This is a genomic window from Tropicibacter alexandrii (assembly GCF_003667315.2).
Lineage (GTDB): Bacteria > Pseudomonadota > Alphaproteobacteria > Rhodobacterales > Rhodobacteraceae > Tropicibacter > Tropicibacter alexandrii.
On the sequence record NZ_RCTZ02000016.1, the window covers coordinates 57672 to 106630 of the forward strand.

Consider the following 48959-nt stretch of genomic DNA (forward strand, 5'->3'; position numbering starts at 1 on the left):
CCCATTATCCAGCAATTCCTGCATTTCCGTATGGTCGCGGGTCTGCTGGACCAGCACACCGCCCCGCAGCAGGTAGACACGGCTGTCACCGGACCAGATGCAGGAATAGCGGTTGCCATGCACCAACAGCGCCACCAGCGTCGCGCCGATGGTGCCGCGCTGCAATTCCGCCGCATGGTCGAGGATGCGCTCATTGGCACGGGTCAGTCGCTCCATGAAGCGCGCCTGCAGATCCTCGCCCGAGGCCGCAACGCCGACCGACATCAGTTCACGGACGATGGCTTGGCTGGCATAGTCGCCCGCCGCATGGCCACCCATGCCGTCAGCCACCACCCACAACCCGAAATCCTCGCGGGTCATGAAGGAATCCTCGTTCACCGTGCGCCGGCAACCGACATCCGAGACCTGCCCGGTCTCGAAGGTGAAATACTCGTTATTCGCCAACTGCGCCTCCCGTTTTTCTTGTTCCGCCCAGCAGCCAGCCAAGCGCGCGCGGGTCCGGCAGCCCATCGCATCCCAACCACACCGCCGTGCGATAGCTGTCCCCCGGCGACCACCAGTAGGACCGCCCCAGCGCCGCCCGCGCCGGATCTGCCTGCGCCGCCTGACGCAACAGGGTCGACAGGTCGCCATCGGTCTGATGCGCCCAGATCGTCTTGCCCTGCAGGCGCTCCGCGTCGGTCTCGGGCGGCAGATCGATCTCCAGCCCTTCGAGCAGGGCCGCCCCGCCGCCCGTGGCGGCCCGGGTGTTCGCCAGATGGGTTTCCAGCGCCTCCCACGGGGTCTGATCCACCGCACCGCCATAGCCGGGAAAATCCACCCGCGCGCCCTGAACCACCAGCAGCAGCGGGTATTCGCGCCCCACCTTGTCGTGCCATGGCCGGTAGATGCCCAGCACCGACTGTCCAAATACCTCGCGCCCGATCCAGAAGCGCAGCACCTGCCCGTGGCGCCAGAACTCGGCCCAGTCCTTTTGCAACTCGGCGCGCAGCGCGGTCAGGCTGCGGTCGATCCATGCGGTCAGCGCGGTCTCGACCTCGTACAGCACCCGCGCCGACAGGAAATCGCCGAAGGCCGGGTGCTTGCCCATCAGGCCAACCCGGATGTCTCCGGCCCCACCGGTCATTCAAGCGCCGTGGGGCAGTTGAAATCCAGCAGTTCCGGCATCAGGAACGGCACCGTCGCGCCGTCGAAGATGAAGCGATAGCTGATCGACCGCCCGCCCACGCCGTAGGTGACATCGACCGTGCTGCCCTTGATCCGGGGCTTGCCGCTGCGCAAGAAGCTGACGATGTCCCAGCGCCCCTCGGCGATGGAATAGGTGTTCTGACGCCCCAACTCCGCCGGGATCAGGTCGATCGACACGCCCGAGGCGCTGCCCGGCCAGACCGCGCCCGCGGGCGTGCTGTCCGGCTGGGTCGAGATCGGCGGGCTGCTGCCATGCACGGTCAGCGTCGCAAAGGCCACGGTCGGGGACGAGGTCAGATGCTTGACCGTCATGTTGACCTGCGGCTCTGCCCCGCCATTGGCAAAGAACGCCCGCTGGATTTTCTGTGCGCGGTCGAATTCGCGCAGCGTCGTGGGCGACAGGCGCTGGCCGATATTGCTGTCCGGGTCGGGCTGCAAACCCGAGGCGGTCGGCACCACGTGGCCGCGCAGATGTGTCGAATAGAACTGGTCCATCCGGCCACCGGGGCCGAAGAACTGCCCGAACAGCGACGGCGAGATATGCCGCGACGACCGGCTGAACGGGAACAGGGGCTTGACCTCGGTGCGGCAGAACACGGCGATTTCGTCATTCAGCGCGGCGTTCAGATCGGCCATGGTCGCGTCTTCGGCGGCGGCGCGGAATTCCTTTTCGAGCCCGGTCAGCATCCGCCCGATCACGTCGGGCATGGCCGAGTTGTTGCGGGTCAGCGCGGTCAGCGTCTGGTTCAGCATGGTCTCGTCGGCGGGGGTGCTGACATGGAAGGCGTTGGTGCGGTTTTCCTGCACCGCCGCCAATTGCTGAAGCACGAGGTCGATGGGGCGACTGCCCTGCGCGCCCTGAAGGATCATGTGCCAGCGGGCAAAATCCGAGGTCAGCCGCTCGGCGCGACGGCGGTCGATATCCTCGGCCAGCCCACCGGCGCCCGCGCGGCTCTGGTTCTTGGACCGGCTGCGCAGGCTGTCCATGAACACCCGCCCAAAGACGCCCTGCCGCGAATAGATGCGGCCAAAGACGGCATTGCCCATATCGCCGGACAGGTCGCCGGTGGCCACCATCGTCGCCGCATCCTCGGCGGAAATCCCCGCGATCTCATCATAGATGCGGGTCATGCGGGTTTCCTCGTCCACCGCCTCGGCCAGCTCCAGCAGCGGCGAGGCCACCGGCGACGAGGCCAGCCCCAACAGACGGTATTCCGGCGGATCGACCGACATCGGCGCCAGCCGCATCTTGTCAAACACCTTGTCCCAAGCCTGCTTGAACTCGGACCGGTATTTGCGGAACAGGTCGTTTTCGAGATTGGCCAACTGCTGGTCATAGCCGACACGGTCGCCGCTTTCGCCCAGCACCCAGCTGTCCTCGCGCAGCTCGGTTTCGGCCACCGCCATCTGGTCGACGAAAAAGCCCCAATAGCCTTCGAACGTATACATGCCCGGCACGCCCAGATCCTCCAGCGGGGTGCCGTCGATGGTCTGGAACACCTGCATGACCGAACCGGACACCCGTTCCACGAGGTTGAAATCGGGCACGCCGGACAGCGCGGATTTCTCCTTGATCGCGGCATAGGCCTGATCGGCGAGCGGCAGGTTTACGATGGATTCCCGCGCCCGCAGCTTGATGTTCTCATCGGTGGCAATGCGCGGGGTCTGGTCGCCGTCCAGTTCCAGCATCGCGGCCAGATGCGCGTTCAGTTCGTCGCGGTCGGTGGCGCGGGTCGCACCGGGGACCTGCCGCAGCCAGACATCCTCGAAATAGGTCTTGATGGCCTCGTCGCCATCGCCTTTCCCCTCACCCGCGAGCAGCATGTAGACCTTGAGCGCGCGATAGGTGCCTTCGGTATCCTCATCGACGATCAGCTGGGGGATCTCGTTTTCCAGATGCAGCATCATGCGCGGCCGCAGCATCCGTTCCAGCGCATCCGAATAAGCCTGAAGCGCCGCCGTCCGCAAGGCCGCCTGCCGCGACAGGCCCAGCCGTTCCCAAAAGCCCGGTTCGCGGTCGTCGCCAAAACCGCCGGGCATGGTGCGCAGGTTCTGCAAATGCACCAGCGTCGGCGATGGGTCCGGGTCCGAGATGACCGAGGCGTTCAGCTCGTTGCGGGCAGCGTCGATATACTGTGCCGCATGGGCGTCCGCCTCGCGCACGAGGCTGGCATTCTGCCAGAACGAATAGCCAAACGCGCCCATGGCGCCCAGCGTACAGACCGCGATCACCGTCATCGCCAGCGTGCGCAGCACGGTCATCCGCCGCACCGCGCCACGGTCGTAGTTCACCCAGTCCTTCTCGGCGAAGATCACCTGCGTGAGTAGGTTGCGCAGGAAAAAGCTCTTGCCCTTGCCGGACATGAAGGCGGGCTGGAATTCGGCGTGATCGGCCGGATCGCTGGCCATCATGCCCAGCACTTGGTCGATCGGCGTGCCCTCTTGCGTGCCCGAGCAGAAATAGAAGCCCCGAAGGATCGCGTTCGAGGCATAGCGCGTCGGCTCGAACACCCGGCGCAGGAACTCGCTGAGATTGCTGCGCAGCATCGCCATCTGGCCCGGCAGGCCGAAAATGGCGATCCGCGCGATCCCGTCGGGTTCCTCGCTCATGCGGTCGACCACCTCGTCCGAGAGGCGGCTCAACAGCGCGTCGAATTCCTCGGGCACGCGTTCATGCGTGGCCTCGCGTCGGTCGCGGGTCTGGAAGGTCACGCCCCAGACGCCGTTGCGCCGGTTCTGGCTGAAGGACGAGAAATACTCGCGGAAGCCGGAAATCAGGTCGGCCTTGGTGAACAGCACGTAGACCGGGAAGTCGATGCGCAGCACCTCGTGGATCTCGGCCAGACGCTCGCGCACGATGGCGGCATGGGCGGCGATATGCTCGGGCGTGCCGCGCATCATGTCCTCGACCGAAAAGGCGAGGATCACACCGTTGATCGGCTGGTCGGGGCGGCCCTTCTTGAGCAGGTTCAGGAAGGCGGTCCAGCTGTTGCGGTCGGCCTCGGCATTGCTGTCCTGCGTGGTATAGCGCCCGGCGGTGTCGATCAGCACCGCGTCCTCGGCGAACCACCAATCGCAATTGCGCGTCCCGCCAAAGCCCTGCGCCTGATCGGGGATCGCGTCCTGCCCCGGAAACTCGATCCCGGAATAGCGCAGCGCCGTCGTCTTGCCCGCGCCGGGCGGGCCGATGATGACGTACCATGGCAGGTCGTAGAGATAGTTCTTGCCGCCGGACTTCTTCAGCTTGTCCAGCGCTTTGGACATGCGCTCTGCCAGCACGTCGCCGTCCCCGGCGGGCTTGTCCATCAGGCTGTCTTCGAGCGCCTGCGCACGCTTGCGGCGACGGCGCCAGCGCAGGCCATAGACCAGCGCGATGATCGACAGGATGCCGACGATCAGCCCGCCACGCAGCCACGGGCTGAACAGCGCCTCGACCCCCGTCATCGGGAAGCCGAACCAGATCGCGAGGAAAATCCCCAGCACCCCCAGCACGATCAGCGGGATGCGCACCCATTTCGACCGGAACATCTTGCCCAGAAGTCGGAACGGGAGAGAGCGAAACAGGTACATCTCAGTCCTCTCGCGGGATCATGATCTCGACCCGTCGGTTGCGGGCCTGACCTTCCTTGGTGCCGTTATCGGCAATCGGATCGACCGCGCCCTTGCCCTCGGCGGCGATGCGGTCGGGATCGGCCAGCACCGTCTTGAGGATCTCGGCCACGGTGGTGGCGCGGGCCTCGGACAGATCCTGGTTGGTCTTGTAGCGCCCGCGCCCGGACGGCTTTACGCTGTCCGTATGGCCGACCACGCGCACCGGGCCGAATTCGTCATCGAGAGCCGCACCGATGGTCGCCGCCAATTGCTGGAAATCGCTGCGCAACTCGGCGCTGCCGGGGGCAAATTGCAGGTAGTCGCCGACCCGGACAAAGATCCACTCGTTCTTGACATCCACCTCGACCTCGCCGGACTCGATCGGCGCGGCCAGCGCAGTGCGCAGGCGGTCCAGTTGGCTGGTCTTGGGGGGCTCGGGCTTGCGCACCACCGGCTCGGTGCGTTCGATCGCCACCGGCCTGAGATCGAAATGCATCGCCGCGATGCCCTGTTCGGTCAGGTCGCTCTGCCGCGCCAGCAGGGTCGAGAGTGTCGCGAACAGCGCCACGACCATCAGCGCGCCAACACCCGCGATGGCCCAGATCGGCGGCCCGCCCCGCCGGGTCTTGCCGCGCAGCACCACCGGCAACCACCGGACCGAGATATCCTCGTCCGCGCGCGGCTGCACCCGGCGCAGCGTGTCATAGATCGCCGCGCGGATGCGCGCGAGATCGGCGGTGCCGTTGGGCATGGCGCGGTACTGCCCCTCGAAACCCAGCGACAGGCAGGTCAGCATCAGTTCCAGCAGGTGGAATTTCTGCCCCGGCGCCTTCATGGCGGCATCCATGCGCTGGAAGAAACCGACGCCGGAATTGCGCTCGCCAAAGAATTGCGCGCCCATGGAATATTCCAGCCACATGCCGCGATCCGCGCCGGGCAGGTTCTGGACGATGTCATCGGCGGTGGCCGACAGCGCGTATTTGGCGTCGCGCACATCGTCCGGCGGTACGCCCTTTTGCAGCGCGTTGCGCTCGAACAGGTCGATCTCGCGCGCGACATGTTCCAGCAGCGGCGCGGATTGCATTTCCACCAGTCCGGTGCGCAAGCGGCCCAACAGGATCAGCAGGTTCGCCGCCGAAGCCAGCAGCGGGTTGGTCGAGCCGCCCTCCCCCAGCCCCGAGGCGCGCAAAGCATCGGCCAGCGGGATCTTGCGGTGCTGGCGCGGGGCGGTCTGTTCTTCCTGATGGCGGATTTCCGGGAACATCTGCTCCGAGGCGGAGCGCTGTCCGGTATCGGGCCGATAGGACTGGCCGGGATAGGGGGTGGGCTGCGGCGGCGGAGTGGGCGCAGGTCCCGGTTGCGGCGGCGGGGTCGGATGCGGCGGCAAAGACCCGCCCAGCCACGTGTCGTCCTGCTCCTGCGGGGGCGGCCCCCAATTGGTGGTTTGATGCGGCGGTTGCTGGATCGGCGACCGGGGCGGCGGCGTGGGCGCAACGCGCGGCGGCTCGGGGTTGACCGGCGGGCGGTATTGCGGCTGGGGCGGTTGCGGAGGCGGAGTATATTGCGGCGGTTGGGATTGTGGCGGCGGTGCCGCCGGGCGCGGCGCCTGCTGTTGCGGGTTCTGCGCCGGGGGCAGCGGCGTGCCAAACACCGTCCTGTCGCCATCATCCTGCGGCGGAGGAGACGCCGGAGGCCGGGGCTGCGCCTGTGGACGCGGCGGGACGGGCAAGGGCTGCCCGAAGACCGTCTTGTCGTCGTCGTCCTCGGCCATCACGCGTTCTCCGGTATGGCCCAAAGCTCAAGCTTCAGATCCGGCCAGTTCCCGGCAAAGTGCATGCCGATCGCCGGCGCCGTGGAAAACTCGCGCCACAGGTCCGAGCTTTTGTCCATCAGGAAGTAGACATTGCTCGAAATCACCCGCAACTGGCGCGGCGGGTTGGGCAGATGGACCAGCGACACGCCGGGCAGGTTGGCGTTGATGATCTGGCGCATCCGCGTGCTGGGCCCAGCCTTGCAGAGCAGAGGGAATTGTTGCTGCACCTGCGTCAGCGGCAGGCCCGAACTGACCTCGACCACGAAGGTCGCATTGGCGAACAGGTTGCGGTCGTTGACGGTGGCAAGATAGGAATTGGCGCGCTTTTCCTCCAGCGGGATGCGGATCGCGCGACCCACCTCCAGCGACAGAAGCGACTGGATGTCATAGACGATGGGCGTGAAGCTGTCCTTGGGCGCGTCGTGGCGATAGCCGCCGTAATCCTTGGCCCGCCGGTCGCCCTGATCGAAGGTGGTCAGTTCCCCGGCAAGGCTCACCAGCTTTTCATACAGCCGTTCGGGATGCACCGCCCCCTGCCCCTTCAGGTGGCGCAGGATCGGCAATTCGCGGTTCAGCACCATCAGCATCAGGTAATCGGTCGCCTGCATCCCACCGCCGGAAGACGGGTCCGAGGCATAGCGCGACAGCGTCGCCAGCTTGGCCTCCATCCAGCCGATGACCCGGCTGAGGTAGCCCTCGTAGCCCGGATGCACCGCCAGGATCAGCCCGGTCGGCGGTACGGTATCGTCCAGCTTGACCACGCCATCGCGCATCTCGGTGATGCGGCCCAGAAAGATGTTCTGATAGCCCGGGCGCGGCGTCTGGCGCAGGGCGATCTCCAGCCGCGGCGTGGCGATCTCGATCATCTGCTCGCTGCGCGCGGATGAGGCATTGTCCGCCACCGTTTCCGCCCCCAGCAGGTAGCGCGTGGCGGTGTCGGCGCTGGCGGCGGCCACGTCCTGCGCGTTGATCTCGATATCGGGCAGGGTCAGCCAGATGCCAAGGCCCGACGCCTCGTCCTCGGGGACGGCGACGGGGACCGGCAAGGGCGTGGCATTGGGGGCATCGAACGGCATGCCATCGGGCATGATCCCCACCACGGAGCGCAAGCCGATGCGCCCCTGCTGTGCCAGATCGCGGTCAAAGACCAGTTCCGCCACGCCCCAGGGATAGGGGGTGATCTGCGCCGTCCGCATGCGCAGCAGATGTTCCTGGTAGCGGTCGGCCTGCTGCAAATGATGGGGCTGCAGGAACAGACCTTCTTTCCAGGCAACTTTGCTGAACCATGACATGGTAAAAGCGGACCCTTGCTTGAAATCGGCCCCCGGCGCGGCTGCGGGGCGGAATAATCTTGAATTATTCGCAGTTTGGGTCCTGACCAAGGCGCGGTCAAGCGCCTTGGTCAGAAGTTTTCTTCAGAACTGCAACTGGAACTGGGCGGTCAGACCCCAGCTCTTGAGCGACTCGCCGAACCGCGAATCTGCGCGGATATTGGTCGACATCTGCCGCGCCGGCAGGGCCGAGCCGCCATCCAGCAACTTCTGGAAGTTCCAGCCGACGCTGAATTCGCCGAACGTGCCGAGGTTGGTCCCGCTGCTGACCAGCGGCGCGCCCACGGGCTGGCCCCCGACCAGGTTCTGGTAATACTCGGTCGTCACCTCGTCGGCGAAATCGCGATAGCCCGTCAGCGTGGCGTAGTAAGTCGAGATCGACCGCCCGTCCGCGCCCGGCTTCTGGGTGAACAAGGTGGTCGACAGGTAGCCGATCTTGGTCTCGATCTCGTCGATGACCAGAAGACCGTCATCGCCTGCGCCGGGATTGTTGTCGAACAGGATGTCATCCGTTTCGACCTTGGAATACGAGAAGCCAAGGCGCGGCTGAACGAAGATCAGCTTGTCCTGCATCAGGCGGTGGGTATAGCTCGCCTCCGCCGCGAAGGTATGCCCCCGGCTCTCATAGCTCTGGTCGGCGACACCCAGACCTTGGAAGCCACCCAACGGGTTGTTCTCGAGGTCGTAGGAGGTGTGCTCGTAGCGGTACTGGGTCGAGATCGCGAACTGGTTGCGCACCGCCGTCATGTAGAGCCCGCCAAAGGTCTGACGGAAATCCGTCTCGTTGAGGCTGGTGACGATGTTCGAGTTGATCTGGCCGGTCGTCGGGTCGAAGGCAAAGACCGGCTGTTCCATCTTGCCTTGGTTCAGGCCGAGCAGGCCGCCATAGCCGATGCTCCAGCCGTTGTAATAGCCGTTCGAGCACGCCCGGTCGAAGCCCAGCATCATGCCGGAATAGCTGGCATCCAACTCGCTGTCATAGACACCCAGCCCGGTCGTGGTCTGGCCCGAGGATTCCGCGCGCCCACCGGTCGCCCGGCCCCAGCCGCTGAAGCCACAGGGACGTTCCGCCGCGTCGGGACCGGCGTAGAAGCCGACCGCCGCCGCCGAGGGCCGGTTGATCACCGAGCCGATCAACGACTGGTTCAGCGCGATGCCCGAAGCCAGCCCGCCGATTGCGGGGTTGGCACCGCTGTTCAGCTGGATCTCGCCTGCGGCGGTGTTGTTCACCACCTCGTAGAGGACCGCGCCCGAAACCGGCAGACCGCTGCTGCTGAGGTCCAGACCGGCGCTGCTGCCGGTATAGGCGATCAGCGTCGGGTCGCTGCCAAGCTGGCTGAAGAACGAGCCGACATTGTTGAAGGCCAGCGTCGCAGTGCCGGTGACATCGCCATCGACGAAGATGAAGTCGGTCGAGTCCACCGCATCGCCATTCGGCGCCGCGATGCCCGACAGGTTGATGTCGTAGCGCAGGGTGCCGTTCAGCACGGTGTCGCCGTTGACGGTGATGACATCGCCGGTCCGGCCATCGGCCATGCTGAGGATGCCCTCGTTGGTCAGGCCATTGGCCCCGCCAGCGCCCACCGTCACGGAGCCATCCACCTCGAACGCGCCGAGGTTCACCAGCGCGGCGTTCAGCGTGGACCCGTCCTGCATGGCCAGCAGGCCATTGTTGGTCAGGGCGGTGCCGGTGACCGTGCTGCCCGAGGTGATCAGCGTGCCGCCGCCGCCAACGCTGGTCAGCGCGGTGACAGCCGGGCCGCCATTGTTCTCGAACAGGCCGAAGCTCAGGGTGTTGTCGATGATGAAGGTGCCGTCATTGACCACGTCGCCGGTGATGGCCGAGGGGCCATCGACGCCCACATCCGCCCCGGCTTGGTTCAGCAGGTTGCCATCCAGCGTGCCGGACAGGCCGAGAAAGCCCGAGTTGTCCACGTCACCCGTGACGAGCCCGGACAACAGCATCAGCCCGGCATTGCTGACATCGCCGTTCAGCGTGCCTTCGACATTGACGCCGCCACCGACGGCGTTGTCCAGCGGCATGTCCAGCGTGCCGTTTGCGCCGATGTTCAGCAGGGCGTTGGTCTGGTTCTGGAACACCGTGCTGCCAGAGCCGCGCAGCGTGCCTTCGACGATGCGGAACGTGGCCGCGTTGAAGACCGCGGCATCGTGATCCAGCCGCACGACAAAGCCCGACGCGCCGCCGGTCTCGCCGATCATGAACGCGCCCGAATTGTCGATGCTGTCGAGGCCAAAGAGCTGGTCGGCGACCAGCACCGAGCCACCGACGGCATTGGTGATCCCGCCGTCGAGGTTGCGCGTCAGCACGGCGATCGCCCCGGCTTGGTTGTCGAGATCGCCGGTGATGCGGCCATCCGAAACCAGCACCGACTGGTTCGCCACGTCACCGACGATCAGACCGGTCGCGCTGTTTGTCAGCGACCGGCCCGCGATGGTCACGTCGCCGAGGATCTCACCAGCGTTGGACGACAGGCCCGAGGTCACCAGCGTGCCGGTGATCGTGCCGCCCGACAGGTTGGCGAAGACACCGCCATTGACCAGCGCGCCGCCGTTCAGTTGCCCGGCATTCTGCACCATGCCGCCATTCTGGGTCAGCAGACCGGTGACGATCCCCTGCCCGCCATTGGTGACGTCGCCATTGCCGACCAGAACGGTGCCGGTCACCAGACCGTTGTTCAGGAAGGAGGCGTTGTTGTAGTTCTCCAGCGCCGCGATGGTGCCGTAGTTGCCGCCAAGCCCGTTGCCTTGGTTGGTCACGACCTGCGCCGTGGCGGTGTCGAAGATCGTCACCACGCCGCCTGCGGTGTTCAGGATGTCCCCGGCGCTGCCGCCGGTGATGTTCAGGATACCCCGGTTGGTCACATCCCCCAGCAGGCCCGAGCTCATCACGCCGCTGCCCGCGGCAATGGTCGTGGCAAGGCCAACATTGCCACGGTTGAACACGACGCCGCCGCCGCGCACGGTCAGGTTCCCGGCCAGCGCGCCGTCATTATAGAGCGTGCCCCCCGCGATCACGGTATCGCCGTTGACGATGCCTGCCGCGTTTTCGGCCAGCCCGTCGCTCCAGAGCGACGCGATCGTGCCATTGTTGCGCACGTAACCATGGCTGACCACGTCGAGCGCCGTGGCGTTGTTGGTCAGGCCACCGCCCAGCCCGACAAAGGCATCGGCCATGGCGCCGTTGTTCGACAGCATCCCACCCAAGATCGTCGCATCGCCGGTGAGGGTGCCAAAGTTCGAGGCCGTGGCGCCGTTCATGTAGAAGGTGCCGTTCACCGTGCCGACATTCGTGAAGGTGCCCGCCTGAAGGCGCACATCATTCACGTCACCGCCGTTGAAGCCCGACGCCCCGTTCTGCAGGATATCCCCCGCAGAGGCCCCCGCCGCGATCAGGTAGGTGCCCGCGCCGGTCGAGGTGATGTCCCCCGCCGTGCCGCCCGTCACCTGCAGGTCGCCCGCAACCAGCGCATCGGCCATGGAGTTGGTGCTCAGCAGCGACGCGCCCGCGGCGATCCGGCTCTGGCCGTTGATCGTGCCGATATTGGTGAACGTGCCCGCTTCGACGCGCACCGTGCCCACGGTCCCCGCATTCAGGCCAAGCGCCCCGTATTGCCGGATATCCCCGGCCATCGCGCCCGCCGCGATGCCAAAGACGCCCGCGCCCGTCGACAGGATGTCTCCGGCGCTGCCGCCGCTGACCAGCAACGTGCCCGCGACCAGCGCATCGGCCATCGTGCCAGAGCTGACCATCGACGCACCTGCGGCGATCGTGCTCTGGCCGAGGACGACGCCCCGGTTGGTCGCATCGCCCGCAATCACGCTCAGCGCGCCGGAGATCTGGCCGTCATTGACCAACGCGTTCGAGGTTAGGACCCCACCGCTGACGACACCGCCCGCGACGTTGCGCAAGGTGCCGGTGTTGACGACCGAGGCCAGCGTCCCAGCGTTCAGCGTGATGCCGTTGTTGAACACGGCCCCGGCGCTGCCGCCGGTATGGTTGTTGAACTCGCCGCCACCGGAGACGAGCACATCCGCCAGCGTCCCGCTATTGCCCAGCTCCTGTCCAAAGCGGATGGTGGTGTCGCCGATGACCATGCCGGTCGCGCCGTTCAGCGCCGAGCCGCCGTTCATCACGAAGGTGCCGTTGATCGTGCCGGTATTGGTGAACATGCCCGCATCGATGCGCACGTCCTGCACGCTGCCGGCGTTGAAGCCTTGCGCGCCGCCCTGCAGGATGTCCCCGGCGCTCACCCCGGCAGAGATGCCGTACTGGCCGACCCCGACAGAGCGGATATCGCCCGCCGAGCCGCCGGTCACCCAAAGCGTGCCCGCCACCAGCGCATCCGCCATCGTGCCCGAACTGGTCATATCCGCGCCAGCCGCAATGGTGCTGAAGCCCTGAACCTCGTTGCGGTTGTAGGCGCTGCCGCCCCGCACGGTCAGGTTCCCCATCAGGATGCCGTCATTGTAGAGGTCGCCGGTGCTCACGACGTCGCCGGTGACCTGACCATTGGCGAGGTTGCGGAACTCGTCGGTGTTGAAGACCGAAACCAGCGTGCCGTCATTGGTCGACACGCCGTTGTTGAAAAGTGCCTGCGCGCTGGCCCCGGTCGCGTTGAAGAACTCGCCCCCCGCAGCCACGCTGACATCGCCCATGATGCCGTTGTTGATCAGCCCCGCCGTGGCGCGCACCACGCCCATATCGGTCACGGTGCCCCGGTTGATCGCATTCCCGCCGTTCACGATCAGGTCGTCGCCGATGGTGCCTTCGTTGACCACCATGCCCGCATTGACCACGACATCGTCGTTCACGAGCCCGGTATTGAGGAAGTCGCCGGTGTTCAGCACCGAATCCAGCGTGCCGACATTCAGCGCGCTTCCCCCATTCGTCAGCATGGCGCCGACCCCGGTGGACTGGTTGATGAACATCCCGTTGGTGGTGACCACGTCACCCACGGTGCCAAAGTTGGTCAGCCTGCCATCCAGCACCGTCGACAGGCCGGTGATCTGGCCCCGGTTCACAAAGGCCCCGGCGGTGTTGCGCAGCGTGCCCAGCGTGCCCGCGTTCCATGCATCGGCGCTGGCATTGTCGACATGGTCGACATTGCTGGTCGCATCGATGATCAGCATCGCTCCGGCGCGGTTGGTGATGCGGCCCCCGTCGCCACCGCGGAAGGCCAGAGTGCCTTCGCTGGTCGCATCGCCAATCGCGCCATAGACGGTCAGTTGCGCCCCGGCATCGACGAAGGTCCCGCCGGTGAAGGTATTGGCCCCCGCCAGTTCGGTTTGGCCGCTTCCGGTGACGCGCAGCGACAGCGTGCCGGTGCCATTGGTCAGCGCGCCGTTCATGCGGATGGTCGACGCCGCACCATCGGCGTTCAGCGTCAGTTGCACCGGACCGTTGATGCCTTGCACGTCGGAATTGGCGATCAGCCCGGTCGTCACGTTGAACGCAACCGAGTTGTCGAGCGCGAGGCGCATGTCGGACTGGATGTCGATGCCCGCATTGCCGCCGGAATAGGTGAAGGTGGACACCGCGCCGTCAAACACCAGACGGCCATTGGACAGGGTGCTGGCGTCCGAGATATCGAGCGTGTTGATCCGGAAGGACGCACCGCCCAGATCGATCTGGCCGATCCCGCCGGTGCCGTCGACGATCACATCCGCCAGCGCCGAGTTCGGAATGCCGATCGGCAACCAGTTCGTGTTGTTGCCCCAGGACCCGTTGACCGGCCCGTTCCATGTCTGGCCAAAGGCCAGCACCGGGACAAGCATCAGCGCCGCGGCGGTGGTGCCTCCCAGCAGGCGGGCACGCGAATTGCGCGGGGCCTTGTCTGCCGAATATTCGTTCGAATTACCGTTCACATTGGCCGCCGACGTAATTTTCGACATCATTCACCCTCCAAAACGCGTTAATTTTAAATCGCAGAGAGCGACGCCAATGCGCAACACTTCCCTCGGCGACATTCCCCGGTTGTGGGCGACTGTGACATTTCGGCCAAGGTTGCCCTTTTTTTCCTGCCCTGACGCGCCGTAAGGGATTTCTAAACCCCTGCCGCGCGCGGGTGTCGACACGGCTCAGCCCTTGTCCGGATGCAGCGCCGCGAGACCCGCCCCCGCGCCCGCCATCGAGAAGGAAAAGACGATCGGATCGACCGCCAGCCCGGGCCGATAGCTGGCCACGATCTGCGCCTCACCCGTGGCGAGTTCGGTGATCTTCTCCGCGCCAAGCGCGGCCATCGCCTCGCAGAATTGCTGGGTGCAGGTCTGCCATGTGAACTGGATGACCTCTTCGCTGGTCTCGCTGCGCATGGCGAAGCCCGCTGGCAGATAGGCCCCGACCGGCACCCGCGCGGCCACGTAGCTCTGGGTGCCATCGCCCGACCAGAAGGCCAGCATCTGCGCGATAAAAGCCTGATCGGTGTCGCGCAGCAGCGCCTGTGTCAGCACGCACGCCGTCCGGTTCACGGCGATCGCCTCGCAGGACACGGTCCATTCGCCGAATTGCTGGCCGTTGGAAACGGCCCCGTCCTCTTGGGCTGTCGCCGCGCAGGCGAGCGAAGTCAAAAGGCTGCTGACAAGAATGACCGACATGTGGCGCATGATGGAAAAGGTCCCCGACCGATATGATGACTGTTTTACGAAAATTTTCCCCTAAAGGACCCGCTGCATCGGAGCCTGTCAACGGCTAACCGTGATCTTCCCCCGGAGCCGCGCGCTTCCTATATCGGTGTCGATCAGGAGGGTTCGCAGATGGGCTATACCAAGACCGCAATTCTGATGGCCGTGATGACGGCCCTGTTCATGGGGATCGGCTACGCGCTGGCCGGGTCGGGCGGCGCGCTGCTGGCGCTGGTCGTGGCGGCGGGGATGAACGTGTTCACGTGGTGGGGCTCCGACCGGATGGTGCTGCGCATGCACAATGCGCAAGTCGTCACGCAGGGCGACCGCTTTGGCCTGACAGAGATGGTGGCGGATCTGGCGCAGAAGGCCAACCTGCCGATGCCCGCCGTCTACATCATCGACGAGGCGCAGCCCAATGCCTTCGCCACCGGGCGCAACCCCGCAAACGCCGCCGTGGCGGTGACGACCGGTCTGATGCGCAGCCTCTCGCGCGAGGAACTGGCGGGCGTGATCGCCCACGAATTGGCGCATATCCGCAACCATGACACCGCGATCATGACGGTGACCGCGGCCTTTGCAGGCGCGATCACCATGCTGGCGAATTTCGCACTGTTCTTTCGCGGGCGCGACAATGGTGTCGGGCTGGTTGGCACGCTGGCGATGATGTTCCTTGCCCCGATGGCTGCGGGGATCGTGCAGATGGCGATTTCGCGCACGCGCGAATACGCCGCCGACCGTGCGGGTGCCGAAATCTGCGGCAACCCGCTATGGCTGGCTTCGGCGCTGGAGCGCATCGCGCAGGGCGCGGCGCGCATCGATTACGACCGCGCCGAGGCCAACCCGGCCACGGCGCATATGTTCATCATCAATCCGTTGCACGCGCATAAACGCGACAACCTGTTCGCCACCCACCCGGCGACGGAAAACCGCATCAAGGCGCTGCGCGAAATGGCCGGGCAGATGGGCGCGCGCCCTGCCCCGCAGGCCCGCCCTCCGCGCCCCGTCGCCACCGGCAGCACCCGCATTCCCCGCACGGGACGGCGCCGGTCAGGACCTTGGTCCTGACATCGGCGTGCAAGGCGCTTCGAAGCGCCTTGAGGAACGCGTCTTAGAAGACGCGTAAAAGCGCATTGCAATGCGCTTGATCCAAGGCCCTTCGAAGGGCCTTGCCCCCTATCGAAACGGCGTATCGATCGGCACCAGACCGACCGACAGGCCGTTGCGCTCGATCTCCTCAAACTCGGCAAGACGGCTGTCCCAGTCAAAGGACGGGCCGCCGAATCCGACGTTATAGTGGGTCACGCGCAAGCCACCCGCCACCGGTTCGACGCCCATGTCGACCTGACAGAACAGCACCGCCCCGGCGCTGTACCAGCCCGGCACGAAAAACGGTCCCGAGGCCATCGCCGTCACCCGTTGCACCCCGCCGTCATTCTGCATTTCGAGGTGGTGCATCGTCACCGCCTCACGCTGGATCCCGTTCACCGCCGCCACGAGGTCGGCGAAATCATAGCCCTCCTCGACGAAATGTGTCCGGTTCGTCAGCACGTAGCTCGACGCGCAGATCCGCGTGACCGCCGCGCTCAGCGCGCCGCGCGCGTTCGGCAGCACCACGCCCTCTTCGGGCGGCGCGATCATGTCGATCCCGAGCAGTTGCAACTCGCCGACCGTATCGACATAGCGCATCTCATCCCCCGGCGTGCCCAGCACCAGCCCGACCAGTTCGGGCGGCAGCGCGGGCCCGGCCGCCGTCAGCGCCTTGTACGAACTGTCCGCAAGCAGCTTCGACACATCGAGCGCCACGCGAAACACCTCATCCGCCGCGGCACCCGCGCCCTGCCCCGGCGCGATGAACGGCGAATGGAACCCCAACCGCGCGCCCGGTTCCACCTCGCGCGAGGGGTACGGGCTGTTCGCGCCAAAGGTCTGGCCGAACATGAACAGGATCGCGCAGGAGGATTCGCAGACCGCGCCGGACTCGACCCGGGTGGCCACGGTCAACCCTGCCTCGCCGTCATTCACCCCCTTGATGAAGCGGTACACCTCGGACAGCGACCCGCCGGGACTGTCCAAACAGATGCGTGGCAGCACGGCGGGGCCGTTCGCCAACTGATCCATGTAGCCCGTCAAATCGCCGGGCAGGATTTGCCCGGTGAACCGGAACTGGCAGCCGGTCCACGGGTCGCCCTCGACGGTTTCCCACTGACCGGCATTGGCCCCTTGGGCCATGAAGAGCGCACCCAGCGCCAAGGCATATCGCAGCATCTCGGACTCCCTGAAACCACGAGGGGAGCCTAACGGCCCCCCTGCCCGTCTGGAAAGGTCCGAAATCCTTACTTCTTCTTCATCGCGTCCATCAGCGCCGCGCCCAAGGCGCCTTGGCCAGAGCTTTTCGGCCCCGCAGACATCGGCCCGCGCGGCCCCTTGCCCTTCTTTTGCTGGGGCGCGGCCTTGCGCTCCTGCGCGGCCTCGCGCCCGCCGCCATCCTTGCGCATGGACAGGCCGATGCGCTTGCGCGGGATGTCGACCTCGGTCACGCGGACCTTGACGATATCGCCCGCCTTGACGACCTCATGCGGGTCTTTCACAAACCTGTCCGCCAACTGGCTGACATGCACCAAGCCATCCTGATGCACGCCGATATCGACAAAGGCACCAAAGGCCGCGACGTTGGTCACGGTGCCTTCCAGCATCATGCCGGGTTTCAGGTCCTTGATGTCCTCGACCCCGTCCGTAAACGTCGCCGTCTTGAAATCCGGGCGCGGGTCGCGGCCCGGCTTTTCCAGTTCCGAGAGAATATCCCGCACCGTCGGCAGGCCGAAACGGTCGTCGACAAAGTCCTCGGCCCGCAGCCCTTTGAGCGCGCCCGCATCGCCCATCACCTGCCGCAGGTCGCGCCCGCAGGCCTGCACGATGCGCTTGGCGACGTCATAGGCTTCGGGGTGGACGCTGGAGGCGTCCAGCGGCTCTTTCCCATCGCGGATGCGCAAAAAGCCCGCACATTGCTCAAACGCCTTCGGCCCAAGGCCCGAGACCTTGAGCAGCGCCTTGCGCGTGGCAAAGGGCCCGTTGGCGTCGCGATGCAGGACGATGTTCTGCGCCGTCACCGGCCCCAGCCCCGCGATATGCGCCAACAAGGGGGCCGAGGCCATGTTCACATCCACGCCCACCGCGTTCACCGCATCCTCGACCACACCGGCCAAGGCCTGCGCCAAGCGGCGTTGGTCGACATCGTGTTGGTACTGGCCAACCCCGATGCTTTGCGGTTCGATCTTGACCAGTTCGGCCAAGGGGTCTTGCAGACGCCGCGCAATCGACACCGCCCCGCGCAAGCTGACATCCAGATCGGGGAATTCCTTCGCGGCCAGTTCGGACGCGGAATAGACCGACGCCCCGGCTTCGGAGACGACAACCTTGGTCGGTTTCTTGCCCTTGAGCATCGACAGGGTGTCCCCCACCAAACGCTCCGTCTCGCGGCTGGCGGTGCCGTTGCCGATGGCGATCAACTCGACCCCATGCCGCGCCACCAGTTCGGCGATCTTGGCCTGCGCGCCGCGCACGTCCATCTTGGGCTGGAAGGGATACAGAGTCGCCGTCTCCAGCAGCTTGCCCGTGGCATCGACCACCGCCGCCTTGACCCCGGTGCGAATGCCCGGATCGAGGCCCAAGGTCGCTTTGCCGCCCGCAGGCGCGGCCAAGAGCAGGTCCTTGAGGTTGCGGGCAAAGACGTTGATCGCTTCCTCATGGGCGCGTTTGCGCATCTCGGTCAGCAGGTCGACATACATCGACAGCGACAGCTTGATCCGCCACGTCCAGCCCGCCGCCTCGCGCAGCCATGTGTCCCCGGCCCCGTCGCCGCTGATGCCGATGGCGGCGGCCACCATGTTCACCGCGCGGTCCTGACCGGCCTCCGGCTCTGGCGCGATTTCCAGCGTGACGATTTCCTCTTTGGACGCGCGCAGCAGCGCAAGCGCCCGGTGCGCGGGCATCGTCGCCCAGTTTTCGGAATGGTCGAAATAGTCCGAGAACTTCGCGCCCGCCTCTTCCTTGCCCGGCTGCACCCGCGCGGTCACGACCGCCTCGCGCATCATGAAATCGCGCAAGCGGCCCAGCAGGTCGGCATTCTCGGTCAGTTCCTCGGCGAGGATATCCCGCGCCCCATTCAGCGCCGCTTTCACATCGGCCACATCGCCGGTCACGTAGGCCGCGGCCAACTTTGCCGGATCGGCCCCGCGCTGATCCATGATCGCCCGCAGCAGCGGCTCCAGCCCGTTTTCCCGCGCGATCATCGCCTTCGTGCGGCGCTTGGGTTTGTAGGGCAGGTAGATGTCTTCGAGCGTTGCTTTCGTCTCGGCCCCGGCGATCTTCTTCGCCAAGTCATCCGTCAGCTTGCCCTGCTCCTTGATGCTGTTGAGGATCGTCGCGCGCCGCGCCTCCATGTCGCGCAAGTAGCCCAGCCGGTCCGCCAGCGTCCGCAACTGGGTATCGTCCAGACCGCCCGTCACCTCCTTGCGGTAGCGCGCGACGAAGGGCACCGTGGCCCCGCCATCCAGCAATTCGGCGGCCGCCGTCACCTGCGCGGGCGTGGCGTTGATCTCTGTCGCGATGGTCCGGGCGATGCGGGTCTGGGTGTCCAAGGGGGCCTCCTGTCAGATCGGAAGCCCGTGATAGCCGCCCGTGCAAACCCCGCCAAGGGGGATTTGCTTGGCCTGCGCGGGGTTTCGCTTTAGCACATGGCGAGCATTGAGAGGAGCCCGCCGATGAACCCGCTTTACGACCGTCTGTTTGGCACACATGCCGGCAAAGACACCCCGTTTCTGCACCTGCCCGATGGGCGCACGCTGACCCATGACGCGTTCCTGCGGAAAGCCGCGCGGTTCGCCCATGTGCTCAGCGATGCGGGTCTGGAACCGGGTGACAGGCTCGCCGCGCAGATCGAGAAATCGCCCGAGGCGCTGGCGCTCTATGCCGCCTGCGCGCAGACCGGCGTGGTCTTTCTGCCGCTGAACACCGCCTATACGCGCGATGAGCTGGCCTATTTCGTCGAGAACTCCGGCGCGCGGCTGGTGGTGGGCGACGACGCGAAAGAGGCCGATCTGCGCCCGATGGTCGAGAGCTTTGGCGCGCAGCTTTTGACCCTGAACGGGGATGGCAGCGGCAGTTTCACCGACGCGGCCACGGCCAAGCCGGAGGAGTTTGAGACTGTCGCGCGCAGCGAGGATGACCTTGCCGCCTTCCTCTATACCTCGGGCACCACGGGCCGGTCCAAGGGCGCGATGTTGACCCAAGCCAACCTCTTGTCCAATGCCGAGGTCCTGCTGGACTACTGGCGGTTCACGCAAAACGACGTGCTGCTGCATGCCCTGCCCATCTTTCACACGCACGGGCTGTTTGTCGGCACCAACGTGATGCTGCTCTGTGGCGGGGCGATGATCTTTCTGCCGAAATTCGACCTCGACCAGATCATCGCGCAGATGCCCAAGGCCACGACCATGATGGGCGTACCGACCTTCTACACCCGCCTGCTGGACGATGCCCGGTTCACCCGCGACCTGACCCAAGGGATGCGCCTGTTCATCTCTGGTTCTGCGCCGCTCTTGGCCGAAACCCATATCCGCTTCGAAGAGCGTACCGGTCACCGCATCCTCGAACGCTATGGCATGACCGAAACCAACATGAACACCTCGAACCCCTATGAGGGCGAGCGCAGGGCAGGGACCGTGGGCTTCCCCTTGCCGGGGGTCGAGCTGAAAATCTGCGATCCGCAAACCGGCGCAACGCTGCCCCAAGGCGAGATCGGCATCATCGAGGTGCGCGGGCCGAACGTCTTCAAGGGCTATTGGCAGATGCCGGAAAAGACCGCCGAGGAACTGCGCGCAGACGGGTTTTTCATCACCGGCGATTTGGCCTCGATGGATGCGGATGGTTATGTGACCATCGTCGGGCGCAACAAGGACCTGATCATTTCCGGCGGCTTCAACATCTACCCCAAGGAAATCGAACTGGTGTTGGACGACCAGCCCGGGGTTCTGGAAAGCGCTGTGATCGGCGTGCCGCATCCGGATTTCGGCGAAACCGTCGTCGCCGTGATCGTCCCGGAAAAGGGCGCATCGGTGGACGAGGCCGCGCTGAGGCAGGCCTGCGCCGACAGCCTTGCGAAGTTCAAGCACCCGCGCGCCTTCGTCATGCTGGACGCCCTGCCGCGCAACACCATGGGCAAGGTCCAGAAGAACGCCTTGCGCGCCGATCATGCGGGGATGTTCACGTAAGTTGGCCATGGCCAACTTTTCCCATGTCGGCAATGATGCGGGACAGGTAGCCGCCGGGATTGGTCACTTGATCGATCTTCGCGGCGATCCTGTCCTGCGCTTTCAGCGTTTGAAACGCGCCGAGCGTGGCGATGGCCTTGGCCAAAATGCGCTCTCCGATCCCCAGCATTTTCCCGAACTCAAAGACAAGTTGCCGGATGGCATGGGGGCTTTGCGGGGGCTGCGGATAGAAGGTTGAGAGCGTCGGCAGATCGTCCCAGCTTTCAGATTTTTTTGTATCTGGATTTATTGGCTCTTTGTGCCGGACAGTTTGTCCGTCCGTGGCGGGCGTCTGGTCTGGTTTCAACATGTCGCGCAGGCGGGTGATGACGGCGCGGGCCTCGGTCAGGGTCAGGGTAGCGCGGCGCAGCAGGTTGCGCAGACCGTCGAGAAATTCGAGATCATCGCCAGACAGGGGCAGGGCGGCGCAATCGGCGCGCAGGCGTTGGATCACGGCCTTGAGCCCGCGTAGCTCAGTCGCCTCGTCGCGGCGCTGTTGGGCGAGGTCCAGCAGGTCTGCGGCGCGCGCCAGAAGCGGCGAGAGGTCGATGCCAAATGCGCCGACAATCTTGCCGCCGCGATGGATGGGAAAACGTTTGCCGTTGGCGCTGTCGCGGCGCAGGATCAGCCCGGCCTCTTCGAGCCGCGCCAGATGGCGGCGCAACTGCCTGTCCGTCAGCCCCTTCGCCCGAAAGCATAGCGTGTCATTGGCGGCAAAGACCGTCAGCAGGGTCGTGGGCCGAATGGTGCTGTCCGGCAGGCAGGAGAGCAGCGCATCGACCACCATAACGCCGCTGGGCGACAGGCCCAGATCGCGCGCGCAGGTGTTGACCGCGGCCATCAGGGCGCGGCGCTCGACCGGCTGGAAATAGGGTTGCAGATCGACGCTCCCCAAACCGGTGAAACCGTGGGGTTGGGCACAGATCGACTGCGCCCCGGCACCCTGTGCCGAAACTGTGACGTGTTTCATGCCATTTCAGACGGCAAAATTGGACCGGCCACCGAAATCGGTGTTGCAGTGATTCGGATTTGCGGGTACCAATGAAGTGCTAGTAAATCGGGACCCTCTGGAGTGCTTCACCGCCTTCGGGGGGTTTCTTTTTGCTTGACTGTCTGCCTCCTTGCTGCTCGTGGGTGTTGGCCGTGGCCAACTGTTTTATATCAATAGGTTAGCGCCCCAACTTCCACGTCTCGTAGAGAATATCGAGGTTCTCTTCGAGATAGCGGACGAAGTCCTTTTCCTTGGCGGAGGCCATCTCCACCACCAGTTTCGACCCCTGCCGCTGCGCGTTGTAGGCGGTGTTTTTCGTGGTCAGATAGACCGGCTTCAAAGGCGGCTCGGGGGCTTTGGGCGGCTTGCGCGGGCCCGATTGCAGCGCCTTGATGGTCTGGGCCAGCTTCTCCGCCGGGGTGCCGTCCTCAGGCACCAAGGCCAACAGGGCGTCACCCGATGGCGCGCCCTCATCCTTGACCAGCTTGCGCAGTTCCAGCCATGGACGGCGGCCCGCATCATGCGCGGCCCCGATGCGATAGATCACCTCACCGGGCACATCGCGCGCCACGCCGATCAGCTTGGACAGCGTGCCTTTGTCGACCGCCAGAACCTCGCCAATCTCGGCGCGGGTAAATCCCTGTTCCTCCAGCCGGGTGGCAAAGATCGCTTGCTCGATGAAACTGCGCTCCAACCGGGCGGAGTTCTCCAGCGCCTGAGACACCAACGCCTCGCGCTGGTCCATCTCGCGGATGAAGGCCTTGACCGGAATCCCCAGCGCACGGCAGGCGGCGATGCGGCGGCGGCCATAGACGACCTCGTAGCGCGGCCCGGCGCCGCGACGATAGCGCAGCAGGGCAGGGAGCTGCTGGCCCGATGCCTTGATCGACGCGATCAGGTCGTCTAGCCCCTCGGTGACGTCGAAGCGGTCGGCGATGTCACTGTCGGCAATATCGCTGACCGGCACATCCTGCGCGGCCTGCGCCGAGACCTGGCTCAGCACATCCGACATGCTTTTCAGCGATTTCGGCGTGCTGTCGGGGACCTCGGCCTTGCTGCCCATCTGGGCGAGGCTCTTTGCCAGAAGATCACGTTTCACGTTTCACCTCCCGTCCCCATGCGGATTGGATCATGACTTCGATATCGTTGGAAAAGCTGATCACCGACTCCAAGGCGCGGTCATAGGTCTTGCGGTTCTTGGTGCCGGCCAGATCGACCTCGAACAGGGTTTTCTGCGACAGCCCCGCCTCGGACACGGCCGAGGATTTGACGAAAGGCGTGCGAATGACGCTGTCACCCAGCAGTTCGCGGATCCATTCCGCCAGATCCTGCTGCGTGCTGATCGCCGTGTCGAAGCGCGTCAGGAGATAGGCGAAATTGTCATAGGAGCCGATGCCGCCGTTGGAATGCAGCACCTCCAGGATGCCGGACGCCATGGTCAGGAACTGGCTCGCCGAGGCGAGATCGACGCGCTCGGGGATGATCGTCATCAACAGCGAGGTGGAGGCGCAGACGGCGGCCATGGTCAGATAGCCAAGCTGCGGCGGGCAGTCGATCAAGACGATGTCATACTCATCCTCGACCTGCCGCAAGCTGTCGCGGATGCGATTGAAGAAGACGGGCTGTTCGCCGCGCGACAGGGCGGTCGGCGTCTCGGTCTCGAATTCCGACAGAAGGATGCCGCCGGGGACAAGGTCGAGCCCGGGGAAATAGGTCTTGCGCAGCACATCGGTGATCGGCACGCGCGTGGTGTCGCCGTCATTGTAGCGGATCGCGTCATAAAGCGTGCCGCCATGGCGAAAGTCGATCTCTGGCTGGTAGCCGAAAAACGTGGTCAGCGAGGCTTGCGGGTCGGCGTCGATCAGGCAGACGCGATAGCCGCGCAGCGCCAGCCGCATGCCAAGGGTGACGGTGGTCGTGGTCTTCGACGAGCCGCCCTTGAAGTTGACCGTGGACCAGATTTGCAGCTTGTCGCCGTCGCGCCGCCCCGGCAGGAATTGGAACGGGTCCTTGGCATTCTGCGCCAGCAGGTGGCGGATCTCATTGATTTCCTCGGCGGTATAGAGCCGCTTGTTGCCGGGACCTTGGGTGACCTCGGGGATGCGCCCGTCGAAATGCGCCTTGCGCAGATAGCCGTCGGACACGCGCAGCAGCTCGGCCACCTCGGCGGTGGTGAAGCTGCGCAGCGTCTTTTGCTCCTTGGGGGCAAGGAACAGTTTCGACATATGCTCAAGCGCTTCGGACAGCCGGTCGGCGTCCTGCCTGAGCTTGTCATGCAACACAGGGTGCGTCATGGTCTGCCCGCTCTTATGGTGCTGTCGCGTTACTGGGCCTGTTCTCTGCTCGGGGCCTTTGGAAACGCGCTGCACGTGTTTTTTATCCGTTTCGCGTTACAGCTATGCCGAGAGCGGACTGAAAACTCAAGAAAATTCTCGCGGGGCGGCCGGGCGCGGCGGGGCGCAACAGAGACGATCGTCGCCGCGATGACTAGGAAGCGGTTTCCAAAGTACTGAATTTATTCGGTTAATTTATACACGACTTGTCCACAGGCTGGCTGTGGGTCGTTCCGGGCCTGTAACGCGAAATGGCGCGCTGTGGGGGCTAGCGTGTCCTTTGCCGGAGCGGACCGGCGACTCGGGGATTGCAAAGGCTCGGCCCGCATCTGGCGCGGTTTCGCGTTACAAGGCCGATTCCCCGCATCGTCTGGACACGGGCAGGTCAGCCCGGTAACGCTATCACGGCAGGACCAAGGGGAGGAACGCCATGACGCTTGCAACGAAACTCGCCGTGATCGGACTGGGCTCGATGGGCTACGGCATGGCGGTGAACTGCCTGCGGGCGGGGCTGATCACCCACGGCTTCGACATCGCGCCGGGTCCGGTCGAGCGGTTGCGCGCCGAGGGCGGGGCAGGGGGCACGCAGGCCGAGGTCGCGGCTACGCTCGACGCGGTGCTGGTCGTGGTGCTGAACGCGGCGCAGACGGAAACGGTGCTCTTCGGAGAGGCGGGGATCGTGCCGCATCTGCCCAAGGGCGCTGTGGTGATCTCCTCCGCGACGGTGGCGCCGGACTTTGCCAAGGGTATGGAGGCGCGCTGTGCCGAGCATGGCGTGCTGTACCTAGACGCGCCGATTTCCGGCGGCGCGGTGCGGGCCGAGGCGGGGACGCTGTCGGTGATGGCCTCGGGGTCCGACGCGGCGTTCAAGGCCGCGCGCCCGGTGCTGGATGCGATTTCCGAGACGGTGTTCGAACTGGGCGATCACGCTGGGCCGGGCAGCGCCATGAAAGCGGTGAACCAACTCTTGGCGGGGGTGCATATCGCGTCCATGGCCGAGGCGATGACCTTTGGCATGACGCAAGGCGTCTCGCCCGAGAAGTTCATGGAGATCATCCCGAAATGCGCGGGCACCAGCTGGATGCTGGAAAATCGCGGGCCGCATATCGTCGATGGCGATTACACTCCGCGCAGCACCATCGACATCTGGCCCAAGGACCTGGGCATCGTGCTGGACATCGCGCGCACCGCCAAGTTCGGCGCACCTGTGACGGCGGCGGCCTTGCAGCAATTCCTTGCGGCCTCTGGCATGGGGCTGGGGGCCGAGGATGACGCGGCGCTCGCCAAACTGTACGCGCGCAATGCGGGCCTGACCCTGCCGGGAGAAGAGTGATGCTGCTAGGCTGTATTGGCGACGATTTCACCGGCTCCTCCGATCTGGCGAACACCTTGGCCAAGCAGGGGATGCGCGTCGTGCAATATACCGGCGTGCCGCACGCGGCGGCGGAACCGGGTGTGCAGGCGGGGGTCGTGGCGCTGAAATCGCGGTCGATTGCGCCTCAGGAGGCCGTGCGCCAATCGCTGGAGGCGCTGGATTGGTTGATCGCGCAGGGCTGCGAGCAAATCTTCTTCAAGTATTGCTCGACATTCGATTCAACGCCCGAGGGCAATATCGGCCCGGTGGCGCAGGCCTTGGCCGAGCGGCTGGAGGCGCAGCGGGTCATCGTCTGCCCCGCCTTTCCCGGCACGGGTCGGTCGGTCTATCAGGGGCATCTGTTCGTGGGCGACAAGCCCCTGAACGAAAGCGGGATGGAGAACCATCCGCTGACGCCGATGACGGATTCGGACCTGCGGCGCTGGCTGGCGCGGCAGACGGATTTCGCGGTGGGGCATGTCTCGGCGGGGCAGGTCTTTGCCGGGCCGGAGACCGTGCGCGAGGCGCTGGCCATCCAAGAGGCCGAAGGCAAGCGGCTGATCGTGGTCGACGCGATCCGCGATGCGGACCTGATGGCAATTGGCGCGGCGGCGAAGGGGCTGCCGCTGATCACCGGCGGGTCAGGCGTGGCGCTTGGCCTGCCCGCGAATTGGGGCATTGCGCCCGGAGAGGTCGCATGGACGTGGCAGGGGGGGCGCGGCGTGGTGCTGTCGGGCTCATGTTCGAACATGACCCGCGCGCAGGTGGCGCGGCATCGCGACCGCCACCCCGCGCGCGAAGTGCTGGCGGCGGATGTGATCGAAGGCCGCCTGAGCGCCGACGATCTGGCCGGGTGGTTGATGGCGCAGGAGGGCCTGCCGCTGGCCTATTCCTCGGCCGATCCCCAGACGGTGGCCGAGGTGCAGGCGCACTATGGCCGTGAGGCCGCGTCGGACGCGCTGGAGCATTTCTTTGCCGATGTGGCCAAGCTGTGCGTGGCGGGCGGCGTAACGCGGATCATCACCGCCGGGGGCGAGACCTCTGGCGCGGTGGTCGAGGGGCTGTGGCTGGAGCAATTGCAAATCGGGCCGGAAATCGCGCCGGGCGTGCCGTGTTTGCGCGCGTCCGGTGACTTGGTCGTGGCGCTGAAATCGGGGAATTTCGGGGCCGAGGATTTCTTTGAAAAGGCGGATGCGATGCTGGCGGGGGCGGCATGAGCGAGGCGGCGCTGCGCGACCAGATCTGCCTGCTGGCGAAGTCGCTGTTCGACCGGGGGCTGACGGGCGGCTCGACCGGCAATATCAGCGCCCGGACCGAGGATGGCGGGCTGTTGGTGTCGCCCACGGGGACAAGCTTTGGCAGGCTCGATCCGGGGCGGTTGTCGCGGTTCGACGCGCAGGGCGTGTTGATTGGCGGTGACAAGCCGACCAAGGAAATGCCTTTGCATACGGCGTTTTATGACACGCGCAGCACAGCAGGCGCGGTGGTGCATCTGCATTCCTGCCATTCCGTTGCGCTGTCGATGCTGCCGGAGGTGGATGAGGACAACTTTCTGCCACCGCTGACGCCTTATGCGATCATGAAGCTGGGCAAGGTGCGGCTGCTGCCGTTCTTCCTGCCCGGCGATCCGGCGATGGGCGAGGCGGTGCGCGGCTTGGCGGGCAAACGCTCGGCGGTGATGCTGGCGAACCACGGGCCGGTGGTGGCGGGCAAGGATGTCGAGGCGGCCTGCAACGCCATCGAAGAACTCGAAGACACGGCGCGGCTTGCCTTGTTGACGCGGGGCATGTCGGTGCGCGCGCTGACGCCGGATCAGGTGAGCCGCGTGGTGACGGAATTCAACGTGGAGTGGGATTGATGCGGTATTCGGCGAATCTGGGGTTTTTGTGGACCGAGCTGCCCTTGCCCGACGCGATCCGCGCGGCGGCGGCGGCGGGGTTCGATGCGGTCGAGTGCCATTGGCCCTATGACGTGCCTGCCGATCAGGTGAAGGCCGCGCTGGACGAAACCGGCCTGCCGATGCTGGGGCTGAACACGCGGCGCGGTGCGCCGGGCGAGAATGGCTTGTTGGCCTTGCCGGGGCGGCAGGCGGATGCGCGCGCCGCGATTGACGAGGCGGTGGGCTATGCGCGGGCTGTGGGCGCGGGGACGGTGCATGTGATGGCTGGGTTCGCCGAGGGGGAAGAGGCGCATGGCGTCTATGTCGAAAACCTGTCCTATGCCTGCGCGCAGGCGCCCGATCTGGTGATCCTGATCGAGCCGCTGAACCGGCACGACGCGCCGGGCTATTTCCTGAGGACGACCGATCAGGCGCGGGCGATCATCGAAGAGGTGGGCGCGCCCAACCTGAAACTGATGTTCGACTGCTACCATGTGGGCCGGACCGAGGGCGACGTGACCACCCGTGCCGCCGATCTGCTGCCGATCATCGGCCATATCCAGTTTGCCTCCGTTCCGGACCGGGCTGCGCCGTATCATGGGGAATTGCATTACCCCACGGTGTTCGAGGCCATCGAGCGCCTTGGTTGGGACAGGCCGCTTGGGGCGGAATACAAACCCGGCGGGCCGACCGAGGCGACCCTGGGCTGGATGAAACGGAGCCGCGCATCGTAGCCGCGCGCGGTGGCGATCCCGACCTGTGAATCCCTCGATTTATCCCGGCCAAATCCGAAGAAGATCAAAGCTGTGCGCCTGATGCCACCAAATCGCCGCCGCGTGGGGGCGCGGCTGCGATGCGCGGCGGCTTCGCCTTGATTCCGCGCACGGGTAAAATCCGCACTCTGCGACACTGTATACCAGTGTATACTATGGACGATCCTTTCGTGTTGGGCTATGGCAAGCGCAACCAGCAGAAAGGTCATTTCCATGTCTGACAAGATTGCCGATATCATCTACACCAAGGTCGACGAAGCGCCCGAACTGGCCTCGGCCTCGTTCCTGCCGATCATCCAGAAATTCGCCGCCGCCGCGGGCGTGTCGGTGGGCACCAAGGACATCTCGCTTGCGGGCCGCATCATTGCGACCTTCCCCGAGGCCCTGACCGAGGACCAGCGCCAGTCCGACGATCTGGCCGCCTTGGGCGAGTTGGTCAAACAGCCCGACGCCAATGTCATCAAGCTGCCCAACATCTCGGCATCCGAGCCCCAGCTGGTCGCCGCCGTCAAGGAACTGCAAAGCCAAGGCTACGCGCTGCCCGACTACCCCTATTCCCCCTCGACCGACGAGGAAAAGGCGGTGCGCGCGAAATACGACACGATCAAGGGTTCTGCCGTGAACCCCGTCCTGCGCGAGGGCAACTCGGACCGCCGCGCCGCCCCTGCGGTGAAGAAATTCGCCCAGAACAACCCGCACCGCATGGGCGAGTGGACCGCCGACAGCAAGACCCGCGTGGCGGCGATGGACGGGAATGACTTCTTCTCGAACGAAGTCTCGGCGACTCTGCCGAAAGCCGCGACCGCCAAAATCGTGCTGGAAACCGCCGAGGGCGAGACCGTGCTGAAAGAGGGTGTGTCCTACCCCGAGGGCACCGTGGTCGACGCGACCTTCATGTCGGCCAAGGCGCTGGACGCGTTCCTTGAAAGCGAAATCGAAAAGACCAAGGCCGAGGGCACGCTGTTTTCGCTGCACATGAAGGCAACGATGATGAAGGTCTCTGACCCGATCATCTTTGGCCACGCGGTCAAGGCTTGGCTGAAGCCGGTCTTCGCGCAGTACGGCGACAAGATGGCCGAGCTTGGTGTTAACCCGAACGGCGGTCTGGGCTCCCTGCTGGAGCGGGTGAAGGACGAGCCGGAGATCATGGCCGCCATCGAGGCCTGTCGCGAGCAGCGCCCGCCGATGTATATGGTGAATTCCGACAAGGGCATCACCAACCTGCACGTGCCGTCCGACGTCATCATCGACGCCTCCATGCCCGCGCTGATCCGCGCCGGCGGCAAGGGCTGGGGCCCGGATAACAAGGAGCACGACACCAATTGCGTGATCCCCGACAACTCCTACGCGCCGGTTTATGACGCGGCCATCGAGTTCTTCAAAGCCAATGGCAAGCTGAACCCGGCCACCGCAGGCACCGTTCAGAATATCGGCCTGATGGCGCAGAAGGCCGAGGAATACGGCTCGCACCCGACGACGTTCGAGATCCCCAAGGATGGCACCGTCAAGATGATCCTCGACGATGGCACCGTGCTGCATTCGCATGCCGTTGAGGCTGGTGACATCTGGCGGTCGGCGTCCGCCCGCAAGGCACCCATCGAGGACTGGGTGAACCTCGCCATCGACCGCCAGCGCCAGACCGGCTATCGCGCGATCTTCTGGCTGGACGCGAACCGTGCGCATGACGCGCAGCTGATCGACTACGTCAAGCCGATCCTCGAAGCCAAGGGCGTTGCCGACAAGTTCGAGATCATGGCGCCCCGCGAGGCGACGATTGCCTCGCTGGAGACGATCACCAAGGGTGAGAACACCATCGCCATCACCGGCAACGTGCTGCGCGACTACCTGACCGACCTGTTCCCGATCCTCGAACTGGCGACCTCGGCCAAGATGCTGTCCATCGTCAAGCTGATGAATGGCGGCGGTCTGTTCGAAACCGGTGCCGGTGGCTCTGCGCCGAAGCACGTCCAGCAGTTGCAGGAGGAAAACCACCTGCGTTGGGACTCACTGGGTGAGTTCTGCGCGCTGGGGGAAAGCTTCAAGTTCCTCGCCGACCAGAAGGGCAACGAAAAGGCCCGCGTGCTGGGTGAGGCCGTGGATGCGGCAACGCAGGGCATTCTGGACAATGACCGCAGCCCCAGCCGCAAGGTGGGTGAGCCGGACAACCGCGACAGCCATTACTGGTTCGCCCGCTACTGGGCCGAGGCGCTGGCCGCACAGTCCGACGACGCGGACCTCGCCGCGCATTTCGCCCCGATTGCTCAGGCTCTGGCCGAGGGCGAGGCGGCGATCACGTCCGAGCTGGCCGCCGCGCAAGGCAAGCCCGCGGATCTGGGTGGCTACTATCACGGTGACGCGGCCAAGACCGCTGCCGTGATGCGCCCGTCCCAGACGCTGAACGCGATCATCGGATAATCCGCGCAAGAAACAGAACCGCCCGGTGGGAAACCTCCGGGCGGTTTCCTATATCCCCGGGAACCGGCGCTGCGGTGCGGCGTTTGAATGACGTAACCAGCGACCCGGAGCCCTCATGACCGCCTCACGTGTATGTATCCTCGTCAATCCGAAAAGCGGCGATGGGGCAGGGGGCGCGTCGCGCCGCGACCGGATCGCGCGGGCGCTCGACTCCGCCGGACTGGAGGCGCGCCTGATCGATCTTCCACCCAAGCGCGACATGCATGACGTCGTCGAAGAGGCGTTGGGGCAGGGCTGCGAAACGGTGGTGGCCGCCGGGGGCGATGGCACGATCTCGGGTGTGGCCGATGCGCTGCTGAAGCACGGGCCGGGACAACGCATGGGCATCCTGCCGATGGGGACCTTCAACTATTTCGCGCGCTCTCTTGGGGTGCCGCTGGATCTGGACGCTGCCGTGGCGCAGCTTGCGCGCGGCGAGACGCGCCCGGTGCATCTTGGCATGGTCAACGGGCATGCCTTTCTCAACAACGTGTCGCTGGGCATCTACCCCTCGATCCTCTCGACCCGTGAAGGGGTCTATCGCCGCTACGGGCGCTCGCGCATCGCGGCGCATTGGTCGACGTTGCTGACCCTGCTGGGGGTCCATCGCCCCTTGCGGCTGGAGGCCGAGCTTGACGGGCAGCGCAGCGAGATGCGCACGCCCTTGGTGTTCATCGCCGCCTCGGCATTCCAGTTGGAACGCTTCAATCTGGACGGGTCCGACGCGGTGCGGGACGGCCAGTTCGCGCTGTTCGCGGCGCCGTCGGCGGGCCGCTGGGATCTTGTGCGGGCGGCACTGTCGCTGGCGGCGGGGGCGGCCCGGCGCGACGCGGATTTCCAGCTGAGCACGGCGCGCGATATCCGGCTGACCTCCAGCCGCAAGCGGCACGTGGTCGCGATGGATGGCGAGCGGCGACTGATCCGCGGGCCGATCCGCATCAACTGGTCCGAGCACCCTCTGGACGTGCTGGCCCCGGCGGAATGACGCGGATCGTGCATATCTCGGACCTGCATTTCGGGCGCGAGCGGCCGGAATTGCTGGAACCGCTGCGGCTGGCGATCCTTCAGGCCAAGCCCGACCTCGTCGCGGTCAGCGGTGACCTGACCCAGCGCGCCCGCAACCGCCAATTCCGCGCGGCGGTCGCGTTTCTCGACGGGCTGGACCGGGACTGGATCTGCGTGCCGGGCAATCACGACATGCCGCTGGACGTTGTCTGGCACCGGATGCTCTGGCCGTTCCGTCGGTACAAGCGCCACGTATCGGGCAATCTCGCGCCGGTCTGGCAGGCGCCGGGCGTGTGCCTTCAGGGGTTCAACACCGCCGATCCGTGGCAATGGCAGGCGGGCAAGGTACGGCGCTGGCAATTGTGGCGGGCCTGCTCGGCGTTTCGCGAACACACGGGCCTGAACATCGTGCTGGCCCATCATCCGTTCGAGGAACCCGAGCACAGCGACAAGGCCGCGATGAAGCGCGCCGGTCCCGCGCTGCGCGCGCTCAACGACGCGGGCGCGAACCTGATCCTGTCGGGGCATCTGCACAAATGGCAGGCCGCGCCCTTTGTCACGCCCGAGATCGGCCAGTCGATGTTGCAGGTGCATGTGGGCACCGGCCTGTCGAACCGGCTGCGCGGCGAGGAAAACGACTTCGCCGTGCTGGACGTGTCGGAAAACCGGCTGGCGATCACGCGGATGGTGGCGCGGATGTCGGGCTTCGAGGCGGAACTGCCGTTGAAATTCGCCTATGCGGACGGGTCGTGGAGCGCGCTTTAGTCGCCGCCGCCATCACCGTCGAAACCGCCCCCGCCATCGCTGTCCCATTCCCCGCCGGGCCTGTCGGGCCGGGTGGGCGAAGACCGTTCGGTGCCGTCGAAATCCGTCCAGTACCATGCGCCATTCTCGCCTTTGCGCAGCGACTTCTTGCGCCGCCGCGTACGCCGCATGCGGCGTGCAAACCAAAGCGCCAGCGCAAGACCGACAAAGGTGACGATCACATCATCGCCCGTCACGCGACGTTCACCGTTTCACGCAAGAGGGCGCGGTAGCGGGACATGCTGCCCTGAAGATGCGTGCGCATGGCCTCGCGGGCGGCGTCGGGGTCGCCGGTCAGGATCGCGTTGACGATCTCGCGGTGTTCGTTGTCGATCATCTGCTGGTAGCTGCCGGATGTGGGCCGCGCCGCATCGGGTCGCAGCGCGCGGCGGGGGATGACAGACGGGCCGAGCATGCGCAGGAATTCGGTGAATCGGGCGTTGTTGGTGGCCTCGGCAATCGCGAGATGCAGGTCGAAATCCGCCTCTGAGGTCGGCTCGCCCTGTTTGGCGAGGTCCGAGACCGTGCGGAACGCCTCGATGATGCGTTCCTCCTGCGCAGGGGAGCGGCGCTGCGCGGCCAGACCTGCCGCCTCGACCTCGACCGCGGCGCGGACTTCGAGCAGTTCGATGACCGAGGAGACCCGCGTCGGGTCCACGTCGTGGAAGGGCAGGGGGGTCGGCATTTGCCGGTCCAGCACGAAGACACCCGCGCCCTGACGCGGCTCGACCAGCCCATCGGCGCGCAGGCTGGCGATGGCCTCGCGCACCACGGTGCGGGACACGTCGAATTCGGCGGTCAGCTGGGCCTCGGACGGCAGGCGGTCGCCGGGTTTGAACTCCCCCCGCTCGATCCGGGCGCGCAGCGCGCGCAGGACAGTGACGACCAAAGTGCCTCTTTTCTGTTTCGTCTCTGCCATGGTGCGCCTCGCTTGTCTTATGACTTTTGAATATGTCTCATGAGTGGAACAGGGTCAATATCGGGCGATTTTGCCGTCTGAGCCGGGCTTTTCGGCGCTTGGGACCAGTTGTCCGACAACTCATGTGACCGGGGCCGGGTTGAACAGCGCAAGGCTGTTGTGGAGGCCGTGCCGCTCGGCCCATGTGGGCTGACCCGAGGCGGTGGCGATGTAGAGATCAAGCAGCGCCTCGCCCATCTCGTCGATGGTCGTCTCGCCGGTGGCGATGGGACCTGCGTCGAGGTCGATCAGGTCGTGCCAGCGCCGCGCGAGGCTGGAATTGGTGGCAACCTTGAGCGTCGGCATGGCTTCAAGGCTGTAGGGCGTGCCGCGCCCGGTGGTGAAGACGTGCAAGGTGCAGCCCGCGGCCAGTTGCAGCGTGCCACAGACGAAATCCGAGGCGGGCGTGGCGGCGTAGTTGAGGCCCTTGGTCACGGCGCGTTCCCCCGGCGGGATCACGGCGGTGATCGGCGAAGTGCCGGATTTGACGATACTGCCCATCGCCTTTTCCACGATGTTCGACAGGCCCCCGGCCTTGTTCCCCGGTGTGGTGTTGGCGCTGCGGTCGACCTGTCCGCGCGCAAGATAGGCGTCGTACCATGTGAGGTGGCCGATCAGGTCTTGGGCGATTTGCGGCGAGGCGGCGCGGGCAGTCAGCTGGTCGATGCCGTCGCGGACCTCAGTGTTTTCGCCGAACATCACGGTCGCGCCCGCGCGCACCAGCAGGTCGGCGGCGGCCCCAAGTGCGGGGTTGGCGGTGATGCCGGAAAACGCGTCCGAGCCGCCGCATTGCATGCCGACCGTCAGGGCGGATAGCGGGCAGTCCTCGCGTGTGCGCTGGTTGAGGCGGCCCAGATGGCCCTCGGCCTGCGTCATGATCTGGCGGATCATCGCGTCATAGCCGGTCTCATCCTGAAGGCGGACAAAGTCGGGCAGGTCGGGGAACAGCCGGTCGGGTTGAAGCTTCTCGCAGCCGAGGCTGACGGTCATGACCTCGCCGCCGAAATTCGGGTTGGCGGCGATGTTGCGCAGGGTGCGGATGGGGATGATGGCGTCGGGCGCGTCGATGGCGACGCCGCAGCCGTAGATATGGTCGAGCGCCAAGACGCCGTCGACATTGGGGAAGCGCGGCAGAAGCTCAGACCGGATGCGACGGACGGCGTGTTCCACGATGCCAGAGACACACTGAACCGTCGTCGTGATCGCCAGCAGGTTGCGCGTGCCGACGCTGCCATCGGCGTTGCGATAGCCCTTGAACGTGCGATGGATCGGCGGGCCGGGATCGCGCAGGGCCGTGCCGATGGGCAAGGCGTTGACGTCCGGGGCAGGGGGCAGGGTCAGGCGGTGTTCGTTGACCCAAGTGCCCGCCGCGACGGGTTCGGCTGCAAAGCCGATCACCACGTTGTAGCGGCGCACCTCGGCCCCTTGGGGCAGGTCGGTCAGGGCGACCTTGTGGCCCATCGGCACGCGCTCGCGCAGGGTCAGGCCCTGCACCTGCGTGCCTTCGGGCAGGCCGGTTTCATTCGCGACGACGGCGACGGTATCGGCAGGGTGGATCTGGATCAGGCGCGGGGTCATGGGCTCAGAACTTGGGGCGGCCGAACTGCCAGTCGGGGCGGTGCTTTTTCATCTCGGTCGCGTCATCGCGCACGCGGATGCCGCAGTCGAGGTAATTCTGATGCAGGCGTTTGAGCGCGTCGCGGTCAAGCGTGACGCCAAGGCCGGGGCCGTCCGGCAGGGTCAGCGCGCCGCCCTGAAAGGGCAGCTTGCCGCCCTCGATCACCTCGTCCGTCTGCCACGGTGAATGGGTGTCGCAATCATAGGTCAGGTTCGGCGTGGCGGCGGCCAGATGGGCCATGGCCGCGAGGCTGATGCCAAGGTGGGAATTGGAGTGCATGGACAGGCCCAACCCCCAGATGCGGCAGATCTCGGCCAGATCGCGGGAGGCCTTGAGCCCGCCCCAATAGTGGTGATCCGACAGGATCACGCGGAAGGCATCCTGCGCCATGTTGGGCGGCAAATGCGCGGTTTCGACGACATACATGTTGGTGGCCAGCGGAATACTCGTCGCCGCCTGCACCTGCGCGTTGCCGTCGATGCCCACGGTCGGGTCTTCGAGATATTCGATGAGGCCGTCGAGTTGCGGCAGCAGTTTCAAAGTGGTGTCCACCGTCCAGCCGCCATTCGGGTCGATCCGCAGGGGCGCATCTGGGAAGGCGGCGCGCAGGGCACGCAGACCCTCGATTTCCTCCTCGGGGGGCAGGATACCGGCCTTGAGCTTGATCGCGTTGAAGCCATGCGCGTCGATCATGCGCCAGGCCTCGTCCACCAGTTGGCTGGGGGTCAGGACTTCGCCCCAGTCATCGGGCTGTCCCCCGTGATGGCCGGCGAATTTGTAGAACAGGTAGGCGGAGAAGGGGACCGTCTCGCGCACTTGCCCGCCGAGCAGGTCGACGACGCGGCGGTTCAGCGCCTTGCCGAGCGCGTCCCACATCGCCACCTCGACCGCGCCGACGATGCGCGGGAGCAGGCGTTCTTGCCCGATATATTGCATCATCGTGCCGCCCACGACCTGCCCGCAGCGCGCCCACAGCCCGTTGAGATCGGTCACATCCATGCCGATCAGCAGCGGCGTGGCCTTGGCCAGCCCGTCGAGCACCGGCAGCGTGCCGTAGCTTTCGCCAAGGCCGATATGGCCGCTTTCGGTTTCCACCTCGATGATCGAGCGCAGGGCGAAGGGCTCGTGGCAGCCCGCATTGTTCAGCAAAGGCGGGTCGGCGAAGGCGATGGGGGTGACGCGGATATCGGCGATGCGGGTGTCGGGCATGGGACCTCTGGCGTGGCGCTGCGTGGCGCGGTCGGAGTTTGGGTATTTGGACCAAGAAGAAACGGGGGTCAGGTCTGATTGGCCAAAATGTAGTCCATGTTCAAATCCTGCCCGAGACCGGGATCGTCGCGGCCATGGACATAGCCATCTGCGTCCATCTCGTCGTCGATGCGGTTCTGGTATTCCTTGGGTTTGTCATAATCGATGAACGGGTGCAGCAGGCCGCGTTCGTAGAAGCTGGTATTGTGGATGGCGAGCGCGACGGAGAGGTTGCCCGCGCCGGTGCCGTGCATTTCGGTCGCCATGTGGAAGCACTCGGCCATGTTCGCCGTCTTCATCGCGGGGGTGATGCCGCCCACATCCCAGACGCCCGCGCGGACGAGGTCGATGGCGTCGGCTTTGACGTATTCACCCCGGATCCAGTGCTTGCCGGTCATGGTCTCGGGGCCGAGGATGTTGAGGTCGGTATTGTCGCGCAGCCATTTGTAGGAGGAGATCGAGGCCTCTTCCATCGGCTCCTCCATCCAGCGGAAGTCCAGCTCGGCCAGCTTGCGGGCAAGCCAGAGCGTGTCGGTGCGGGTGTAGAAATGGTGGGGGTCGAGCATCAGCGGCACGTCCGGGCCGACCGCCTCGCGCACGGCGGCGCAGGCCTTGTAGTCCTTCTTGGGATCGGGGGCGCCGGGCATGGGGGGCATCCAGCCATGCAGCTTGACCGCCTTGTAGCCGCGCGTGTTCACCATCCAGTCGGCGAAGCGGGCGTAGTCCTCGGGCGTGGCGAGGCCGTTTTCCAGATCATCGCCGCACATGGTCGAGCCATAGGCGAGGATCTTGGGCCGCGCGCCGCCGAGCAGCTTCCAGACGGGCATGCCTGCGGCCTTGCCCTTGAGGTCCCACAGGGCGAGGTCCATGGCGGTCAGGGTGCGGTCCAGCAATTGCCCGCCCGAGAGGCGCTGCCATTTGTAGACCTTGTACCAGAGGTTTTCGGTACACAGCGCGTCTTGGCCCAGCAGGTTGGGGCGAATGAAGCGGTCGAGCAGGTCCTCGCGCACCTCGCCGGGGCGGCAGATCACGTGACCCGTGGTGCCGTCCTCGGTGGTGATGGTCAGCAGGGCGCTGGTGGTGTCGCTTTCCGGGCCGGGATGGCCGTGCCCGTCGCTGTCGCGGACGGTGTTGGTCTTGTGGCGAAATGTCAGGGCGGTGATGTCGGTGATCTTCATGGCAGGTCTCTCAGGAAATGGGCGGCTTGGCTCAGGCAGCGGTCAGCGGCGGGGATCAGGCGACCCCGGTTGATGAAGCCGTGGGTGACGCCGGGTTCGATATGCAGGCTGGCTTGGGGCATCTTGGCCGCCAGCGCGCGGCTGTCATCGGCCAGCACGTCGCATTCGGCGGCGATGATATGGGTTGTGGGCAGGCCTGTGAGGTCACCGTTGAGCGGGGTCAGCAGGGGGTCGGCGCGGTGGGTGCCGGTCGGATCATAAAGGTCGAACAGTTCGGCCATCCGCGCGCGAGACAGGCCGAAGCCCTCGGCGTATTGGCGGTAGCTGTCGGTGTCGAAATCCGCCCCGGTGACGGGGTAGAACAGCAAGAGCGCTTCGGCACCGTCCGCCAAAACGGTGGCGAGGGCGAGGTTGCCCCCGGCAGAGGCCCCGCCAAGCGCGATGCGCCCGGCCTGTGGGCGCAGCCAGCGCAAAGCGGCGCGGCAATCGTCGAGACCGGCGGGGAAGGGGTGGCCGGGTGCCAGCCGGTAGGCGATCGAAACCACGTCCCAGCCAGAGGTCCGCGCCAGCAGGCGGCAGGCGCGGTGGTTGAGCGCGATCGACCCGCCCGTCCAGCCACCGCCATGGATGTAAAGCAGCGTTCCCCCGGTGCCGCCCTTGTAGAGCCGCGCGGCGCGGGGGGTGCCGTCGCCACCGGGATAGGTCAGGTCGTGCTCGTCGCCTTCCGGGATGCCCTCGGCCCAGAAGGTTGCCGCCTCTGTATTCGACAGGAAGCCTGCATTGACGGCTTGCGCCTCGGCGACGCCCTCGGCCAGCATCTAGGCGACCTCCGGGCGGTAGCGGTGGCGGGCCCGCGTGCCGCGCAGCTTGGGGTCGGGCAGGGGAACCGAGGACAAGAGCGCCTTGGTATAGGGGTGTTGCGGGTCCGTGATGATTTGTTCGGTCTCGCCGATCTCGACGATGCGGCCCTGATACATCACCGCCACGCGGTCGCAGAAATAGCGGATCACCGCCATGTCGTGGCTGATGAAGATGAAGGACAAGCCGCGCTCGGCTTGCAATTTCAGCAGCAGGTCAAGGACTTGGGTCCGGATCGACACATCGAGCGCCGAGGTCGGCTCATCCGCGATGACCAGCTTGGGTTCCAAGGCAATCGCGCGGGCGACGACGATGCGCTGCCGTTGCCCGCCGGAGAACGCGTGCGGGTAGCGTTCCATCATCGCGGGGTCGAGGCCGACCTCGCGCAGCAGGTGGGCCACGCGATCCTCCAGTTCCTGCCCCTTGGCGATGCCGTTGACGACCAAAGGTTCGGCGATGATCTGTTGCACGGTCATGCGCGGGTTGAGCGAGGCGAACGGGTCCTGAAAGATCATCCGCACCTCGCGCCGCGTGTCGCGCAGGACCTCCGGCCCGGCCTTGACCAGATCGCGCCCGCGATAGTCGATCAACCCGGCGTTGGGGTCATAGACACGGGCGATGCAGCGCCCGACGGTGGTCTTGCCCGATCCGCTTTCGCCGACGATCCCCAAGGCTTCGCCCTGTTTGAGGGTAAAGCTGACGCCATCCACGGCCTTGGTCACGTCGGTGACGCGCTGAAAGAACCCTTCGCGCTTTTCGAAATGCAGGTGCAGGTCGTCGACCGTCAGGATGGGGCCCGCATCCGCCGGGGGGCGAACCTTGGCGGCGGCGGGTTCCTCAAGCCGTTTGACCGCGCCCAGCAGTTTTTGCGTGTAAGGATGGCGGGGAGTGTCGAAGATCTGGTGCACGTCGCCCTGTTCGACCACGTGGCCCTTTTCCATCACCACGACCTCGTCGGCGATTTCGGCCACGACGCCCATGTCATGCGTGATGAACATGATCGCGGTGCCAAGGTCGCGTTGCAGGTTGCGCATCAGGTCGAGGATTTCGGCCTGCGTGGTCACGTCCAGCGCGGTGGTCGGCTCGTCCGCGATCAGCACGTCGGGGCGGCACGAAAGGGCCATGGCGATCATGGCGCGCTGGCGCATGCCGCCCGAGAACTCGAACGGATAGCGGTCCAGCGCCTTATCTGGCGTCGGGATTTCGACTTGCGCCAGCAGGTCGCGCGCCATCTCACGGGCCTCCTTCTTGGACACGTCGCGGTGCAGGCGGATCGCCTCGATGATCTGGCTGCCGATGGTGTGGACCGGAGACAGGCTGCTCATCGGTTCCTGAAAGATCATGCCAATGCGCCCACCGCGAATGGCGCGGATTTCCTTGCCCCTCGGGTCAAGCTCGGTCAGGCAGACGGTGTCGCCATCCTTGGGCGTGAACTCGATCCGGCCGCCATTGATGACACCGGGGCGCGGGACCATGTTCAGGATCGTGCGCGCGGTGACGGATTTGCCAGAGCCGCTTTCGCCCACGATGCAAGTGGTCTTGCCCCGGTGCAGGTCAAAGCTGATGCCGTGCAGCACATCGACGACGCCCTGCCGCAGGGAAAAGCCGACATTGAGGTCTTGGACAGAGATGATGGGGGGGGTCATGGCATGTCCTCAATGGCTGTAGGGATCGGCGGCATCGCGCATGCCATCGCCGAGGAAGTTGAAGGCCAGCACCGCGATCACGACGAAGCCACCGGGGATGAACAGCCAAGGCGCTTGGGAGATCGACAGGATGTTCTGCGCCTCCTTCAGCAGCACGCCCCACGAGATCGCCGGCGGTTGCAGGCCGAGGCCAAGGAAGGACAGGCCGGTTTCCGCGAGGATCATCAGCGGGATCGCCAGCGTCAGCGAGGCGATGATGTGCGAGGTCAGCGAGGGCAGCATGTGGCGAAAGATGATCCGCCGCTCGCTGGCCCCATCGAGCCGCGCGGCAATGACGAAATCGTCGTTCTTCATCGCCAGAAAGCGGCCCCGTACGACGCGCCCGAGCTCTGTCCAGCCAACCAGACTGACGATCAGGGTGATGACGAAATATTGCTGGTAGATCGGCCATGAGGGCGGCAAGGCGGCGGCCAGCGCCAGCCAGATCGGGATGGTGGGCAGGGAGAGGACGAACTCGATCAGCCGCTGGATCACCGCGTCGATGCGCCCGCCGTAATAGCCGGAAATCCCGCCCAGCGTGATGCCAAGGACCAGCGAGATCGCGACGCCCACCAGACCGATGCTCATGGAAATGCGGGTGCCGTACATGACCCGGCTGAACATGTCGCGGCCAAGCCGGTCTGCCCCGAACAGAAAGAACTTGTCACGCGGGTTCACGGTGGCGAACAGGTGAATGTCGGTCTCCCACAGGCCCCAGAACTTGTACTCGGCCCCGCGTCCGAACAGGCGCAGGTAGATCTTTTCGCCCGAGGGGGTGTAGCTGATGGCCAGCGTGTCCGGGTCGCGCTGCCGGTCCATTTCGTAGACATAGGGGCGGAGGCGCAGGCCATCCTCGGTCCGGTCGACGAAATGGATCATCTGTGGCGGGTGGAAGACCGCGCGGCGGTTCTGCTTGGTCGGGTCGTCGGGGGCGACGAACTCGGCAAAGATCGAGAGCAGGTACAAAAGGCCGATGATCCACAGGCCCAACTGCGCCAGTTTGTGCTTGCGAAAGGCCCACCATGTCAGCTGCCATTGGCTGGCCACGGCCAGCTTGTCGGGCTGGGCATCGACCGGCAGGTGGCTGTCGGCGGGCAGGGCGTTGGTTTCAGGCGTCTCGCCAGAGGTCGTCTCGGCGGGATTAGTCATAGCGGACCCTCGGATCGAGCAGGACAAGAAGGATGTCGGAAATCAGCATCCCGATCACGGTGAGCGAGGACAGCAGCAGGACGAATGCGCCTGCCAGATACATGTCTTGCGACAGCAGGGCTTGCAGCATCAGCGGCCCGGCGGTGGGCAGGCTGAGCACGATGGCGGTGACGACCGCGCCCGAAACGAGGTTGGGCAGGACCCAGCCGATGGTGGAGATGAACGGGTTCAGCGCCACGCGGACCGGGTATTTCATCAGCAAAGCGAATTCGGACAGGCCCTTGGCGCGGGCGGTGTCCACATAGGGTTTGTGCAACTCGTCCAGCAGGTTGGCGCGCATGACGCGGATCAGGCTGGCGGTGGCCCCGGTGCCCAGCACGACGACCGGCAACCAGAGGTGCTTCATCAGGTCGACAAACTTGGCCCAGCTCCACGGCGCGTTCTGATATTCAGAGGAAAACAGCCCGCCCACATCCGCGCCGAAATGCACGACGCCGATATACATCAGGACGAGGGCCAGCAGGAAGTTGGGGGTGGCAAGGCCGATAAAGCCCAGCGTGGTCACGACGTAATCGCCGATGGAATATTTACGGACGGCGGAAAAGATGCCGATCGGCAGGGCGACGGCCCATGTGAACAGCAGGGTAGAAAAGGACAGCATCATGGTCAGGCCCATGCGTTCCCAGACAAGGTCGGACACGGGCTGCCGCCATTCGAAGGACATGCCGAAATCGCCTTGGACGAGGTTCGACACCCATTTGAAGTATTGCACATAGAGCGGCTGATCGAGCCCGAAGCGCGCGCGCAGATTGTCGACGGAGGCTTGGTCGAGCACCTCGTTCGATTCACCGAGCTTGGCGATATAGGTGGTCAGGTAGTCGCCGGGCGGGGCCTGGATCAGCAGGAAGGCGACGACGGAGACGGCAAAGAGAAACGGGACCATCCAGAGGATGCGTTTCAGGATATAGCGCCAGATCATGAGGGGGTCCTTGTCGGGTCTTGCGCCCCGTTCAGGGCCGCAGTTCCGGAAAGTAGGATGGGTGATCACCCATCCTACTCAGTGGTTCACTCTGCGTAGTAGTAGGTCTGCGGCAGGGTGGGGCCGGGATCGGGATACATCCACGAGGCGGGGATGGCCTCCGGCACGTTGCGCAGCTTGGCGTTCACCACACCGACGAGGTTCGGGGCCAGCGAGATGCCGATGACTTCCAGTTCCTCGGCCGCGATGGTATGGATCTGGCGGAAGATATCCAGCGCCTTGCCTTGATCGGCCTCGGCCTTGTAGGCGTCGTACAGCGCCAGCCGTTTCTTCATCGCCTCGGTCGGCTCCTCGCCCTCCGAGCCACCGGACAGGTACCAGCGCGTCCACGGAATAGCGAACCACGAGGCCTGGGGATGTACCGCCAGCACGTCGCGCGGGGACAGCGTCGGGTCCAGCCCGCCGGGCGCGCCCCAGACCATGAAGTCATGCTCGTTCGCCTCGCCGCGCGAGTAGTAGATCGAGCGTTCGACGGAGCTTGCGTTCAGCTCGACCCCGATCTCTTCCCACTGCTCCTTGATGATTTCGAGGCTGTCGCCCCAATCCGGCTGTTCGATGCCCGTGTAGTTCACGTTGAAGGTGAACCGGCGGCCATCGGGCAGCAGGCGATAGCCATCGCCGTCGCGCTCGGTCAGGCCCGCCTGATCCAGCAACTCGTTGGCGCGGTCGGGATCGTATTCGGTCAACTGGCGGCCCAGCTTTTCGTTATATAGCACATGATCCGGGCGCGGGCCGATCTGCCACGGCTCGCCCTGACCGGCGTAGACGATGTCGATGATCTCTTCGCGGTCGATGCCCAACGACAGCGCCGCGCGCACATCGCGGTTGCGGATCACGTCGCGCATGACCGGATCCTTGTGGGTCATGTTGAAATGGATCGCCATCGAGTTGGAGTTCGAGTTGATCATGTTCAGGATCTTGTAGCCGCCCTTTTCCATGTTCTCGGCCAGCACGGGCTTGTTCGAGATGTTGGAAATCTTGCGGCGCTGCATGTCGATATTGCCGGCGACGGCCTCCAGCAGCAGGGCTTGGTTGTCCTGCGCGACGCCCATTTGCAGCTTGTCGATATAGGGCAGTTGGTTGCCCTCGGTGTCGACCTGCCAGAAATAGGGGTTGCGCTCCATCACCACTTGGGTGGACCCGGCGGAATAGCCCTCGCCCGTGACCAGCCACGGGTCGAGCGTCGGGCGCTCGGGGTTGGACCAGCGGTTGGGGGCCTCGACCTCGCCGCAGTTCAAGCGGTAGAGCGCGGGCCAATCCTCGACCGCCTCGGTTTCGTCCACCATCTTCTGGACGTCGGGGTTATATTTCGGGTGGAATTGCTGGCAGTAATGCTTTGCCCACAGGACGGGTTCCTGCGCCAAGGGCGTTGCCAGTTCCGTCAGGAAGGTGCCATAGGGCGCGGCAAAGATCAGCTTGACCGTGTGGTCGTCGACCTTCTCGGCGCGCATCGCCTCGCCTGCCACGACGAACCGCGCGGGCGGATTGGGGTAGAATTCCTTGTTGTGCAACAGGTCATCGACGAAGAAGACGATGTCATCGGCGGTAAAGGGCGTGCCGTCCGACCATTTCATCCCCTCGCGCAGGTGAAAGGTGAACTCGGTGCCCTCGTCGTTGACCTCCCAGCTTTCGGCGACATTGGGAACCACCTCGGAGAAATCCGGCTTCCACCGGGTCAGGCCCTGCGGGCTGACCACGCGCAGGATCGAGTTGTGGTCGTTCGAGCCGCCCAGCATCCGGCGCAGCGTGCCGCCATAGGTGCCGATGGACTCCAGCGGCGCGATGACCTCGGGCTTGGCGGGCAGGCGGTCGTCCACGGGGGGCAGGTCGCCCGCCTCGACGGCTGCGTCCAGCATGGGTGCCTGTTCATAGGCGAATGCCGCAAGGGGTGTCATGAGCGCCAAGGCGGCGGCCGTCCCCAGAATGCGTCTTGCAAATGACATTGGTGTTTTCCTCCCTTTCCGGGCCATTTCGACCCGTGGCCGAATTGGTGACATTTCATTTGCCAAGTTGTCAAATGTTTAATACGACATGTCCGACAAGTTATAAGACAAGACGTGAGTCTGAGGGGCCTGACATGACCGCTATCACCGTGGAAAGCGTGGTAAACCTGCCGTCCGGCGTGGGCGAGGGGGCCGTCTGGGACGACGTTGCGCAGGTTTTGTGGTGGGTCGATATCCCGGCGGGACTTATCCACAGATTCGACCCTGCCACGGGGACGAATCAGGGCAAGAGCTTTGGTGAACCTGTCGGATGTCTGGCCCTGAGGGAGAGCGGCGGGATGATCGTCGCGGCGAAATCGGGGTTCTACATCTACGACTGGCAGACCGAGACGCGCGAGGCGCTGAGCGATCCGGAACACGGACTGCCCGAAAACCGCTTCAACGACGGGACGACCGACGCGCAGGGGCGGTTTTGGGCCGGAACGATGAAGGATGGCGGCGACCCCGAGCCGCTCGGCGCATTCTACCGGATGGATACGGATTTCGGCGTGACGAAATGGCGGGATCGGGTCTTTACCACCAACGGGCTGGCGTTTTCGCCGGACGGCAAGACGATGTATTTCTCGGACAGCAATCCGGGCGTGCGCACGATCTGGGCCGCCAATTATGACGGGGATACCGGCACGCCGCATGATGTCCGGGTGTTCTTTGATACGCGGGCGGTCAAAGGCCGCCCCGATGGTGGCACCGTCGATTCGGACGGGTGTTACTGGCAGGCGGGGGTGTCGGGCGGACAATTGTACCGGATCACGCCGGCTGGTGCGGTCGATATGGTCATCGACGTGCCCGTCGAAAAGCCGACCAAGCCGATGTTCGGCGGGCCGGATTTCAAGACGCTGTACGTAACCTCCATCGGCGCGGGGCAGAGCGAGCCGGGCGCAGGAAACCTGTTCGCCATCACCGGGCATGGCTGTCAGGGTGTGGCTCAGACACGGTTCAAGGGGTAGGGCGATGAAGATCACCGGATTGCGCAGCTTCATGACCTGCGACCGCGACCGCCCGCGCGTGCTGGTCGCCATCGACACCGATGAGGGCATCACCGGCTGGGGCGAGTGCTATAATCACGGGCCGGACAAAGCCTTGATCCCGCTGCTGGATTACCTCTTCCTCCAGATCGTGGGCGAGGACCCGCGCCGGATCGAGCGCATCATGCTGAAGCTCTTGCAACAGGCGCGCTTTCCGCCCGGCGCGCTGGGTCTGGCGGCGCATAGCGCCATCGACCACGCGCTGTGGGACATCTCGGCCAAGGCGTTGGGCGTGCCGGTCTACCAATTGCTCGGCGGCGCGGTGCGCGACCGGGTGCGGGTCTATCTGGGCGTCTACAGCGCCCCCGATCCGCTGGAGGTGCGCGATTTCTGCGCCGCCCAGCAGGAGCTTTATGGCCTGACCGCCTTCAAGATGTCGCCCTACCGGATCGACCCGAACAGCGCGCCGTGGGGCAAGGTCCTGACCGCCACCGCTGATTGGGTCGCGGTGCTGCACGCCGCCTGCCCGGATTATGAATTTGCCTATGACGCCCATGCCAAGCTGTATGAGCCATGGCAGGCGGTGCAATTGGGGCAGGTGCTGGGCCAGTTCCATCCGCTGTTCTACGAGGAGCCGATGCGGCCCGAGAATATCGACGCGTGGGGCGCGCTGAAGGCGCAGCTGACCGTGCCGCTTGCGACCGGCGAGAGCCTGTATAACCGCTGGGAATTCCTGCGGCTTTTGCAGGCGAAGGGCGCGGATATCGTCCAGCCCGACATCTGCGCCGTGGGCGGCATCACCGAGATGCGGCGGATCGCGGCGCTGGCCGATGCATTTTACGTCAATGTCGCGCCGCACAACCCGATGGGGCCGCTGGCGACGGCGGTGAACCTGCATTTCTGCGCGGCGCTGACCAACTTCAAGATCCTCGAATACCGCCTGCCCAAGGGGGCGAGTTACCATTCCGACGGCATGGGCGGCTCGGACAGCGCGGATTACGTGGTCGACCCGTATCTGCCAAAGGACGGCTATCTGGACCTGCGCCCCGACCGCCCCGGCTGGGGCGTCGAGATCGACGAGGCGTATCTGAAAACCGACCGCTACGTGCATTGGGAACGCAAACTGCCTGTGCGGCCCGATGGCTCGACAGGGTATGTGTGATGCTGACGCGTGAGACCTTGCGCGGGTTGCTGCGCCAGCCTGCCTCCGCCCAGGCGGATATCCCGCAGATATTCCTGCTGCCCGAGGGCGAGGGGCCGTTCCCGGCGGTGCTCTATTGCCACGCGCATGGCGGCAACTACCCGCTGGGCAAGTCGGAACTGACCGAAGGCTCCGGCTGGACCGATGGCAAGCCCTATGCGCCCGACCTGCTGGCGGCGGGCTTTGCGGTGCTGTGCCTCGACATGGCCTGTTTCGAGGAGCGCCAGAACGAGGGGCCGGAAAGTGCTGCCAGCAAGGCTGCGCTGTGGCGGGGGCAGACCCTTTTTGGGGCGATGTTGAAGGACCTGCAAAGTGGCTTGGACCGGCTATGCGCCGATCCAAGGATCGACAGCGCGCGGATCTATACGCTGGGCGGATCGATGGGCGGCGCGCATGCCCTGTGGCTGGCGGCGCTGGACGAACGCGTCGCCGGGTCGGCCCACCTGTTCTTTTTCTCCGATATAGGCCCGCTGATCGACGCCGATATGCACGACCCGCACGGGCATTATCTGACGGTGCCGGGTCTGCTGGAGCATGGCGATGTGGGCGACGTCGCCGCGCTGATCGCCCCGCGCCCGCAATTCGTGGGCACCGGGGGCGAGGATCGCTTCACCCCCGATTTCGCGCGCCTGCCCGCCACCGACCGCCTGACGCAGGCCTATGCAGGCAGCCCCTTGCAGGTCAAACACATCCCCGACACGGGGCACAAAGAAACCCCAGATATGCGCCGCGCGGTGATGGATTTCCTCACCCGCGCAGCCGGAAAGGAGACCACATGAAACGATTGCTCATCACGGGTGCTGCGGGGGGGCTTGGCTCTGTCATGCGCGACAAGCTGGCCCATCTGGCTGACACGATCCGCCTGTCGGACATGTCCGACATGGGCGAGGCGAAATCCAACGAGGAAATCGTCACATGTGATCTGGGGGATGCGGCTGCGGTCGAGGACTTGGTCAAAGGGTGCGACGGCATCGTGCATTTCGGCGGCAAAAGCACCGAGGGCCCGTGGTCGGTCATCAACAACGCCAATATCCAAGGCGTCGTGAACCTGTACGAGGCGGCGCGCAAACATGGCATGCCGCGCATCGTCTTTGCCTCGTCGAACCACGCGATTGGCTTCTACCGGCAGGATCAGGTGATCGACAACACGGTCTATCCGCGCCCCGACGGGCTGTATGGCGTGTCCAAGGTCTTCGGCGAGGCGATGGCCAATGCCTATCACGACAAATTCGGGCAAGAGACCGCCATCGTGCGCATCGGGTCGTGTTTCCCCGAACCGCGCAACCACCGGATGCTGTCCACATGGATGAGCTATGACGATTTCGCCCGGATGATCGAGCGCATCTTTGACGTGCCGAAGTTGGGTTGCCCGATCATCTACGGCGCCTCGGCCAATACCGCCACCTTCTGGGACAATTCCAAGGTCGCGTGGCTGGGCTGGCAGCCGCAGGACAACTCTGAATCCTACCGCGCGCAGGTCGATGCCAACACGCCGAAACCCGCCCCCGACGCGCCCGACGTGCTGTGGCAGGGCGGTATGTTCTGCGCCGACACAATCCACGAAGAATAAGGACCACCCGACATGATTGCCCCCACCGACCTGCGCGAGATCATCCGATCCGGCCTTTTGTCCTTTCCCGTCACGCCGTTCGACGATCAGGACCAGTTCAACGCGACCGCCTTTCGCGCGCATCTGGAATGGCTGCAACCGCATCCCATCGCCGGGCTGATCGTGGCGGGCGGCACGGGCGAGCTGTTCTCGCTGACCCCGGCCGAGATCGTCGAGGTGGTGAAGACGGCCAAAGAGGCGCAGCCGAATGACCCGATCATCGCGGGCTGCGGCTATGGCACGCGCATGGCGGTCGAGATCGCCCAAGGGATCGAGGCGGCGGGGGGCGACGGTATCCTGCTCTTGCCGCACTACCTGATCGGCGCGCCGCAAGACGGGATCGAGGCGCATATTCGAACCGTCTGCAAAGCCACCAATATGGGCGTGATCGTCTACAATCGCGGGCAATCGGTGGTCAGCGCCGACACCTTGGCGCGGCTGGCGGACGATTGCCCCAACCTGATCGGCTTCAAGGACGGCACGGGCGATATCGACACGGTCAAGCGGATCACGGTGAACAACGGCAACCGGCTGGCCTATATCGGCGGCATGCCCACGCATGAGCTGTTCGCGCAGGCGTTTCGCGGTGCCGGGGTGGATACCTATAGCTCGGCTGTGTTCAACTTCGTCCCCGAAACCGCGCTGGCCTTTCACAAGGCGTTTCAGGCCGGGGACGATGCGACCTGCGAACAGATGCTGCGGGATTTCTACTATCCGTTCGCCAAGATACGCGACCGCAAGACCGGCTACGCGGTTTCGGCGATCAAGGCCGGGGTCAAGCTGCGGGGCTTTGCCACTGGCCCGGTGCGGTCGCCTCTGACCGACCTGACCGAGGAAGAAATCGCGATGATGCAGGATCTGATCGACGGACGCAGCTGAACGCGGTCTGTTGCAACCAAGTTGAAATGTCGCGTGGTTGGCAAAGCAGAAATGTCCCACCTGGAGCGCCGTGAGCGCAGCCGGGCAGGGCGGAGACCTC

General features: G+C 65.2%; 36 protein-coding genes (1 of these 36 only partly in view). 14 read left to right on the plus strand and 22 right to left on the minus strand.

Translation table 11 applies throughout. The features are described 5' to 3' along the window. From D8Z78_RS18065 to D8Z78_RS18095, 7 genes are all read right to left on the minus strand, one after another. Nucleotides 1-444, minus strand: partial view of a PP2C family protein-serine/threonine phosphatase gene (locus tag D8Z78_RS18065; RefSeq protein ID WP_240672174.1) — the 5' portion only. 378 nt of this gene lie to the left of the window's left edge; only the first 444 of its 822 coding nucleotides appear in the window; it begins with the start codon at nt 442-444; its stop codon lies off the left edge, out of view. Then, entirely contained in the window at nt 434-1126 is a 693-nt protein-coding gene (gene tagF / locus D8Z78_RS18070; RefSeq protein ID WP_121632457.1) for a type VI secretion system-associated protein TagF, read from the minus strand. The genes D8Z78_RS18065 and tagF overlap by 11 nt, the downstream gene beginning before the upstream one ends. Continuing rightward, nucleotides 1123-4758: a type VI secretion system membrane subunit TssM gene (gene tssM, locus D8Z78_RS18075; protein WP_240672175.1), complete on the minus strand. Its 3636-nt coding sequence runs from the start codon at nt 4756-4758 to the stop codon at nt 1123-1125. Before tssM ends, tagF begins: the two co-directional genes overlap by 4 nt. A gap of 1 nt (nt 4759) precedes the next feature. Further along, nucleotides 4760-6550 carry a type IVB secretion system protein IcmH/DotU gene (gene icmH, locus D8Z78_RS25315; RefSeq protein ID WP_164933004.1) on the minus strand — a complete coding sequence of 597 codons (1791 nt, stop codon included), beginning with the start codon at nt 6548-6550 and terminating at the stop codon, nt 4760-4762. Further along, nucleotides 6550-7884, minus strand: coding sequence for a type VI secretion system baseplate subunit TssK (gene tssK / locus D8Z78_RS18085; protein WP_121632461.1), 1335 nt, complete (start codon nt 7882-7884; stop codon nt 6550-6552). The genes icmH and tssK overlap by 1 nt, the downstream gene beginning before the upstream one ends. Before the next feature lie 123 nt (nt 7885-8007). Then, entirely contained in the window at nt 8008-13836 is a 5829-nt protein-coding gene (locus D8Z78_RS18090; protein WP_128910846.1) for a beta strand repeat-containing protein, read from the minus strand. A gap of 186 nt (nt 13837-14022) precedes the next feature. Beyond that, a complete protein-coding gene (locus D8Z78_RS18095; RefSeq protein ID WP_164933005.1) occupies nt 14023-14538 on the minus strand; it encodes an invasion associated locus B family protein in 516 nt (171 codons plus the stop codon). Between the two features lie 159 nt (nt 14539-14697). Here D8Z78_RS18095 and htpX point away from each other — a divergent pair, with 159 nt between their 5' ends. After that, nucleotides 14698-15633: a zinc metalloprotease HtpX gene (gene htpX / locus D8Z78_RS18100; protein ID WP_121632467.1), complete on the plus strand. Its 936-nt coding sequence runs from the start codon at nt 14698-14700 to the stop codon at nt 15631-15633. Between the two features lie 108 nt (nt 15634-15741). On the opposite strand, the gene D8Z78_RS18105 is transcribed toward htpX, so the two are convergent. Together D8Z78_RS18105 and D8Z78_RS18110 are read right to left on the minus strand one after the other, a co-directional pair. After that, nucleotides 15742-16833, minus strand: a complete 1092-nt coding sequence (locus tag D8Z78_RS18105) for a hypothetical protein (protein ID WP_121633843.1) — start codon at nt 16831-16833, stop codon at nt 15742-15744. A gap of 68 nt (nt 16834-16901) precedes the next feature. Beyond that, complete coding sequence (locus D8Z78_RS18110) at nt 16902-19205, minus strand: Tex family protein (protein ID WP_121633844.1); 2304 nt, start codon at nt 19203-19205, stop codon at nt 16902-16904. A gap of 123 nt (nt 19206-19328) precedes the next feature. On the opposite strand from D8Z78_RS18110, the gene D8Z78_RS18115 reads away from it, so the two are divergent. Beyond that, nucleotides 19329-20837 carry a malonate--CoA ligase gene (locus tag D8Z78_RS18115; protein WP_121633846.1) on the plus strand — a complete coding sequence of 503 codons (1509 nt, stop codon included), beginning with the start codon at nt 19329-19331 and terminating at the stop codon, nt 20835-20837. Here the strand turns inward: D8Z78_RS18115 and D8Z78_RS18120 are convergent. From D8Z78_RS18120 to repA, 3 genes are all read right to left on the minus strand, one after another. After that, nucleotides 20830-21846, minus strand: a complete 1017-nt coding sequence (locus tag D8Z78_RS18120) for a helix-turn-helix domain-containing protein (protein WP_121633847.1) — start codon at nt 21844-21846, stop codon at nt 20830-20832. The two genes, D8Z78_RS18115 and D8Z78_RS18120, sit on opposite strands and share 8 nt — an antisense overlap. 199 nt (nt 21847-22045) lie before the next feature. Further along, nucleotides 22046-22966, minus strand: coding sequence for a plasmid partitioning protein RepB (gene repB, locus D8Z78_RS18125; RefSeq protein ID WP_121633849.1), 921 nt, complete (start codon nt 22964-22966; stop codon nt 22046-22048). Next, complete coding sequence (repA, locus tag D8Z78_RS18130; RefSeq protein ID WP_121633852.1) at nt 22956-24161, minus strand: plasmid partitioning protein RepA; 1206 nt, start codon at nt 24159-24161, stop codon at nt 22956-22958. Before repA ends, repB begins: the two co-directional genes overlap by 11 nt. Before the next feature lie 469 nt (nt 24162-24630). Here repA and ltnD point away from each other — a divergent pair, with 469 nt between their 5' ends. The 7 genes from ltnD (at nt 24631) to D8Z78_RS18165 (ending at nt 32430) form a co-directional block, all read left to right on the plus strand. After that, on the plus strand, nt 24631-25533 hold the full coding sequence (gene ltnD, locus D8Z78_RS18135) for an L-threonate dehydrogenase (RefSeq protein WP_121633853.1): 903 nt from the start codon (nt 24631-24633) through the stop codon (nt 25531-25533). Further along, nucleotides 25533-26771: a 3-oxo-tetronate kinase gene (gene otnK, locus D8Z78_RS18140; RefSeq protein ID WP_121633855.1), complete on the plus strand. Its 1239-nt coding sequence runs from the start codon at nt 25533-25535 to the stop codon at nt 26769-26771. Before ltnD ends, otnK begins: the two co-directional genes overlap by 1 nt. Further along, nucleotides 26768-27412, plus strand: coding sequence for a 3-oxo-tetronate 4-phosphate decarboxylase (gene otnC, locus D8Z78_RS18145; RefSeq protein WP_121633857.1), 645 nt, complete (start codon nt 26768-26770; stop codon nt 27410-27412). The genes otnK and otnC overlap by 4 nt, the downstream gene beginning before the upstream one ends. After that, on the plus strand, nt 27412-28167 hold the full coding sequence (locus tag D8Z78_RS18150) for a hydroxypyruvate isomerase family protein (RefSeq protein ID WP_121633859.1): 756 nt from the start codon (nt 27412-27414) through the stop codon (nt 28165-28167). Before otnC ends, D8Z78_RS18150 begins: the two co-directional genes overlap by 1 nt. A 252-nt stretch (nt 28168-28419) precedes the next feature. Beyond that, nucleotides 28420-30621 (plus strand): NADP-dependent isocitrate dehydrogenase, encoded by a 2202-nt coding sequence (locus D8Z78_RS18155; RefSeq protein ID WP_121633861.1) that lies wholly within the window; start codon nt 28420-28422, stop codon nt 30619-30621. A 115-nt stretch (nt 30622-30736) separates the two neighbouring features. Next, nucleotides 30737-31645: a diacylglycerol/lipid kinase family protein gene (locus D8Z78_RS18160; RefSeq protein WP_121633863.1), complete on the plus strand. Its 909-nt coding sequence runs from the start codon at nt 30737-30739 to the stop codon at nt 31643-31645. Then, nucleotides 31642-32430: a metallophosphoesterase family protein gene (locus tag D8Z78_RS18165; protein ID WP_121633865.1), complete on the plus strand. Its 789-nt coding sequence runs from the start codon at nt 31642-31644 to the stop codon at nt 32428-32430. The genes D8Z78_RS18160 and D8Z78_RS18165 overlap by 4 nt, the downstream gene beginning before the upstream one ends. Here D8Z78_RS18165 and D8Z78_RS18170 read toward each other — a convergent pair. The 10 genes from D8Z78_RS18170 to D8Z78_RS18215 all read right to left on the minus strand — a co-directional run bounded on the left by D8Z78_RS18170 (nt 32427) and on the right by D8Z78_RS18215 (nt 44145). After that, nucleotides 32427-32666 carry a hypothetical protein gene (locus D8Z78_RS18170; RefSeq protein ID WP_121633867.1) on the minus strand — a complete coding sequence of 80 codons (240 nt, stop codon included), beginning with the start codon at nt 32664-32666 and terminating at the stop codon, nt 32427-32429. The genes D8Z78_RS18165 and D8Z78_RS18170 overlap by 4 nt on opposite strands. After that, complete coding sequence (locus D8Z78_RS18175) at nt 32663-33388, minus strand: FadR/GntR family transcriptional regulator (RefSeq protein WP_121633869.1); 726 nt, start codon at nt 33386-33388, stop codon at nt 32663-32665. Before D8Z78_RS18175 ends, D8Z78_RS18170 begins: the two co-directional genes overlap by 4 nt. A 120-nt stretch (nt 33389-33508) precedes the next feature. Next, nucleotides 33509-35005 carry a galactarate dehydratase gene (gene garD / locus D8Z78_RS18180; RefSeq protein WP_121633871.1) on the minus strand — a complete coding sequence of 499 codons (1497 nt, stop codon included), beginning with the start codon at nt 35003-35005 and terminating at the stop codon, nt 33509-33511. 4 nt (nt 35006-35009) lie between these two features. After that, nucleotides 35010-36254 (minus strand): enolase C-terminal domain-like protein, encoded by a 1245-nt coding sequence (locus tag D8Z78_RS18185; RefSeq protein ID WP_121633873.1) that lies wholly within the window; start codon nt 36252-36254, stop codon nt 35010-35012. A 68-nt stretch (nt 36255-36322) separates the two neighbouring features. Then, nucleotides 36323-37471, minus strand: coding sequence for an enolase C-terminal domain-like protein (locus D8Z78_RS18190; protein WP_121633875.1), 1149 nt, complete (start codon nt 37469-37471; stop codon nt 36323-36325). Next, nucleotides 37468-38289, minus strand: a complete 822-nt coding sequence (locus D8Z78_RS18195; protein WP_121633876.1) for an alpha/beta hydrolase — start codon at nt 38287-38289, stop codon at nt 37468-37470. The genes D8Z78_RS18190 and D8Z78_RS18195 overlap by 4 nt, the downstream gene beginning before the upstream one ends. After that, nucleotides 38290-39975: an ABC transporter ATP-binding protein gene (locus D8Z78_RS18200; protein WP_121633879.1), complete on the minus strand. Its 1686-nt coding sequence runs from the start codon at nt 39973-39975 to the stop codon at nt 38290-38292. A gap of 9 nt (nt 39976-39984) precedes the next feature. Then, nucleotides 39985-41163, minus strand: coding sequence for an ABC transporter permease (locus D8Z78_RS18205; protein WP_121633881.1), 1179 nt, complete (start codon nt 41161-41163; stop codon nt 39985-39987). Beyond that, nucleotides 41156-42142, minus strand: a complete 987-nt coding sequence (locus D8Z78_RS18210) for an ABC transporter permease (protein WP_240672176.1) — start codon at nt 42140-42142, stop codon at nt 41156-41158. Before D8Z78_RS18210 ends, D8Z78_RS18205 begins: the two co-directional genes overlap by 8 nt. A gap of 86 nt (nt 42143-42228) precedes the next feature. Continuing rightward, nucleotides 42229-44145 carry an ABC transporter substrate-binding protein gene (locus D8Z78_RS18215; protein WP_206169701.1) on the minus strand — a complete coding sequence of 639 codons (1917 nt, stop codon included), beginning with the start codon at nt 44143-44145 and terminating at the stop codon, nt 42229-42231. 134 nt (nt 44146-44279) lie between these two features. Here D8Z78_RS18215 and D8Z78_RS18220 point away from each other — a divergent pair, with 134 nt between their 5' ends. The 5 genes from D8Z78_RS18220 to D8Z78_RS18240 are packed head-to-tail and all read left to right on the plus strand — an operon-like array spanning nt 44280 to nt 48859. Next, nucleotides 44280-45152 (plus strand): SMP-30/gluconolactonase/LRE family protein, encoded by an 873-nt coding sequence (locus D8Z78_RS18220; protein WP_164933006.1) that lies wholly within the window; start codon nt 44280-44282, stop codon nt 45150-45152. Nucleotides 45153-45156: 4 nt separating this feature from the next. Beyond that, nucleotides 45157-46332, plus strand: a complete 1176-nt coding sequence (locus tag D8Z78_RS18225) for a mandelate racemase/muconate lactonizing enzyme family protein (protein WP_121633885.1) — start codon at nt 45157-45159, stop codon at nt 46330-46332. Further along, entirely contained in the window at nt 46332-47150 is an 819-nt protein-coding gene (locus D8Z78_RS18230; protein ID WP_121633887.1) for an alpha/beta hydrolase family protein, read from the plus strand. Before D8Z78_RS18225 ends, D8Z78_RS18230 begins: the two co-directional genes overlap by 1 nt. Then, entirely contained in the window at nt 47147-47941 is a 795-nt protein-coding gene (locus tag D8Z78_RS18235; RefSeq protein WP_121633889.1) for an NAD-dependent epimerase/dehydratase family protein, read from the plus strand. Before D8Z78_RS18230 ends, D8Z78_RS18235 begins: the two co-directional genes overlap by 4 nt. A gap of 15 nt (nt 47942-47956) precedes the next feature. Next, nucleotides 47957-48859 (plus strand): 5-dehydro-4-deoxyglucarate dehydratase, encoded by a 903-nt coding sequence (locus tag D8Z78_RS18240; protein WP_206169703.1) that lies wholly within the window; start codon nt 47957-47959, stop codon nt 48857-48859. Nucleotides 48860-48959 lie beyond the last annotated feature (100 nt).

Excerpts from the sequence above, each read along its gene's own strand:
- tagF (WP_121632457.1), bottom strand. The coding sequence starts at position 1,126 with ATGACCGGTGGGGCCGGAGACATCCGGGTTGGCCTGATGGGCAAGCAC.
- tssM (WP_240672175.1), bottom strand. The coding sequence starts at position 4,758 with ATGTACCTGTTTCGCTCTCTCCCGTTCCGACTTCTGGGCAAGATGTTC.
- icmH (WP_164933004.1), bottom strand. The coding sequence starts at position 6,550 with ATGGCCGAGGACGACGACGACAAGACGGTCTTCGGGCAGCCCTTGCCC.
- tssK (WP_121632461.1), bottom strand. The coding sequence starts at position 7,884 with ATGTCATGGTTCAGCAAAGTTGCCTGGAAAGAAGGTCTGTTCCTGCAG.
- D8Z78_RS18090 (WP_128910846.1), bottom strand. The coding sequence starts at position 13,836 with ATGTCGAAAATTACGTCGGCGGCCAATGTGAACGGTAATTCGAACGAA.
- D8Z78_RS18095 (WP_164933005.1), bottom strand. The coding sequence starts at position 14,538 with ATGTCGGTCATTCTTGTCAGCAGCCTTTTGACTTCGCTCGCCTGCGCG.
- htpX (WP_121632467.1), top strand. The coding sequence starts at position 14,698 with ATGGGCTATACCAAGACCGCAATTCTGATGGCCGTGATGACGGCCCTG.
- D8Z78_RS18105 (WP_121633843.1), bottom strand. The coding sequence starts at position 16,833 with ATGCTGCGATATGCCTTGGCGCTGGGTGCGCTCTTCATGGCCCAAGGG.
- D8Z78_RS18115 (WP_121633846.1), top strand. The coding sequence starts at position 19,329 with ATGAACCCGCTTTACGACCGTCTGTTTGGCACACATGCCGGCAAAGAC.
- D8Z78_RS18120 (WP_121633847.1), bottom strand. The coding sequence starts at position 21,846 with ATGAAACACGTCACAGTTTCGGCACAGGGTGCCGGGGCGCAGTCGATC.
- repA (WP_121633852.1), bottom strand. The coding sequence starts at position 24,161 with ATGACGCACCCTGTGTTGCATGACAAGCTCAGGCAGGACGCCGACCGG.
- ltnD (WP_121633853.1), top strand. The coding sequence starts at position 24,631 with ATGACGCTTGCAACGAAACTCGCCGTGATCGGACTGGGCTCGATGGGC.
- otnK (WP_121633855.1), top strand. The coding sequence starts at position 25,533 with ATGCTGCTAGGCTGTATTGGCGACGATTTCACCGGCTCCTCCGATCTG.
- otnC (WP_121633857.1), top strand. The coding sequence starts at position 26,768 with ATGAGCGAGGCGGCGCTGCGCGACCAGATCTGCCTGCTGGCGAAGTCG.
- D8Z78_RS18150 (WP_121633859.1), top strand. The coding sequence starts at position 27,412 with ATGCGGTATTCGGCGAATCTGGGGTTTTTGTGGACCGAGCTGCCCTTG.
- D8Z78_RS18155 (WP_121633861.1), top strand. The coding sequence starts at position 28,420 with ATGTCTGACAAGATTGCCGATATCATCTACACCAAGGTCGACGAAGCG.
- D8Z78_RS18160 (WP_121633863.1), top strand. The coding sequence starts at position 30,737 with ATGACCGCCTCACGTGTATGTATCCTCGTCAATCCGAAAAGCGGCGAT.
- D8Z78_RS18165 (WP_121633865.1), top strand. The coding sequence starts at position 31,642 with ATGACGCGGATCGTGCATATCTCGGACCTGCATTTCGGGCGCGAGCGG.
- D8Z78_RS18175 (WP_121633869.1), bottom strand. The coding sequence starts at position 33,388 with ATGGCAGAGACGAAACAGAAAAGAGGCACTTTGGTCGTCACTGTCCTG.
- garD (WP_121633871.1), bottom strand. The coding sequence starts at position 35,005 with ATGACCCCGCGCCTGATCCAGATCCACCCTGCCGATACCGTCGCCGTC.
- D8Z78_RS18185 (WP_121633873.1), bottom strand. The coding sequence starts at position 36,254 with ATGCCCGACACCCGCATCGCCGATATCCGCGTCACCCCCATCGCCTTC.
- D8Z78_RS18190 (WP_121633875.1), bottom strand. The coding sequence starts at position 37,471 with ATGAAGATCACCGACATCACCGCCCTGACATTTCGCCACAAGACCAAC.
- D8Z78_RS18195 (WP_121633876.1), bottom strand. The coding sequence starts at position 38,289 with ATGCTGGCCGAGGGCGTCGCCGAGGCGCAAGCCGTCAATGCAGGCTTC.
- D8Z78_RS18200 (WP_121633879.1), bottom strand. The coding sequence starts at position 39,975 with ATGACCCCCCCCATCATCTCTGTCCAAGACCTCAATGTCGGCTTTTCC.
- D8Z78_RS18205 (WP_121633881.1), bottom strand. The coding sequence starts at position 41,163 with ATGACTAATCCCGCCGAGACGACCTCTGGCGAGACGCCTGAAACCAAC.
- D8Z78_RS18210 (WP_240672176.1), bottom strand. The coding sequence starts at position 42,142 with ATGATCTGGCGCTATATCCTGAAACGCATCCTCTGGATGGTCCCGTTT.
- D8Z78_RS18215 (WP_206169701.1), bottom strand. The coding sequence starts at position 44,145 with ATGTCATTTGCAAGACGCATTCTGGGGACGGCCGCCGCCTTGGCGCTC.
- D8Z78_RS18220 (WP_164933006.1), top strand. The coding sequence starts at position 44,280 with ATGACCGCTATCACCGTGGAAAGCGTGGTAAACCTGCCGTCCGGCGTG.
- D8Z78_RS18225 (WP_121633885.1), top strand. The coding sequence starts at position 45,157 with ATGAAGATCACCGGATTGCGCAGCTTCATGACCTGCGACCGCGACCGC.
- D8Z78_RS18230 (WP_121633887.1), top strand. The coding sequence starts at position 46,332 with ATGCTGACGCGTGAGACCTTGCGCGGGTTGCTGCGCCAGCCTGCCTCC.
- D8Z78_RS18235 (WP_121633889.1), top strand. The coding sequence starts at position 47,147 with ATGAAACGATTGCTCATCACGGGTGCTGCGGGGGGGCTTGGCTCTGTC.